This is a genomic window from Paenibacillus sp. 10L310 (genome assembly GCF_056395745.1).
The window spans coordinates 1-57,671 of sequence record NZ_JBFTKC010000004.1; the positions used below are offsets into that span (position 1 = coordinate 1).

The 57,671-nt window shown below is 46.4% G+C and carries 55 protein-coding genes and 1 tRNA gene (1 of these 56 running past the window's edge); 48 read left to right on the top strand and 8 right to left on the bottom strand.

Annotated elements, in window-relative coordinates:
* Positions 1 to 74: 74 nt before the first annotated feature.
* From AC1DE7_RS12215 to yajC, 9 genes are all read left to right on the top strand, one after another.
* A tRNA-Pro gene (locus AC1DE7_RS12215) sits at positions 75 to 148 on the top strand.
* 203 nt (positions 149 to 351) lie between these two features.
* Positions 352 to 1,044: a BofC C-terminal domain-containing protein gene (locus tag AC1DE7_RS12220; protein ID WP_477534453.1), complete on the top strand. Its 693-nt coding sequence runs from the start codon at positions 352 to 354 to the stop codon at positions 1,042 to 1,044.
* Positions 1,045 to 1,350: 306 nt separating this feature from the next.
* A complete protein-coding gene (gene ruvC / locus AC1DE7_RS12225; RefSeq protein ID WP_017686765.1) occupies positions 1,351 to 1,854 on the top strand; it encodes a crossover junction endodeoxyribonuclease RuvC in 504 nt (167 codons plus the stop codon).
* Positions 1,851 to 2,465: a Holliday junction branch migration protein RuvA gene (gene ruvA / locus AC1DE7_RS12230; RefSeq protein ID WP_036616866.1), complete on the top strand. Its 615-nt coding sequence runs from the start codon at positions 1,851 to 1,853 to the stop codon at positions 2,463 to 2,465. The genes ruvC and ruvA overlap by 4 nt, the downstream gene beginning before the upstream one ends.
* A 55-nt stretch (positions 2,466 to 2,520) precedes the next feature.
* Complete coding sequence (gene ruvB, locus AC1DE7_RS12235) at positions 2,521 to 3,531, top strand: Holliday junction branch migration DNA helicase RuvB (RefSeq protein ID WP_036616868.1); 1,011 nt, start codon at positions 2,521 to 2,523, stop codon at positions 3,529 to 3,531.
* An 87-nt stretch (positions 3,532 to 3,618) separates the two neighbouring features.
* Positions 3,619 to 5,724, top strand: a complete 2,106-nt coding sequence (locus AC1DE7_RS12240; RefSeq protein WP_477534454.1) for a SpoIID/LytB domain-containing protein — start codon at positions 3,619 to 3,621, stop codon at positions 5,722 to 5,724.
* A gap of 6 nt (positions 5,725 to 5,730) precedes the next feature.
* Positions 5,731 to 6,759, top strand: a complete 1,029-nt coding sequence (queA, locus tag AC1DE7_RS12245) for a tRNA preQ1(34) S-adenosylmethionine ribosyltransferase-isomerase QueA (RefSeq protein ID WP_127551038.1) — start codon at positions 5,731 to 5,733, stop codon at positions 6,757 to 6,759.
* Between the two features lie 35 nt (positions 6,760 to 6,794).
* Positions 6,795 to 7,931 carry a tRNA guanosine(34) transglycosylase Tgt gene (tgt, locus tag AC1DE7_RS12250; protein ID WP_036616872.1) on the top strand — a complete coding sequence of 379 codons (1,137 nt, stop codon included), beginning with the start codon at positions 6,795 to 6,797 and terminating at the stop codon, positions 7,929 to 7,931.
* A 67-nt stretch (positions 7,932 to 7,998) separates the two neighbouring features.
* Positions 7,999 to 8,310 carry a preprotein translocase subunit YajC gene (yajC, locus tag AC1DE7_RS12255; RefSeq protein WP_036616875.1) on the top strand — a complete coding sequence of 104 codons (312 nt, stop codon included), beginning with the start codon at positions 7,999 to 8,001 and terminating at the stop codon, positions 8,308 to 8,310.
* A gap of 125 nt (positions 8,311 to 8,435) precedes the next feature.
* On the opposite strand, the gene AC1DE7_RS12260 is transcribed toward yajC, so the two are convergent.
* Positions 8,436 to 8,828: a TIGR04086 family membrane protein gene (locus AC1DE7_RS12260; protein ID WP_036616878.1), complete on the bottom strand. Its 393-nt coding sequence runs from the start codon at positions 8,826 to 8,828 to the stop codon at positions 8,436 to 8,438.
* Between the two features lie 228 nt (positions 8,829 to 9,056).
* On the opposite strand from AC1DE7_RS12260, the gene AC1DE7_RS12265 reads away from it, so the two are divergent.
* Complete coding sequence (locus tag AC1DE7_RS12265; protein WP_445253633.1) at positions 9,057 to 9,770, top strand: DUF421 domain-containing protein; 714 nt, start codon at positions 9,057 to 9,059, stop codon at positions 9,768 to 9,770.
* Positions 9,771 to 9,773: 3 nt separating this feature from the next.
* On the opposite strand, the gene spoVB is transcribed toward AC1DE7_RS12265, so the two are convergent.
* Positions 9,774 to 11,408: a stage V sporulation protein B gene (gene spoVB, locus AC1DE7_RS12270; RefSeq protein WP_477534455.1), complete on the bottom strand. Its 1,635-nt coding sequence runs from the start codon at positions 11,406 to 11,408 to the stop codon at positions 9,774 to 9,776.
* Between the two features lie 227 nt (positions 11,409 to 11,635).
* On the opposite strand from spoVB, the gene AC1DE7_RS12275 reads away from it, so the two are divergent.
* The 6 genes from AC1DE7_RS12275 to AC1DE7_RS12300 all read left to right on the top strand — a co-directional run bounded on the left by AC1DE7_RS12275 (position 11,636) and on the right by AC1DE7_RS12300 (position 18,147).
* Complete coding sequence (locus AC1DE7_RS12275; RefSeq protein WP_036617497.1) at positions 11,636 to 11,875, top strand: post-transcriptional regulator; 240 nt, start codon at positions 11,636 to 11,638, stop codon at positions 11,873 to 11,875.
* Positions 11,876 to 11,966: 91 nt separating this feature from the next.
* Positions 11,967 to 13,217 carry a protein translocase subunit SecD gene (secD, locus tag AC1DE7_RS12280; protein ID WP_477534456.1) on the top strand — a complete coding sequence of 417 codons (1,251 nt, stop codon included), beginning with the start codon at positions 11,967 to 11,969 and terminating at the stop codon, positions 13,215 to 13,217.
* Positions 13,207 to 14,115 (top strand): protein translocase subunit SecF, encoded by a 909-nt coding sequence (gene secF, locus AC1DE7_RS12285; RefSeq protein ID WP_127551044.1) that lies wholly within the window; start codon positions 13,207 to 13,209, stop codon positions 14,113 to 14,115. Before secD ends, secF begins: the two co-directional genes overlap by 11 nt.
* Before the next feature lie 73 nt (positions 14,116 to 14,188).
* Entirely contained in the window at positions 14,189 to 15,148 is a 960-nt protein-coding gene (locus tag AC1DE7_RS12290) for a cation diffusion facilitator family transporter (RefSeq protein ID WP_340984372.1), read from the top strand.
* Positions 15,149 to 15,188: 40 nt separating this feature from the next.
* The gene (recJ, locus tag AC1DE7_RS12295) at positions 15,189 to 17,597 is read left to right on the top strand and encodes a single-stranded-DNA-specific exonuclease RecJ (RefSeq protein ID WP_036616889.1); all 2,409 of its coding nucleotides are present in this window, start codon (positions 15,189 to 15,191) and stop codon (positions 17,595 to 17,597) included.
* Positions 17,598 to 17,634: 37 nt separating this feature from the next.
* Positions 17,635 to 18,147 (top strand): adenine phosphoribosyltransferase, encoded by a 513-nt coding sequence (locus AC1DE7_RS12300; RefSeq protein WP_017686780.1) that lies wholly within the window; start codon positions 17,635 to 17,637, stop codon positions 18,145 to 18,147.
* A gap of 153 nt (positions 18,148 to 18,300) precedes the next feature.
* Here AC1DE7_RS12300 and uraA read toward each other — a convergent pair whose 3' ends face one another.
* Entirely contained in the window at positions 18,301 to 19,617 is a 1,317-nt protein-coding gene (uraA, locus tag AC1DE7_RS12305; RefSeq protein WP_477534457.1) for a uracil permease, read from the bottom strand.
* Positions 19,618 to 19,990: 373 nt separating this feature from the next.
* Between uraA and AC1DE7_RS12310 the strand changes: the two genes are divergently transcribed.
* The 15 genes from AC1DE7_RS12310 to AC1DE7_RS12380 all read left to right on the top strand — a co-directional run bounded on the left by AC1DE7_RS12310 (position 19,991) and on the right by AC1DE7_RS12380 (position 38,548).
* Positions 19,991 to 22,168: a RelA/SpoT family protein gene (locus AC1DE7_RS12310; RefSeq protein WP_036616894.1), complete on the top strand. Its 2,178-nt coding sequence runs from the start codon at positions 19,991 to 19,993 to the stop codon at positions 22,166 to 22,168.
* Between the two features lie 12 nt (positions 22,169 to 22,180).
* A complete protein-coding gene (dtd, locus tag AC1DE7_RS12315) occupies positions 22,181 to 22,642 on the top strand; it encodes a D-aminoacyl-tRNA deacylase (protein ID WP_127551050.1) in 462 nt (153 codons plus the stop codon).
* A gap of 76 nt (positions 22,643 to 22,718) precedes the next feature.
* Positions 22,719 to 22,886, top strand: coding sequence for a hypothetical protein (locus AC1DE7_RS12320; RefSeq protein WP_017686784.1), 168 nt, complete (start codon positions 22,719 to 22,721; stop codon positions 22,884 to 22,886).
* A gap of 266 nt (positions 22,887 to 23,152) precedes the next feature.
* On the top strand, positions 23,153 to 23,659 hold the full coding sequence (locus tag AC1DE7_RS12325; RefSeq protein ID WP_036616900.1) for a type 1 glutamine amidotransferase domain-containing protein: 507 nt from the start codon (positions 23,153 to 23,155) through the stop codon (positions 23,657 to 23,659).
* Positions 23,660 to 23,763: 104 nt separating this feature from the next.
* Positions 23,764 to 24,210: a hypothetical protein gene (locus tag AC1DE7_RS12330; RefSeq protein WP_036616903.1), complete on the top strand. Its 447-nt coding sequence runs from the start codon at positions 23,764 to 23,766 to the stop codon at positions 24,208 to 24,210.
* 633 nt (positions 24,211 to 24,843) lie between these two features.
* Positions 24,844 to 26,112 carry an SEC-C metal-binding domain-containing protein gene (locus tag AC1DE7_RS12335; protein WP_127551052.1) on the top strand — a complete coding sequence of 423 codons (1,269 nt, stop codon included), beginning with the start codon at positions 24,844 to 24,846 and terminating at the stop codon, positions 26,110 to 26,112.
* 822 nt (positions 26,113 to 26,934) lie between these two features.
* Positions 26,935 to 28,188 carry a histidine--tRNA ligase gene (hisS, locus tag AC1DE7_RS12340; RefSeq protein ID WP_036616908.1) on the top strand — a complete coding sequence of 418 codons (1,254 nt, stop codon included), beginning with the start codon at positions 26,935 to 26,937 and terminating at the stop codon, positions 28,186 to 28,188.
* Positions 28,189 to 28,401: 213 nt separating this feature from the next.
* Complete coding sequence (aspS, locus tag AC1DE7_RS12345; protein WP_036616911.1) at positions 28,402 to 30,180, top strand: aspartate--tRNA ligase; 1,779 nt, start codon at positions 28,402 to 28,404, stop codon at positions 30,178 to 30,180.
* A gap of 18 nt (positions 30,181 to 30,198) precedes the next feature.
* A complete protein-coding gene (locus AC1DE7_RS12350) occupies positions 30,199 to 30,957 on the top strand; it encodes a tRNA threonylcarbamoyladenosine dehydratase (protein WP_282320412.1) in 759 nt (252 codons plus the stop codon).
* Positions 30,958 to 31,215: 258 nt separating this feature from the next.
* The gene (locus AC1DE7_RS12355; protein WP_477534458.1) at positions 31,216 to 32,499 is read left to right on the top strand and encodes an NCS2 family permease; all 1,284 of its coding nucleotides are present in this window, start codon (positions 31,216 to 31,218) and stop codon (positions 32,497 to 32,499) included.
* Positions 32,500 to 32,572: 73 nt separating this feature from the next.
* Complete coding sequence (locus tag AC1DE7_RS12360; RefSeq protein WP_340906763.1) at positions 32,573 to 34,372, top strand: ABC transporter ATP-binding protein; 1,800 nt, start codon at positions 32,573 to 32,575, stop codon at positions 34,370 to 34,372.
* A 148-nt stretch (positions 34,373 to 34,520) separates the two neighbouring features.
* Positions 34,521 to 35,186, top strand: coding sequence for a TetR/AcrR family transcriptional regulator (locus tag AC1DE7_RS12365; RefSeq protein WP_127551060.1), 666 nt, complete (start codon positions 34,521 to 34,523; stop codon positions 35,184 to 35,186).
* Positions 35,187 to 35,207: 21 nt separating this feature from the next.
* Entirely contained in the window at positions 35,208 to 36,014 is an 807-nt protein-coding gene (locus AC1DE7_RS12370) for a DUF4097 family beta strand repeat-containing protein (protein ID WP_339287261.1), read from the top strand.
* 45 nt (positions 36,015 to 36,059) lie between these two features.
* On the top strand, positions 36,060 to 36,230 hold the full coding sequence (locus AC1DE7_RS12375; RefSeq protein WP_164783408.1) for a hypothetical protein: 171 nt from the start codon (positions 36,060 to 36,062) through the stop codon (positions 36,228 to 36,230).
* A 137-nt stretch (positions 36,231 to 36,367) separates the two neighbouring features.
* Positions 36,368 to 38,548 (top strand): HelD family protein, encoded by a 2,181-nt coding sequence (locus tag AC1DE7_RS12380; RefSeq protein ID WP_315370460.1) that lies wholly within the window; start codon positions 36,368 to 36,370, stop codon positions 38,546 to 38,548.
* Between the two features lie 123 nt (positions 38,549 to 38,671).
* Here AC1DE7_RS12380 and AC1DE7_RS12385 read toward each other — a convergent pair whose 3' ends face one another.
* From AC1DE7_RS12385 to AC1DE7_RS12395, 3 genes are read right to left on the bottom strand one after another with little or no spacing between them, the layout of a single operon-like run.
* On the bottom strand, positions 38,672 to 39,286 hold the full coding sequence (locus AC1DE7_RS12385; RefSeq protein WP_477534459.1) for a DMT family transporter: 615 nt from the start codon (positions 39,284 to 39,286) through the stop codon (positions 38,672 to 38,674).
* Positions 39,287 to 39,306: 20 nt separating this feature from the next.
* Positions 39,307 to 39,573, bottom strand: a complete 267-nt coding sequence (locus AC1DE7_RS12390; protein ID WP_477534460.1) for an EamA family transporter — start codon at positions 39,571 to 39,573, stop codon at positions 39,307 to 39,309.
* Positions 39,570 to 40,313, bottom strand: a complete 744-nt coding sequence (locus AC1DE7_RS12395; RefSeq protein ID WP_477534461.1) for an SDR family NAD(P)-dependent oxidoreductase — start codon at positions 40,311 to 40,313, stop codon at positions 39,570 to 39,572. Before AC1DE7_RS12395 ends, AC1DE7_RS12390 begins: the two co-directional genes overlap by 4 nt.
* Positions 40,314 to 40,450: 137 nt before the next feature.
* Here AC1DE7_RS12395 and AC1DE7_RS12400 point away from each other — a divergent pair, with 137 nt between their 5' ends.
* Genes AC1DE7_RS12400 through crcB form a run of 4 tightly spaced genes read left to right on the top strand, consistent with a single transcriptional unit; the run spans position 40,451 to position 43,482 of the window.
* Positions 40,451 to 41,341 carry a LysR family transcriptional regulator gene (locus AC1DE7_RS12400; protein WP_477534589.1) on the top strand — a complete coding sequence of 297 codons (891 nt, stop codon included), beginning with the start codon at positions 40,451 to 40,453 and terminating at the stop codon, positions 41,339 to 41,341.
* Positions 41,342 to 41,383: 42 nt separating this feature from the next.
* Positions 41,384 to 42,691: a replication-associated recombination protein A gene (locus AC1DE7_RS12405; protein ID WP_282320419.1), complete on the top strand. Its 1,308-nt coding sequence runs from the start codon at positions 41,384 to 41,386 to the stop codon at positions 42,689 to 42,691.
* 33 nt (positions 42,692 to 42,724) lie between these two features.
* Positions 42,725 to 43,126 carry a fluoride efflux transporter FluC gene (locus AC1DE7_RS12410; protein WP_477534462.1) on the top strand — a complete coding sequence of 134 codons (402 nt, stop codon included), beginning with the start codon at positions 42,725 to 42,727 and terminating at the stop codon, positions 43,124 to 43,126.
* On the top strand, positions 43,123 to 43,482 hold the full coding sequence (crcB, locus tag AC1DE7_RS12415; RefSeq protein WP_340984376.1) for a fluoride efflux transporter CrcB: 360 nt from the start codon (positions 43,123 to 43,125) through the stop codon (positions 43,480 to 43,482). The genes AC1DE7_RS12410 and crcB overlap by 4 nt, the downstream gene beginning before the upstream one ends.
* A 131-nt stretch (positions 43,483 to 43,613) precedes the next feature.
* Here crcB and mnmA read toward each other — a convergent pair whose 3' ends face one another.
* Positions 43,614 to 44,738 carry a tRNA 2-thiouridine(34) synthase MnmA gene (gene mnmA / locus AC1DE7_RS12420; RefSeq protein WP_036616942.1) on the bottom strand — a complete coding sequence of 375 codons (1,125 nt, stop codon included), beginning with the start codon at positions 44,736 to 44,738 and terminating at the stop codon, positions 43,614 to 43,616.
* 321 nt (positions 44,739 to 45,059) lie between these two features.
* Between mnmA and cymR the strand changes: the two genes are divergently transcribed.
* The gene (gene cymR / locus AC1DE7_RS12425) at positions 45,060 to 45,479 is read left to right on the top strand and encodes a cysteine metabolism transcriptional regulator CymR (RefSeq protein WP_017686811.1); all 420 of its coding nucleotides are present in this window, start codon (positions 45,060 to 45,062) and stop codon (positions 45,477 to 45,479) included.
* Between the two features lie 182 nt (positions 45,480 to 45,661).
* Here cymR and AC1DE7_RS12430 read toward each other — a convergent pair whose 3' ends face one another.
* The gene (locus tag AC1DE7_RS12430) at positions 45,662 to 46,057 is read right to left on the bottom strand and encodes a hypothetical protein (RefSeq protein ID WP_477534463.1); all 396 of its coding nucleotides are present in this window, start codon (positions 46,055 to 46,057) and stop codon (positions 45,662 to 45,664) included.
* Positions 46,058 to 46,189: 132 nt separating this feature from the next.
* On the opposite strand from AC1DE7_RS12430, the gene AC1DE7_RS12435 reads away from it, so the two are divergent.
* From AC1DE7_RS12435 to AC1DE7_RS12490, 12 genes are all read left to right on the top strand, one after another.
* Positions 46,190 to 47,341, top strand: coding sequence for a cysteine desulfurase family protein (locus AC1DE7_RS12435; RefSeq protein ID WP_477534464.1), 1,152 nt, complete (start codon positions 46,190 to 46,192; stop codon positions 47,339 to 47,341).
* A 164-nt stretch (positions 47,342 to 47,505) separates the two neighbouring features.
* Positions 47,506 to 48,027, top strand: coding sequence for a PRC-barrel domain-containing protein (locus AC1DE7_RS12440; RefSeq protein ID WP_017686814.1), 522 nt, complete (start codon positions 47,506 to 47,508; stop codon positions 48,025 to 48,027).
* A 10-nt stretch (positions 48,028 to 48,037) separates the two neighbouring features.
* Positions 48,038 to 48,247, top strand: coding sequence for a hypothetical protein (locus AC1DE7_RS12445; protein WP_017686815.1), 210 nt, complete (start codon positions 48,038 to 48,040; stop codon positions 48,245 to 48,247).
* A 296-nt stretch (positions 48,248 to 48,543) separates the two neighbouring features.
* Positions 48,544 to 49,611, top strand: a complete 1,068-nt coding sequence (locus AC1DE7_RS12450) for an AI-2E family transporter (protein ID WP_076212453.1) — start codon at positions 48,544 to 48,546, stop codon at positions 49,609 to 49,611.
* Positions 49,612 to 50,046: 435 nt separating this feature from the next.
* Positions 50,047 to 52,677 (top strand): alanine--tRNA ligase, encoded by a 2,631-nt coding sequence (gene alaS / locus AC1DE7_RS12455; RefSeq protein ID WP_477534465.1) that lies wholly within the window; start codon positions 50,047 to 50,049, stop codon positions 52,675 to 52,677.
* A 242-nt stretch (positions 52,678 to 52,919) separates the two neighbouring features.
* A complete protein-coding gene (locus AC1DE7_RS12460; RefSeq protein ID WP_036616950.1) occupies positions 52,920 to 53,180 on the top strand; it encodes an IreB family regulatory phosphoprotein in 261 nt (86 codons plus the stop codon).
* A 128-nt stretch (positions 53,181 to 53,308) separates the two neighbouring features.
* Positions 53,309 to 53,725, top strand: coding sequence for a Holliday junction resolvase RuvX (gene ruvX, locus AC1DE7_RS12465; protein ID WP_036616953.1), 417 nt, complete (start codon positions 53,309 to 53,311; stop codon positions 53,723 to 53,725).
* Between the two features lie 12 nt (positions 53,726 to 53,737).
* Positions 53,738 to 54,037 (top strand): DUF1292 domain-containing protein, encoded by a 300-nt coding sequence (locus tag AC1DE7_RS12470; protein WP_017686820.1) that lies wholly within the window; start codon positions 53,738 to 53,740, stop codon positions 54,035 to 54,037.
* A complete protein-coding gene (locus AC1DE7_RS12475) occupies positions 54,038 to 54,352 on the top strand; it encodes a DUF1292 domain-containing protein (RefSeq protein ID WP_339284013.1) in 315 nt (104 codons plus the stop codon).
* Positions 54,353 to 54,428: 76 nt separating this feature from the next.
* Entirely contained in the window at positions 54,429 to 55,469 is a 1,041-nt protein-coding gene (mltG, locus tag AC1DE7_RS12480) for an endolytic transglycosylase MltG (protein WP_235193974.1), read from the top strand.
* A gap of 14 nt (positions 55,470 to 55,483) precedes the next feature.
* Positions 55,484 to 56,413: a peptidase U32 family protein gene (locus tag AC1DE7_RS12485; RefSeq protein WP_036616959.1), complete on the top strand. Its 930-nt coding sequence runs from the start codon at positions 55,484 to 55,486 to the stop codon at positions 56,411 to 56,413.
* A gap of 17 nt (positions 56,414 to 56,430) precedes the next feature.
* Positions 56,431 to 57,671, top strand: the 5' portion of a protein-coding gene (locus AC1DE7_RS12490) for a peptidase U32 family protein (protein ID WP_076252944.1). The gene runs 88 nt beyond the window's last position; only the first 1,241 of its 1,329 coding nucleotides appear in the window; the start codon lies at positions 56,431 to 56,433; its stop codon lies off the right edge, out of view.

Here is a 57,671-nt window from a genome sequence, read left to right on the forward strand (position 1 = left end):
GAATGGCAGACGCGCTCGACTCAAAATCGAGTGGGAAACCGTGGAGGTTCGAGTCCTCTCGCCGGTATATATAACGGGATGTAGCTCAGCTTGGTAGAGCACCTGGTTTGGGACCAGGGGGTCGCATGTTCAAATCGTGTCATCCCGATCTCTAAAAACACTATCTATAATTAGATAGTGTTTTTTTATATTTATCTATATAAGATTCTATATATGCAGGTTCCGGTATTCACTATGACAAATTCTCTAACCTAACACATGTGTGTTCCTTCTTCAGACTACAAGTTAATTGTGCATAAAGCCTCAATCTTTAGGTCACAATAGGTTTAAAAAGTGATAGAAGGGGTTCATGTGAACACGTTTAACTTCAGAAAACAATTCAAGAGACGCTGGCGAAGGTGGAAACGAACAGTATGGATGACGGCGGCTCTACTTGCAGTTACGATATTGGCTTACAGCGGGTTGTCTATCTCATCGGCGATAGAGCGTTTGCTGACAACTAATTTTAGTGAGGCAACCAGTGTGTTGGGGCCTGTTACGCAGGAAACAAGATCTGAACAGGAGATTCAGGCGTTAGTAGAGCAACTTGATTCTGATCCGGATCATTTAACAAGTGTGGTTTTGGAGACAAAGTACATCTGCGGAGTGGAAACAGAGCAGTTAGGCAAGATGGCTAGACCACAGTTGAAGATGCTGCTGGCTCAACATCCGGAATGGGATGCTACCGTTGGAACATCAGATGAGTTGCATCTGAAGCAACGTGTAGATGACCTTTCACCGCTTTGTAAACAACAGGCTTATATCAGTATAGATGCTGTAGGGAACCTTAATTTGTACGAGGGTAAGCCTGCAGAAGAGAAGGTTATTCGTACGTTCTTTCAATTGGATGTTGGAACGTTGGAAAGTTCTTTGCCTGAAGGCGTACTAGAGCAATTGCAACAGGGTATTCGGATTCAAGACAAGGATGAGTATGATAGCGTGATCTCTACGTTCAGTGACTATGCCGTGGATGAAGACCATCATTTAATCCGTAATGGCGGGTAATCCAAACGTCCTCACCTACGGTATTAAAATTGTGAAGTACTGAAACGATGGTGGCAAGCAATAACATTGGTGGTTTGCGTAACCAAGCGATTGAATCTAAAATACGTGGAATGTGATGAAGGACATCGAAGAGATGTCCTTTTTGTCGTTTGAACTGAAATACATGAAAATACGTATAAACATGTAAAAAATTCACGAATAAAGGCGAGTAATCAGTTAGACAAAGTTTTTCCTGCCGCAGGGTCTATCTTTTGTTATAATGAAATGAACGATACATATGTTCGCTTTTGTGAGGGAGAGATGGTTTTGCGTTTTTTGGGAATTGACCCGGGGATTGCGATTGTTGGTTTTGGTTTTGTGGATAAAATCGGCAGTAAGGTGGTACCCGTACAATATGGATGTATTCAGACGGAAGCTCATACCCCTGAAGAGGAACGGTTGCTTCACGTATATGAAGGTATGGTGCAATTGATTGATAAATACAAACCGGACGCAGTAGCGCTGGAGAAACTTTTTTTCAATCGGAACGTTACAACAGCAATGTCTGTCAGTCAGGCTAGAGGAGTTATGGTACTCGCTGCCGCACAGAAGGGTCTGCCTATTGCAGAGTATACGCCAATGCAGATCAAGCAGGCTGTTGTGGGGTACGGTAAAGCAGAGAAGAAGCAAGTACAGGAAATGGTCAAAATGTTCTTGCGTCTTCAGGTCGTTCCTAAGCCGGATGACGTAGCGGATGCATTGGCTGTAGCCGTGTGCCACGCACACTCTTATACATTAAATTCCAAGTTGAATGAGGTATTGCGAAAATGATTGATTTTCTAAGAGGACAGTTCATTCATGTAGAAAATGATTATATTGTGCTGGATGTTCATGGTGTAGGTTATCGCGTATTCTGTCCAAATCCATTTGCGTTTGCGAAGCAAGAAGGCGAAATTACCGTGTACACTCACCATCATGTGCGTGAGGATGCGATGTTGCTGTTTGGATTTGTTACACGGGATGAGCAGCGTTTGTTCCGTAAACTGATTGAAGTATCCGGTATCGGTCCAAAAGTAGCTCTGGGCATACTCGCTGGAGGTACACCAGAACATGTGGTTACGGCGATTTATCAGGAGAATCTTACGTTCTTGACCAAATTGCCAGGCATCGGCAAGAAGACTGCACAACGCATGATTCTGGATCTCAAGGATAAGCTGGATAGTTTTGGCGCGGCAGCGTATGCAACAGGGTTGTTCGCTCCTCCATCGGAAGAGTCGGGAAGTGGTTCAGCCTGGGATGAGGCACGTGAAGGTCTCAAGGCACTTGGGTATACTGACAGTGAGCTTGATAAAGTATGGCTCAAATTGAAAAAGGATGTTACTACAGCAGATTCCGTTGATGTGTTGATGAAAAAGGCGTTGCAAATGCTGTTTACGGGATAATACAAATTGCATATTATAATATAGCTGTAGCCTGCAAAAAAAGGTAGGGATGAACATGGATGATCGGATTATTTCCGCGAACCTGATGATGGAGGACCAAAATGTTGAGTTGAGTCTCCGTCCCAGGTATCTGAATGAATATATCGGGCAGAATCAGGTGAAGGAAAATTTAAAGATATATATTGAAGCTGCCAAATTTCGTAATGAGGCATTGGATCACGTTTTGTTATATGGACCACCTGGACTTGGTAAAACAACACTTGCCAATATTATTGCCAACGAATTGGGCGTTAATTTACGAACTACGTCAGGCCCGGCCATTGAACGCCCGGGTGATCTTGCAGCATTGTTAACCAATCTGCAGGAAGGCGATGTCTTGTTTATTGATGAGATTCATCGTTTGCATCGTACGGTTGAAGAAGTCATGTACCCTGCTATGGAAGATTCGGCATTGGATATTATGATTGGTAAAGGTCCAAGTGCACGTTCCGTTCGGCTGGATCTGCCACCATTCACTCTGATTGGGGCTACAACGCGTGCTGGCTTGCTGTCTGCTCCACTTCGAGATCGATTTGGTGTTATCAGTCGATTGGAATTCTATACGGTTGATGAGCTGGCTTATATCGTCTCACGCTCTACCGAAATTTTAGGTGTGGAGATTGTGGGAGATGCTGCGCAAGAGATTGCATTGCGCTCACGTGGGACACCGAGGATCGCGAACCGTTTGTTAAAACGAGTACGCGACTTTGCACAGGTGCGTGGTGATGGGATTATAACGCAGACACTGGCGGAAGAAGCGCTGCAACGTCTCCAGATTGATCCGCGTGGCCTGGATGACATTGACCATAAGATGCTCAAATCGATGATCAACAGCTTCCGGGGAGGTCCCGTAGGATTGGATACAATTGCTGCTACAATCGGTGAAGAAAGTCAGACGATCGAGGATGTTTATGAACCCTATCTGCTTCAGATTGGTATGATTCAGCGTACACCAAGGGGCAGGATCGTAACAGATCTCGCCTATCATCATTTGGGTCTTCCTGTTCCACCAAGAGATGGGAAATAATCGAATCTGTTGAACATGCTCATTTGAACGTTCACCATAAACATTGAAATAATCACGTGTTAACCCGATATAAAGTGAAAGAAATGCATGGAGAGGAGTCTGATTGTGGGAAAAGCAATACGAACGAAGAAGTGGAGTCGTCGATTGAAGGTACTGGCGGCAGCTCTTTTGACAGTGGGTTGTCTGCAAGTGCCTGCATACGCAGCAGGAAATGATGGACAGACGATCCGGGTAGCCATGTTTGCGAATCTGGGCAGTGCGTATAAATCAACTACACCACTCATCACGCTTGAATCGACAGGACAATGGAGCATCCAATCGGAGAGCGGCGCAAATGTAAACCTTCCGGCAGGACAAGTCCGTTTCAGTGCAGATGGATTCCGAGTAAAGGTGTTGGAAACAGCGGACTTTAAGGCAGCATCTGCAGCAGCAAAATTGTTGCAGGCAACCGCAGATAAACCGTTGCTGTTCACAACGTCTGTGAATGGAAATGCCATTTACCAGCTCTACACAGGCAACTATGCAACGGAGGCACTGGCAGGACAAGCTGTTACACGAGTACAAAAGGTAGCAGCAGCTCAATTGGCTGGTCAAAAGCCAGCTGTAACGGGAAGTAAACGCCTGTCTGCTGGAACCTATGGTTCGATTCAGGAAGCAGAGGCAGCACAAGCCATCCTTTTATCAACAGGAGTTAGTAGTGTCTATCCTGTCCTTCAACTGAGTGGTGGAAGCCAAGCATACGCGGTATGGGTGGGTGAAGCTTCAACGGATGCGGAATTAACCGCATTGAAGAACAGTGTGGAAGCCAAAGCTCCGGGGGTAAGCCTTTCACCTGTCAACACTAATGCAGGGCTCATCATCCGCCAGGATGCAGGATTAAGTACGGATGCACTCAAAACAGCTCCGCATTACACCATTGCAGGTACTGAATCCAAAGCATTGGTACAAGGGAATGGCAATGGTATCAAAGTAGTGGAACGTTCCCAGCGAACGTATCGTGGAGATATGGAAATCAGCATCGTAAGTGGTGATCTGGCGTTGGTCAACGTCGTTCCACTGGAGCAATACCTGTACTCTGTCGTAGGGGCAGAGGTGTATTCCTCCTGGCCTGCTGAAGCTCTGAAAGTTCAAGCCGTAGCTGCTCGATCCTACGCGCTTCAACAGGGTGAACGTTTCAAAATTGCGAATGTCGTGGATACAACGCTCAGCCAAGCCTATAACGGGATTGGTTCGGAGAACGATAAAGTAACCAGTGCAGTGGATGCAACGGCTGGAGAAGTGGTCAAGAGCGGTGGGAAAATCATCGAAGCTGTGTTCTCCTCCAATGCTGGCGGCCAGACGGCTCATCCTTCTGAGGTATGGAACGGCGGAGCAGGTGTGTTCACCAATGTGGTTAGCTCAGGAGATACATCAGCCCAGGCAGGATTACATACGTGGTACCATGTGCTGCTGGGTACAGGCGTTAGCGGGTACATTCGTGAGGATAACATCAAAGAATTAACGACCAAGACCAATGCGGGACTGGCAAAAGTGACGGTAACGGCTCAGAATACCAATGTGCGTGCCGTTCCGTTAATTCAATCCACCGTTGAACCTGTAGCCAAAATGAATCCAGGCAACGAAGCTGTTGTACTGGCAAAAGTAGCTCAATCCAACGATTATGCTTGGGTGAGAGGACCTTTCACGTCTGCCCAGTTGGTTAAATCCCTTCAGGGTAAAACAACAGCGTCTGTTCCTGCTTCAATCTCAACCTTGGAAGTGACCAAGCGTGGACCTTCCGGAAGAGCACTTGAAGTCACTGCCAACGGACAGGCTATGACGGTGAAATATGCCGATACATACCGCTCTGCGCTCGGTGGATTACCGAGCACTTTATTTGATATTGCAGGGACCGGAAGTTATACTGTATTAGGCGCTGACGGCAAAACAGCCAGTAAAACCGGCTCAAATGGTGCCTCTGTATTGTCTTCTTCTGGCGCAGGAACATCATCCGGTAATGCACTTGTGGTTATGAGTGGTGATGGTCAAGCGAGAGCGGTGACGCAGGGTCAGACCTTCATGTTCATCGGTCAGGGCAATGGCCACGGATTGGGCTTGTCCCAATGGGGAGCCAAAGGCATGGCAGATGAAGGGTATGATTACCAGGCAATATTGAAACACTATTATCAAAATGCGACTATTGTTAAGGAATGAAACTAAATGAATGTGAACTTATATGATTTTGAATTACCAGAGCAATTGATAGCACAGACGCCGTTGCTTGATCGCACGGCATCCCGTTTGCTCACCTTGAACAAAGATAGTGGTGAGATTAATCATCAAACGTTTCCTGATATTATCGATTTTCTGAATCCCGGTGATACATTGATTCTGAATGATACACGTGTTCTACCAGCCCGTCTGTTCGGTACAAAAGAAGATACCGGAGCAAAAGCGGAAGTGTTATTGCTCAAAAATGTGGAAGGCGACAGGTGGGAAGCACTGGTTAAGCCGGGTAAAAAGCTGAAAGCCGGTTCGGTCATCGTATTTGGTGAGGAACTGAAGGCAATCATTGAAGAAGAGGGCGAGATGGGGGCACGTACACTTACGTTTACGTATGATGGAATCTTTCAAGAGATTCTGGACCGTCTGGGTGAGATGCCGTTGCCACCTTATATCAAAGAGACATTGGATGACCGTGAACGGTACCAGACCGTGTACGCCAAGCATGAAGGATCGGCGGCTGCACCTACAGCGGGACTGCACTTTACGGATGAATTGTTGGATCAGATTCGTGCCAAAGGTGTTAATGTGGCCTTCATCACGCTTCATGTAGGACTGGGAACATTCAGACCAATGTCGGTTGACGTTGTTGAAGATCATGTTATGCATGAGGAGTATTACTCGTTGTCACAAGAAACGGCAGACCTGATTAACCAGACTAAAGCGAATGGACACCGTGTTTTTGCGGTTGGGACAACGAGCTGTCGGACTTTGGAAACGGTAGGCAGCAAATTTGAAAATGGAATACTGCAAGCGAGCAGCGGATGGACCAGCATTTTCATCTATCCGGGCTATTCCTTCAAAGTGATCGATGGGATGCTTACGAATTTTCATCTCCCGAAATCCACGTTGGTTATGTTGGTTAGTGCACTAGCAGGCAGGGAACATATTATGCAGGCGTATGAGGAAGCCATCCAAGAGAAATACCGGTTCTTCAGCTTCGGCGATGCCATGTTGATATATTAGTATAACGATTAACTTTTAGAGGATGATTAAAACCAATGGCAGCAATTACGTATGAACATATCAAAACTTGCAAACAATCCGGTGCACGTCTGGGACGTGTACATACACCTCACGGTATTATTGAGACACCAACCTTTATGCCTGTAGGTACACAGGCGACTGTCAAAACAATGAGCCCTGAAGAGTTGAAAGAAATGGATGCTCAGATTATTTTGAGTAATACCTATCACCTGTTTCTGAGACCAGGACATGAAATCATCCGTGAAGCTGGCGGGTTGCACAAATTCATGAACTGGGATCGTCCAATTCTGACGGACAGCGGAGGATTCCAAGTGTTTTCTCTCAGCGAGATGCGCAAAATCACGGAAGAAGGCGTTAACTTCCGTTCTCATCTGAATGGAGACAAGAAGTTCCTTTCTCCTGAAGTGGCGATGGAAATCCAGAATGCACTTGGCTCCGATATTATGATGGCGTTTGACGAATGCCCACCGTATCCGGCTGAATATGAATATGTAAAAAAATCACTCGAAAGAACGAGCCGCTGGGCAGAACGTTGTCTCGAAAGTCACGCTCGTCCGCATGACCAAGGTCTGTTTGCCATCGTACAGGGAGGCATGCATGAAGATCTTCGCCGTCAAAGCGCCGCAGATTTGACTTCCATGGATTTCCCGGGGTATGCTATTGGTGGACTGAGTGTTGGAGAACCGAAACATTTGATGTATGGTGTATTGGATTATACGTTACCTTTGTTGCCATCCAATAAACCACGTTATTTGATGGGGGTAGGTTCGCCCGATGCGTTGATTGAGGGATCAATTCGTGGAGTGGACATGTTCGACTGTGTTCTGCCAACTCGGATTGCCCGTAACGGAACAACGATGACCAGCCAAGGACGTCTGGTAGTTCGCAATGCCAAGTTTGCAACTGATTTTGGGCCACTTGACCCTGAATGTGATTGCTACACTTGTCGCAACTATTCCAGAGCTTATCTGCGTCATTTGATCAAAGCAGATGAAACATTTGGCCTGCGTTTGACAACGATCCATAATCTTCATTTCTTGCAGAATCTGATGCGTAATGTACGTAAAGCCATTATGGAAGATCGTTTGCTTGATTTCCGGGATGAATTTTTCGATCAATATGGTCTTCATGACAATGACAAAGGTTTCTGATTGAGTTTTTGAGGAAACCGGCGTAACAAGCAATATCTGTATGTATAGTCGATAAGGGGGAGTTTGAATGTTTCAAGGAATGCCTCTAGCAGGAGCGCAAGGCGGTGGGATCGTATCTTTGATTGTACCTTTAGTACTCATGGTTGCGATTTTCTACTTCTTAATGATTCGTCCACAGAACAAAAAGCAAAAGCAACGGAATTCCATGCTAAGCCAATTGAAAAAAGGCGATAAAATTGTAACGATTGGTGGCCTTCACGGTACGATCGCTGAGATTACGGACGATGTGGTTGTATTGCGTGTAAACGATGTAACTAAGCTTACATTTGACCGTAATGCAATCAGCACGGCTGTAGCTCGTGATACGGCTGTTGAATAGTTACTGTAACATAGAATAACGAGGGTGCGTTTGTGGCGTATTCCCTAGTAGAGAACCGGATCTCCTTGGAGACCCGGTTCTCTTTTTTGATTTATGAGGGAAGGTCGATGTTCTTTACCAGTCAGTTAGGAGCGATGCGTATTAACACCGAACATGCCACCGAGAGCTGAAATGAAGAACGCGCTAAGCAGTTGTAAACTATCCTTCCAATTAAACGAAGCATCCAGCGCGAGAAATCCGATCAAGAGCACAAGGAGTCCATATACGATTCCGGTAATCCCTCCGTAGTACCATCCTTTTTCACCAGAACGTTTGCCTGCGACAAAACCACCAACCAATAATGACAAGCCATGAACAACATAGGTATACAACGAGAGGTCCTGTTCCCGCATTCCGCTCATCCAGAGAAACAAGGAGAGAATAAATGCCCCGATAAACATCCATACAAAAGCCTGACAGAGGCCTGACAGAATCGGATTGGACACTCGAAACGAAACCAAGCGGCGGATCAATTGCATGAAGCAACCCCCTTGTACAAGTTATAAGTTAATACAGTGTATGGTCAAGCCTTCGGACTTATGAACTGTTTTCCATTAAATGAACGGATTATTTCTGCATGAGCATGTAAGGTTCAGGTCAAAATAGGGATTGCACTACCCGGCTAACTGTTAAAAACTCAGTTTCGAAGGAGGACCCCTGTTGTGAACTTCCCAGATGTCGGATCACATATCTTTCGAACCATTCTCATGTACTTTCTGGTGTACTGTGCAATGAGGGTTATGGGTAAACGTGAGATAGGTAAGCTATCCATGTTTGATCTTGTTGTCTCCATTATGCTTGCTGAAATGGCTGCTTTTGTCATTGAAGATATTGATAAACCGCTCTCTCACGGGATTGCCCCCATGCTTACCTTGATCATTGTACAGATCGGAATGGCGTTTATAGGTCTTAAAAGTCGGCGTCTTCGCCTGATAATTGATGGGAAACCTACTGTTTTGATCTCCAAAGGCGTTCTTCACCGGGATGAGATGCGGAAGCAACGATATAATCTGGATGATCTATTACAACAGCTCCGTGAACAGAATGTAGACAGTATCGGTGAGGTTGATTTCGCTATTTTGGAGACCACAGGCAAGCTGACCGTTTTTCCCAAGGATGAGAATACTTCTAACGGCAGCAGTTCTTGCGGCTCTGATTCAGAAGGGGCTTCTTCCGGTAAATCCAAAACAGAGAAAAATCAGATTGACGGATTTCCAAATATCAAATATGAAGGTCTGCCACTCCCCTTAATTATGGACGGAAAGGTCCAGGATCAGAATCTGGAGATCATCCAGAAAACGAGATTTTGGCTGAAAAATCAAATTCAACATAACGGAATTATGGATTTCAAGGATGTATTTATATGCTCCATTGACCACAATGGGAAGATATATGTCAGTCCAAAAGATGATAAAAAATGAAAATCATTTGCCTGAGCGGCGCTTGAACCATGAACCAATTAAAGGAGCACGGGACAGATCATGAAAGTCAATCATTTTGGTCCAGCCCATGACGATGAAATACACGATAAGCCCGACAAAAGGAGCGAGAAGCATCCTCACCCAAAAAGGCAATATCATGGCAGTCTCTTCGTATACGAGTAGGGTCGCTGCTCCCATGATAAACATTCCTGCACCCGTCTTGACCCAATCCATCATTTTGAAGCGGAACTGTAGCAGGCTACGTACACTTTGGGCATGTAACAGGGTAACTACCGTAGAATTCACACAGATAGCGATGACTGCACCGAAGATGCCATATTCAGGCCGGGAAGCAAGCGTTAAAATCAACGTGATTTTGATAACAGCACCGATAAACGTATTCAGCAATGCTTTACCCGGACGGTCAAGAGCTTGTAGTGCAGCTTGAAGAGGAGCTTGAATATAAATGAACAAAGCAAAGGGAGCCATTAGCTTCAGCATGCTTCCGATCGATGCATCATTATACAGAACAAGACACATCGGTTCGGCAAGCACATACATAAACACGGAAAACGGAGCACCTGTCACAAGTGCCAAGCGTAATGCCTGATGCATTCTTTTGTGAATCAGTGCGCGATCTCCCTGAGCAGAAGCTTCGGACAGTGAAGGCACAAGTGATGTCGCGAGCGATGAGGTTAGTGCCCCCGGCAGCAGCAACAAAGGAATAATCATACCTTGTAATGCACCATATTGTGCTGTAGCGAGCCCTTTGGATATGCCTGCCAGAGCCAGACTCTGGGCAGTAACGATGGTTTCGGCCAAGTAGGATAAGGAGCCAACCAATCGGCCTGCTGTAACAGGAATAGAGATTGCAAGCAAACGCCGGATTAATCCCGGCTGTGGAGTACCTGTTTCTTTCAGAACTGAAGATATTGGGTTTAAAGGTTTGGCTGATGGTTTGGCTGTGAGATTGGACATGTTCTGTTGGTTAGCGAGCGGTAACTCTTTCTTCTGCCTGTTATACTTCCACAAGAGTACAAGCATACCGCCGAATTCTCCAACGAGCGCTCCCAGCATGGCACCAGCAGCAGCTTGGGCAATACCATGGGGGAGGAGAAGCCAGGCAAACCAAATGACACAGACGATACGAATGATGGTTTCAACAATGGATGAAATGGCAGTAGGCATCATGTTTTGCTTACCTTGGAAATACCCTCTGTAGACAGCAGATACGGCGATAATGGCAATCATGGGGCTCATACTAACGAACGTATGGTACACCCGCTCATCTGTGAGCACGTACTTGGTAACCCAGGGTGCAAACAGGATGCACAAAAACATGAATACAACACCCAGGGTCAACGTAAAGCTTAAGCTTACTTGCAGGATTCGCTGGGGGGAATAACGATTGGCACCGGTATCAGCTTCGGCTACGAGCTTGGCTACGGCGAGCGGAATACCACCCGTAATTAATGTCACCAGTACGATAAAAAAGGGATAGCTCAATTGGTAGATGCCAACACCTTCTGCACCGATGACTCGTGGCAGCGCAATGCGCGGGATGAAACCAAGTATTCGATTAATTATGCCTGCCGCGAGCAGGATCATGGCCCCCTGGATAAATGTCTGTTTCTTCAAGACTACCCCTCTTTCCCGGTTGAAAGTACAGGCTATCAACATAAACGGGACAAAGCCGTTGTTCTTCATCCTATGCCAGTCCTTTATCTTCTCATGACAACTTGGACACGATTAACAAAAAGAACCATATTCAGCAAGAAGGAATATGATCAGGCGAAGTCGAATCATGTAATATTGATGCCGCATAAAGGCTTGGATGTACGAAGGGAGGCTCCCCGTTGGAAGAAATGAATGATGTGGAGTTGGAACAGTCAATAGAGATGCTCTGCCGTAGCAAAGCGGAGGAATTAAGGCTTGTCGGTTACGAATATGTCACCAGCAAAGATGTCTGGAATTGCGTCAGTCATAAATATGAAAAACAGGGCATTCCACCGCTTCACCAGCTGGTGAACGACATTTTGTCACTGAAAGCAACAAGCTTTATGAACTTTATGACCGTGTCTGCATACCGGGGGTCCTCTTTCTAGACGAAAGGGATCTTTTTTGTTGAAAATTGACTGCTTTTTACGGCATCGCTATAATAGGAATATTGAGAACGAAAGGGGATCTAGGAACGGCATGAAAAGAATTATCAGTTTCATTCTGGTCGTGCTTGTCACCACAGGGGTAATGGTGGGAACAAGCCCGGAACTGCTCAAAAATATACGCTTGGGCCTTGATTTAAAGGGAGGCTACGAGATCTTATATGAAGCAGAGCCGCTCGAAGCAGGTCAACAAGTCACCAAAGCATCTTTGGTGCAAACGGCCAAAAGTCTTGAAAGCCGCGCCAATGCGCTCGGAACAAGCGAACCGGAGGTAACCACTGAAGGAAGCAACCGGATTCGATTGAAGTTGGCAGGGGTTACGGATGAGGCTGAAGTTAGAGCCAAAATGAAAGAACCGGCTGTTTTGACCTTCCGTAGTAAAGCTCAGAACGACAAGGAAGGCGAATACACCAAAATTGAGCTTCGCGGAAATGAATTTGTTGAGAATGCAGCCAAAGTTGTGTTCACTCAATTGAATGAGCCGATGATTGACATTCAAGTGAAAGACAAAGCCAAATTTTCCGAGATTACCAAACGTTTGATCGGACAACCTCTCGCTATTTATTTGGACGATGAGCTTCTATCTGCTCCAACCGTTAGACAACAGTTGACAGATGGTTCCGCTCAGATTTCGGGTGCTTACACACGTGACGAAGCAAACCAGCTTCGTGACACCATTAACCTGGGTGCATTGCCACTGAAACTTACAGAGAAGTATTCACAAAGTGTTGGTGCAACACTTGGTAAGCTTTCGCTGGATCAGACCATTAAAGCAGGATTGATTGGTTCCGTTATTATTCTTGTGTTCATGATTGGGCTTTATCGCATTCCTGGTATTATTGCGAGTTTTGCCTTGATCACACATACGTGGCTGGTACTTGCAATCTTCTATTTAGGAGAATTCGTGCTTACCCTTCCAGGTATTGCGGCGTTTATCCTGGGTATAGGGATGGCGGTCGATGCCAATATCATCACGTACGAACGGATTAAAGAAGAGATGCGAAGTGGTAAGTCGATTTTGTCATCGGTTAAAGCGGGGAGCAAACATTCCTTCCGTACAATCATTGACTCCAATGTCACTACCATTATTGCGGCCGCTGTTATGTTCTTCCTGGGTACAGGTGCGGTTAAAGGTTTTGCACTCGTGCTGATCTTTGATATTGTCACCAGTATCATCACGAATATTTTCTTCTCCCGCTTCCTGTTGACCCTGCTCGTACGGGCTAACGTGTTGAAGAAGCCTAAGTACTTCGGAGTGAAGGAGAGTGAAATTCGTGCGCTTTAATTGGAATTTTGATTATGTTAAAGGTAGTAAGATTGCCTATATCTTCTCGATTATTCTTACGATTACGGGGATTATCAGCATTCTGGCTTTGGGTTTGAATTATGCGGTTGATTTCCGTGCTGGATCGAATGTGGATATTTCGGTATCCAAAGCAATCACAGCGGAGCAGATTAAACCTATCGTTAAGGACATCGGTGTTGATGAGGGTGATGTTACCATTACACCGGGGGCTGACCGTGTAAATGTTCGTTTCTCCAATGAACTGGATGAGACCCAAGAGAGCAAATTTAAACAGGAATTTAGCAAACTGGATGCATCGGCTTCCTATGAAGTAAATACCGTTGATCCAGAGATGGCCAAAGAATTGGAGCGCAACGCGATCTACGCGGTACTCATTGCAAGTATCGGGATCATGATCTATGTTGCGATCCGGTTTGAGTGGCGCTTTGGTTTGGCTGCGGTTATCGCACTCTTCCATGACGCATTTGTCGTAATAAGTGTGTTCTCCATCTTCCGTTTGGAAGTCGATCTGACCTTTATAACTGCAGTATTGACCATTGTCGGGTTCTCGATCAACGATACGATTGTTATCTTTGACCGGATTCGTGAGAATCTGCGTTTTGCCAAAAAGACAACCAAAGCCGACCTACGCGAGGTAGTCAATCGCAGTTTGGCTCAAACGATGACACGTTCCCTGAATACAACATTCACCGTGTTTGCAGCTTCAATCTGTTTGTTCATATTTGGTGGAGAATCCATTCGCATGTTCTCGCTTGCGATGGTTATCGGAACACTGTTCGGTGCATATTCTTCAATCTATATCGCCGCTCCACTATGGCTGATGCTCAAAGGTAAACAAGTGGATAAGCCAAAAACAGTAGCTAAAGAATCTAACTAAACATCTTATTGTGAAGCCGCGTCTGCCAGGCGCGGTTTTGCAACTTTATGTACAGAATTAAGGGGGAATATTCATGACCAGAGAACATATCCCATCTGTTCAGGCTGCCACATGGAGCGGTATTGCCGGTAATATGGGACTTGCGGTGATCAAAGCGGGAGTCGGTTATATGGCAAACAGCAAATCATTGCTCGCTGACGGCTTGTATTCTGCTTCTGAAGCTGGTTCTGCCCTGGCTGGTCTCTTTCCCTCCAAGTCTGTACGCGATAAGAGCAAGGCTCGCAGGGGACGGTTTAAAGAACATTCACGTGTTGCTAGACCCGGAATCTCAGTATTGTTATCTGTGCTGATTCTCATGGGTGGATTACAGCTTGCGATCTCCGCATTGGGTAGTCTCTCCGGAAGTGAACCGGAAGCACCCGGCAAGTCGGTACTTTTGGTGGCTGTTGCGGCTCTGGCTGTGAAAGAAGCGATTTTTCAATTTCAGTACAGATATTTCCGTAAACGAAACCAGTCTCAGGCGCTGGCCTATGCACAACAACATCGCCGTGCACTCTATTGCTCGCTCACCGTGTTAATCGGCATTATAGGATCGATGGCTGGTGAAGAGACGGGTTTGAGCATGCTGCTCTACCTGGACCCCACGGCTGCGTTGATTGCTTCCTGTTTTGTGCTTCACAAGGGTTACCGAATGATTGTGGACACGGTATATGGTTCACTCGTTCAGGAACTGGAGCAGGAAGAAGCGTCAGATTTCAAAGAGACCGTACAGCGGGTATATGGCATCATTACCATTGAGCATTTGGTTGCACGTGAACAGGAACATGACGTTACGATTGAGCTGGTCATTAGTGTGAATCCGAGGATCTCGATACTGGAAGCACAGGAGATTGCAAATCGTGCCAAGACATTACTGCTCACCCGTTTCAGTCATGTGAAAGAAGTACAGATTCAAGCGATACCTTATGATCCAGGTTATCCCTATAAATCCAATCATGAACTGCCCGATCACGAAGCGACATTAATTCAGTAGTGAAGCGTGGGTCCAGTAGATCAGGAAAGGAGCGTTATCATTGCTTTATTCGCAATACCGGTGGAATACACCGAATATCGATTTGGAGGCGGCTGCGGGACTCTCGCAGGCGCTTTCCGTTTCACCCCTTGTTGGACGTTTGCTTGTGAGTCGAGGAGTGCACAATGAGAAGGAGGCCGAACGTTTTTTGCATCCTGACCTGAATCAGATGCATGATCCCTATCTGCTCCTCGGCATGAATGAAGCTGTGCCACGTATCAAGCTGGCATTGGAGCGGGAAGAACATATTTTGATCTACGGGGATTATGACGCTGATGGCGTATCCAGCACATCGCTCATGATCCATTTGATGCGTCATCTTGGGGCTTCGTACGATATATATATCCCTCATCGCTCGAATGAAGGGTATGGATTGCACAACCATGCATTGGATTGGGCCCATCAACAAGGCGTTTCATTGATTATTACCGTGGACACCGGAATCAGTGCTGTTGAACAGATTGCCTATGCGGCAACGCTGGGCATCGAAGTCATTGTGACAGATCACCACGAGCCGCCTGAAATTTTGCCCGAAGCCTTTACACTTATTAATCCAAAACTTCCGGGATGCCCGTATCCTTTTAAAGGTTTGGCAGGAGCGGGAGTAGCCTTGAAGCTCGCTCAGGCATTAATCGGGGAAGTGCCCGGTGAATGGATGGAGATTGCCGCCATCGGCACCGTTGCCGATCTGATGCCTTTGGAAGGGGAGAACCGGGTTATTGTCAGTTATGGAATAGAATCGATGCGTGGTTCACGTCTTCCTGGTGTAAGTGCATTGCTGGAAATCAGTGGTGTGGATCAGAGTCAGGTGACTTCGATTAATATTGCCTTTGCCATGGCACCTCGTATTAATGCCAGTGGACGTTTGGATCACGCCGGGAGAGCGGTATCGCTTCTCACCACCGAGAATCTGGATGAAGCTCATACGCTTGCGGGCCAGCTTGATCTATTGAATCGGGAGCGGCAGCAAGTCGTAGAGGGCATATTACAAGAAGCAACGGCACAGTTGGAACAAAAGATACAGCTTCGTTCAGGATCCGTTCCAGATGTAATCGTATTGGCTGGTGAGGGCTGGAACGTTGGAGTGGTTGGTATTGTGGCTTCTAAATTGCTGGAGCGTTATTACCGACCTACACTTATTCTTGGGATCGATCCAGAGAGCGGTGTCTGCAAGGGCTCTGCGCGCTCCATTGAGGGCTTGGATATCTATCAGGCACTCACAGTCAATAAACACACTATGGACCATTACGGGGGACACCCTGCAGCAGCAGGTATGACCTTGCATCGGGAACAGTTGGAAGAACTTGAGGCTGGTTTGAATGAGTTTGCTGCATCTGTATTAACTGAAGAGGACTTTGTACCTCAACGTCTTGCGGATGATGAATGCAGAATCAGTGATGTTCCGCTGAAAGTGATCCAGGAGATCGACAGATTGCAGCCTTTTGGAATGAGCAATCCTTCGCCACGGTTTGTATTGAGAAGTGTGACTGTGAAGGAAACCAGAACGATGGGACGAGAGAAACGCCATCTGAAACTGGTTCTGGAACAGGATGGTCAGCAACTGGAAACCGTCGCTTTTGGCAAGGGAGCGTTAGCAGAGTTTCTTCTCCCAGGTTCCGTTATTGATGTGATGGGAGAACTGTCCATCAATGAATGGAATGGGATGAGAAAACCTCAATTGATGCTTCAGGACATTCATGTTCCTCAGGTCCAAGTGTTTGATTTGCGCGGTAATGCCGAGCCATTAAATGCGATGAAACATTTCTTGAGCTCACTTGAGGTGCATCTGCGATATAAATCTGGTTCTGTTGGTGCTATTGTTCGGAAAGAAACAGATGTTTCCGAGGGAAATTCATTGTATGAACCTTGCCTTTGGGTATATGATAGAAAGGTCGGGTTATTTCCGTGTAATGCTGCCGCACAGCATTATGGACAGGAACAAGTCCGGACGTTATTTGTGTTTGATACGCCGGAAACCCCGGAACAACTTAATGCCATGCTGGCTTTGTTCAGTGGAGCTGAGAATATCATCCTTCTGCACGGATCAGGCAACCGCCGAGATCGCCTTCAGATGCCTTCCAGAGAACTCTTTAAGCGTATTTATATGCAGGTGTTGAAATGGAAAGCTGAACCCGTGGAGGAACAAGAGATTACTCCTGTGCTCAGTCGTCAGTGTGGTTGTTCGCCGCGCATGATTACGATGATGTTGGATGTATTCGAAGAGTTATCCTTCATTACCCGTGATAACGGCAAAATTGCGTTTGTGGATAACCCGCCTAAGCGTGAACTAACCGCTTCACGTCACTATCAGGCGCTCGAAAATATGGCCGAAATAGAACAGGTGATGCTGGATGCAGCCACACCGCAACTGACACAATGGATGATATCCCGGATGAAGGGCGTATCTTAGATGGAAGTTTGTGTATTTATTTTAGGAGGAGATTATTTTGGATTTTAAAGATTATATTCGTGTCATTCCTGACTTTCCACAACCGGGAATCAGCTTTAAGGACATTACAACATTGTTGAAGGATGGAGAAATGTACCGCAATGCGATCAATGAACTGAAAGTGATGGTTTCTGATCTCAAAATTGACGTTATTGCTGGACCTGAAGCACGTGGTTTCGTTGTGGGCGCCCCTCTGGCATACGCTCTTGGTGTCGGTTTTGCTCCGATTCGCAAAAGTGGAAAACTGCCTGGAGAGACGATTGAAGTTGGTTATGATCTCGAGTATGGCAAGGATACACTCGCGATGCACACAGATGCGATTGAAAAAGGTCAAAATGTCCTGATCGCAGATGATCTGCTCGCAACGGGTGGAACGATTGCAACTTCCATCAACTTGATTGAACAATTGGGTGGGAAAGTTGTCGGAGCTGCCTTCCTGATTGAGCTGTCTGATCTAAATGGTCGTGCCAAATTGCCAGAAATCGATGTATTCACATTGATGAATTATTAAGCTGAAATCTCCACATGTACCGCTGTGATGAAACATGAATTGTTTTTTCCGTTTCCCGGGAAATAATATACAGCATTAATGATTATCAAAAAGCCTGTTCTTCCAACCGTAAGGTTAGGGAGAACAGGCTTTTTGATGTGTATACGATGGAAATTAATCGGGCGTTTTTTCAGTGATAGGCTGTTTACGCGAATCGTCATTCAACCAGCCCAGTACTTCAAACAATTTGAATAGCAAGCTCATGGCAATTCCGACGATGGTTGCCAATGCCATCCCTTTCAGATGAACGCCATAGAAGGTAACTTCTGTACCACTCAGTCCAATGACCAATACAAGTGTAGTAAGCAGCAGATTGGTCGGTTTGGCAAAATCGACTTTCTGTTCAACCAAAATACGCAGACCAGATGCTGCAATAACCCCGAACAGAAGCAGGGATACGCCACCCATAACTGGCACAGGAATATTGGCTACAAGCGCCGAGAATGTTCCTGAGAAGGAGAGTACGATTGCAATGACTGCTGCGCCACCAATGACATATGTGGAGTATACGCGAGTCAGGGCCATTACACCGATGTTCTCACCATAGGTTGTATTGGGAGTAGATCCTACAAACCCGGACAGAATGGTGGAGACCCCATTACCAAGCAGGGAACGATGAAGCCCAGGGTCTTTCGAGAGATCTTTGCCTACAATGCTGCTCGTTACAAGCAAATGTCCAATATGTTCAACGATAACCACAAGCGCTACAGGTAAAATGGTGAAAATAACGGACCAGTCAAATGTAGGCGTTGTTACGGTTGGTAGTGAGATGAAATCAGCGTTTCCAATAGCCTGTTTATCAACCAGACCCATAGAATAGCCAAGGATATAACCGACTACAATACCGATTAGAATATGAATGATTTTGGGGAATCCACGGAACGTTACGGCACCAATGACAGTGATACCAAGCGTGGCCATGGATAAAATGATTGGTTTGGCTTGAGGTGCCCAGTTGGGATATTTAAGGATATCGGGATTAATCAGACCTGCCATTCCGGCAGCCACGGGTACAAGCTCCAGTCCGATCAGAGCAACGATGGCACCCATAACCGCTGGTGGGAAGACGACATTGATCCATCCGGTACCCGCAAATTTAATAATGAGGGCCACGAAACAGAAAACAAGTCCTGTTATGATAAAAGCTCCAAGTGCCATGGAGTAGCCATTCTCAGGATGTTGTTTTAATACCATTGTGACAGGTGCAATAAAGGCAAAGCTTGATCCGAGATATGCTGGAATCTTTCCTTTACACATCAGTATGTACAACAATGTTCCAATTCCGTTCATCAGCAGGATCATACTTGGATCAACACCGAACAGGTTTGGTACAAGTACCGTACTGCCAAACATGGCGAACAAATGCTGAAGGCTAAGCAGTGAACCTGAGCCAAGTGGCATCTTTTGATTAACCTGAATTTCGCGTTGCAATGAATTTCATCTCCTTTTCCGAAACACAAACTTTCAATAGATTACAGAGTTTCTCTTAATTAATCAATAACATTTTTGACGTAGCAAAGCGATGGAATTTATATTTTCATGAATTTTCCTTCTATTTCAGCAAATAACGGCAATAATACATAAGAAATAAGAAATACATCCAATCCCCTGTGAGTCATAGGGAAACGAGATAGAAGTAATTCAGATCACCAATATAAAAATTGGATAAGCGCTCTTATTCGTCAGCAGTTGACGGGAAACGGGCGAAGCGTCATAATTATAGGAAATTACTTTTACGGGGAACCTGTGTTGCAGCACTGTCACGGGTTCCATTTGGTATAGAAAGGACACGGAACAGATCAGAATGGGCATAGAGCAATTACTCGAGAAGGCCGGGGCATATATCAAAGAACCCGATCTGGTGCGCATACGAGAAGCTTACGAATTTGCTGATCAGGCCCACCATGGACAGACGCGAAAATCGGGAGAACCGTATATTCTGCATCCGCTTGCGGTTGCCGACATTGTTGTGAACATGCAGATGGACACCATCTCCATAATAGCAGCGCTTCTTCATGATGTAGTAGAGGATACTACGGTCTCACTTGAAGAGATCCGCAATCATTTCGGCAATACGTGTGCCATGCTTGTTGACGGCTTGACGAAGCTGGAACGTATTCAGTTTCGCTCCAAGGAAGAACAGCAGAACGAGAACTACCGCAAAATGTTCATCGCCATGGCGCAGGACATCCGTGTCATCGTGATTAAATTGGCTGACCGTCTGCATAATATGCGGACACTCAAGTTTCAGTCGGAAGAAAGCCAGCGCCGGATTTCATATGAGACGCTGGAAATTTTCTGTCCGATTGCAAACCGTTTGGGTATCTCTGCAATCAAATGGGAAATGGAGGACATCGCCCTCCGTTATTTGAATCCGCAGCAGTATTACCGAATTGCTAACCTAATGCACAAAAAACGTGCGGAACGGGAGCAATATATTGATACGGTTATGGATGGAATTACGAACAAGCTCGATGAGATGGGAATTCAGGCAGACCTTTCGGGCCGCCCGAAACATATCTACAGCGTGTTCAAGAAAATGACCACCAAAAACAAGCAGTTTAACGAAATTTATGATCTGCTTGCCATTCGTATTATTGTGGATAATATCAAGGATTGTTATGCTACCTTGGGAATTATACACACGCTATGGAAACCGATGCCTGGACGCTTCAAAGACTACATTGCGATGCCAAAGGCGAATATGTATCAATCGCTGCATACAACGGTAGTTGGTCCCAATGGCGAACCAACGGAAGTACAGATCCGGACATGGGATATGCACCGGACTGCTGAATTTGGTATTGCTGCCCACTGGGCCTACAAAGAAGGCGCTGCGAACGGAAATCATTTTGAAGACAAGATTACCTTCTTCCGTGAAATTCTTGAACTTCAAAACGAAGCACAGGATGCATCAGAATTCGTAGAGTCACTCAAAATGGATTTCTTCTCGGATCTGGTATTTGTATTTACGCCAAAAGGAGAAGTCATCGAATTGCCGATCGGCTCTGTTCCTTTGGATTTTGCTTATCGAATCCATACGGAGGTGGGTAATCGGACCATTGGTGCCAAAGTAAACGGTCGGATTGTTCCGCTCGATTATCATCTGAAGACAGGTGATATAATCGAAATTTTGACGTCCAAACATTCTTACGGACCGAGCCAGGACTGGATGAAAATTGCGAAATCTTCTCATGCACGAGCGAAGATCAAGCAATGGTTCAAGAAGGAACGCCGTGAAGAAAACGTTGAAAAAGGTCGGGAGAGCTGTGAGCGTGAACTGAAGCGCATGGGGCTTGATCCTTCTGCGTGGATGACGGATGACAAGTTGATGGAAGCTGCCAAAAAATATGCCTTTAACGATATTGATGACATGCTTGCGGCTGTTGGATTCGGTGGGATTACTGCTGCACAGATTGTAACCAAAGCAACCGAAAAACTGCGTAAAGAGCAGGAAGAGTCCAGTTTGCTGGAATTAAATTCCGAGATGCGCGAGCTTAAACCTGCGCCTGAGCGCAGAAATCGACCAACCAACGGTATTCGTGTCAAAGGCATCGATAATCTGCTTGTTCGATTCGCACGATGCTGTAATCCTGTACCTGGAGATGACATTATCGGATACGTTACACGTGGACGCGGCGTTTCCGTACACCGTAGTGACTGTCCGAATATCCCGACAAGTGCAGACGGTGAAGAAGCAGCACGTGTTATTGAGGTCGAGTGGGAAGAGAATATCGAAGCAAGTTACAGTGTGGATATTGAGATTACAGGCCATGATCGGAATGGCTTGCTCAACGAGGTACTTCAGGCTGTATCTGAAAGTAAAACCAATATATCTGCCGTTACAGGACGGACAGATAAAAATAAATTAGCATTGGTGCACGTCACAATTCTGATTCGTAATACGGATCATCTGCAATCCGTTGTAGAACGGATCAAACGTGTGAAAGATGTCTATTCAGTGCATCGGATTATGCAGTAAGGAGCCTGTAAGATGAGGGTGCTTGTACAACGTTGTAAAGAGGCTCAGGTGACTGTGGGAGACGAGCTGACAGGTAAGATCGAATCCGGATTAATGCTACTCGTGGGCATTACCCATGAGGACACCGAGAAGGATGCCCAGTATCTGGCTGACAAAGTTAGTGGGTTGCGGATATTTGAGGATGATCAGGAGAAGATGAATCTCAGTCTGCTTGATGTAGGCGGTGCTGTATTGTCTGTTTCCCAGTTCACCCTGTACGGAGATTGTCGCAAAGGAAAGCGTCCGAGCTTTGCGGCTGCGGCCCGACCTGAAGCGGCAGAACTGTTATATGAAACGTTTAATCAACTGCTACGGGATAAAGGTATCCAGGTTGAAACCGGGCGTTTCGGAGCGATGATGGATGTAACATTTACCAACTGGGGACCCGTGACTTTGATGCTTGAAAGTCCGGTTCGTCAGGAACCACGTGCATAATTCCATGGGGTTCAGGCCATAATAAGGGATAATTCGTTGATGACCATTTCATGATCAAAGGAGTATCCATCCAATTATGCGCCAATCTGCGAAAGAAACACGTACCCGTTCAGAACCTTTGTTACTCCCTGGCAACCTGTATGAATCATTGCACCTTGCCCGTTCGGCTGCTGAGTATGTTGCAACGATCTGGGCACTTCAGGATTCGGACAAAGGGAAGCAGAGTCATCTTCCGCGATCTTGAATGTCTACACAGGGATATAAACATCCGATATTTGGATTATACAGATTTTGAAAAAGTCCTGATTCCTTCCCGAATCAGGACTTTTTGTCGTGAGTTGATCTTTTTAACTATTCGTTTGAAGACTTCGTTACAAAATGAAATTACATTGAATTGTTATAAATTGCTCTGGTGAGGGTAATAACAAAACGAGGCACAACGAAGTGCCAATGTACTGCAAGACCCGATTTTATAAAGAAAGTTCGAACACGGAAAGGAGAACATACGTTATGAGTAAAGTTGCTTTTTTATTGGCGAATGACTTTGAAGATTCGGAGATGCAGGTCCCGTATGACGAAGTAAAAAAAGCTGGACATGAAGTGGAGATTATCGGATTAAAAGCCGGTGAGACCCTTAAAGGTAAAGGAGGAAAGGCCTCCTATACCACAGATAAGGCGATTGGTGATGCTTCCGCTTCAGATTATGATGCAGTCGTGATTCCTGGTGGATCATCCCCTGAGAATTTGCGAAGTGATGCGCATATCTTGAAGTTTGTCACCGAGATCAACAGTGCGAAGAAACCAATTGCTGCGATCTGTCATGGCCCGCAAATTTTGGCTAGTGCCGGTCTGTTGAAAGGCCGTACCATTACATCCTATCCACCACTTAAGGATGATATGGTAAACGCAGGAGCAGAGTTCAAGGATCATGAGGCCGTTGTGGATGGAAACTATATTACATCCCGAACACCTGAAGATGAGCCAGCGTTTGTACGTGAACTGCTAAAAGTTATATAACTTCAGCTAGTGCAACTGACATATATTGATGTATCTTAACTACGTTACATCGTGGGGTTACGAAACTTCACGTTGCATTTCATTCCGAAAAAGGAGGGTTTGACATGACAAAACATATTCAGGCGTATTTTCGAACCGAGGACGAGGCAGAGGGAGCAAGAACTTCACTTCAGACGTTCCGTACAGAGCATTTGGAAGTAGGTCAACTGGACAGTGCGGTAGGTAGAGACACGCGTGTTATGGTGCCACTGGTGCCTTATAATACAGCAGGTGGCGTAGGCACCAACGGAGCAATGGGTGTAGGTGCAGCCCCTGGTGTTCCAGCTAGCGAAAATGTGATCCCTGTAGTAGCCAATGTGGATCGTGATGCAGAACGGGATACTCGTGACAGAGTGAATGAGGATGGAGACCTGCTGAATGCTGCAGATGTGTCTTCGGCCGATTATGATGATCTGCATTATGTTCTGTCTGCCAAAGTAAGAGATGAAGATTATGACGAGATTGTTCATAAGCTTCGTTCCAACCATGCCTATGTGGAAGATTTGAATTAACGTGTAGATACTTCTTGGCCCTTGCACTGCTCGACCACACAGTCGAGTGATGTGCAAGGGCTTTTTAATCAGGAGGATATTAAAAAGCTAATTTATAAAGCGCTATCATTTTTGTAATATTACTGTAATATTAGATACATAAGCCTTTAACATAGTGGGCTTATAATAACACACATGACCCCCTTTTTTTATATATCCTTTGAGCCTGCACACCGTGTGTGCAGGCTATTTTTTTTGAGATGTGAATATGTATGTTTTGGGCAGAGCTTACCCCTTTATTCAATTTTTGCTAGAATAGAGAGATGGGTTTATATATTCTACAGCGAATTGTTTTCATAGTTGGGCTACATTGGACGGTAAATCTAGCTCCAGCGATTGGGTTCAGACGAATCCAATCCTATGACAGAGAGTATGAGGAACTCATCGCCAGAGTGATCCGTCATATTCCAGATGAACATATACTCGCTGAAACGGCCCCACCTTTTTTATATAAGTACGGGGCAACCGTTTCTGCTTGATCGATGGAATTTGAAAGTTATATAGAATGCCTCGTTTGAGAATTGACACCTACAATGCTAAAGCAACAGAGTTCTCATGCGAATGGCTAGAGACAGATTTAAGGGGGAATTAGTTTTGAGTAAGGTTGGAAGAAATGATTTATGCCCATGCGGTAGTGGGAAAAAATATAAGAAATGTTGTCTGAACAAGGAGTCCTCTGCAGTAGAATCCATACTGGGGATAATATCAACGGAGCAACCGGTTCGGGAAGCCTCCATGCAGCCTGAGAGCAAACTGACCTTGACCAAGCTGAAAAAGATGGTGGCAAGCGATTTGAAATGGGAGCACCCGGCTCACGAACAGCTGGCCCTGCAGACTATTGAGAACATGAGGAACCAATACGAGCCCGAGGTAATTTTGGAAGCTCTGGTGTTATGGAACGGCTACTCCCGTCAGACCCGCCCTACTGTGAAGAAGACAGGCTCGTTCTCTGCTGCAATTGAGTATTTGCTGTCCGAGGAATACGGCTTCCATGTCTCAAAGGCTGAGCTGGCTGATAAATATGAGGTAACGACAGGCACGATCTCCCGGAAGGTTAAGGAGATGAATAGTTACATCGAAGAATACGGCATGGGCGGTGAAACGGACGAGCTATTGATGCTGAACGGTCCAGGCACATCGAAAGACAAAGCACAGGCTCTGCTGTCTAAGGCGAGGGAAACGAGCTCTTCCAAACGGAGAGTACATCTGGCGGAAACAGCGCTGGAGATGTATCCCGACAGCTCTGATGCATATCTTATTCTAGCTGAGGAATCGGACAATGAGAATGATGCACGATCTTACCTCAAGGAAGGAATCGCTGCTGGCAAACGTGAACTGGGCGAACTGTTCTTTGAGGAGAACAAAGGGGACTTCTGGGGGCTTCATGAGACTCGTCCCTATATCCGGATATGCAAAAGTTATGCCGAATCCTGCTGGTTTGGTGGAGATACCAAAGAAGCAGCACAGATCCTGGAGCATATGCTAGAGCTTAATACGGAAGACAATACCGGAGCACGTTACCTGCTCGCTGCTGTGTATTTGTACAGCAACCAATTGGATCAGGCAGAGCAATTGCTGGAGGAGTATGGAAGAGGTGACGCCGCAACGGCCTTTGCCTATGACAAGATCATTCTGGAGTATAAGAAAAACGGAATCACATCCCAGCTCAAAATGCTGTACCGTGTAGCCCGGGGTGTGAACAAACATGTGCCTGATTACCTGTTGGGTTTAAAGCGGTTGCCGCATAACCTCCCTGATTTTGTCGGCATGGGCGACTCCGACGAAGCGATTGAATATGTCATTATGCATTCCCGTTTATGGGCGAGCGCGCCGGATCTGTTGAAGTGGATGCTGCAACAATAGAGGAATTAGAAGCGAATAGAAGTTGGAATTCATATGATGAATCCAGCTTCTATTATCCGTGATTACTGTCACTCCCCCATCCGGTGCAGCGTGTGAGTAAAATTTTTTAGAGCTATCTTTTCGTGTTAACCCTTGACTTTAGCACTGCGGTTCATTACAATCAGAAAATAATACGTTGACTATAGTCAATACAAGTCGATTTTTGAACTATATTACTGATTTGATGACGGGACTAAGTACTCCGTGCCCACATGACCAGAGAGGAATCCCAAGGCTGTAAGGATTCTCTTGATGAGCGGACGAATGACTTCCCCGAGAACAGACGGCGAACACAGCAGAGATGATCTGGTGACCAGTAGCTGGCCTGCGCAGGACGTGCGTTACACGTAGAGCGGAATATCTGCTTGGTCAGGGTGCTCTGTGCAATCCTGAATCATCAGAGATCACCTGAACGGCTAAAGTGTCAGGTTTCCGAAATGTGGGTGGTACCACGGGTGAATGTATATTACACAATCTCTCGTCCCTTTGTTTGCTGTATACACAGCGACAGGGCGAGGGATTTTTTTGTTATATAAGTTGATTTAAAAGAAATACACGAAAACGGAGATTGTAGAACCAAGCTGTAGAAGCGAAGCGTTCGCCTAAAAGATTTCTGAAAGAAAGCTGCATCGGAAGCATATGCTATCACCAGATTTCCACATTATAAAATTAATTCAAAAAATCTGGGGATAACAGCGATTGTAAGGTTGTTCTGCCCGCGCAGTGATCACGTGTAGAATTTTTTAACTTTTAGAGAAAAAAATCAATGCTGGAGGGATCAAGATGGCTTTTCAAAAACCGACTGGAACGCAGGACTTACTGCCTGGAGTTGTCGAGAAATGGCAGTATGTAGAAGAAAAAGCACGAGATCTGTGTCGACGGTTTAATTACCGTGAGATTCGTACACCGATCTTCGAACAGACTTCTTTATTTGTACGCGGTGTAGGAGAGACTACCGATATCGTTGAGAAAGAAATGTATACCTTTGATGACAAAGGCAATCGCAGCATGACTCTTCGTCCAGAGGGAACAGCAGGTGTTGTCCGTGCGTATGTAGAGAATAAAATTTACGGTGAACCGGATGTGAGCAAGCTCTATTACATCGGTCCGATGTTCCGGTATGAGCGTCCGCAGGCAGGTCGTCAGCGTCAATTTCACCAGTTTGGTGTAGAAGCCATCGGTGCGCTAGACCCTGCGATTGATGCGGAAGTGATTGCACTGGGCTACCAGTTGTGTGTGGAGCTCGGCTTGAAGGATGTCAAAGTGGAGATCAACTCCGTTGGTAACTCAACCAGCCGTGCAGAATACCGCGAGACGTTACTTGGGTTCCTCAGACCGATGAAAGACAGCCTGTGCAAGGACTGCCAGTCCCGCATGGAGCGTAATCCGCTACGTGTACTCGACTGTAAGGTCGATCAGGACAAATTCGTTGGGGCACCATCTATACTGGATAGCCTGGATGAAGAGTCTTTGAATCACTTTGCCAAGCTGCAGGCATACCTGGATGATTTCGGAGTAGATTATGCTGTGAACAATCGTCTGGTACGGGGCTTGGATTATTACACGCTAACTGCGTTTGAATTAAAAGCCCAAGGTATTGGAGCAATAGATACGGTTGGCGGCGGTGGTCGTTACAATGGTCTGGTTGGAGATATCGGCGGACCTGATCAGCCAGGCATCGGCTTCGGTATTGGTCTGGAGCGCATCCAACTGATTCTGGAGCACCAAAATATTGAGGTCACTACGCTGGCTCCACTGGATGTGTACTTTGTTGCTCTGGGAGAGGCAGCTGATCGTGAAGTGAACCGTCTGTTGTTCAAACTTCGTCAGTCTGGACTGTCTGGGGAACGTGATTATCTGGGCCGCAAGATGAAAGCACAGATGAAATCAGCTGACCGTTTCAAATCCCGCTACACTGCCATCCTTGGTGATGACGAGCTGGAGCGTGGTGAGATCGCCCTCAAGTCGATGGATACGGGTGAGCAACAAACCGTGAAGCTTGATGATCTGGTAGAGGCAATTCGCGAAGGTAAATAAGCACGAAGTGTTACATTAAGATCAAAACTTTCGAGTAAAACAATTGATCCGGCAAAATTACTGAGGTTCACCAACGATTCCAATTAAGCGGAAGTTGGCGAGCCAGAGGTAACATGCCTTTTCGAATACATGGTCTACACGTAACCGGACTGTTGAAGAGCAGGCACTAACTGCCCATACAGAACGGAAATTCACATAATGAGGAGTTTGGTTATGAAAAGAAGTCATCATTGCGGCGCATTAACACCCGCACACATCGGTGAAACAGTAACATTGAACGGTTGGGTTCAGACCCGCCGTGACTTGGGGGGCGTACTCTTCATCGACCTGCGTGATCGCAGCGGGATTGTACAAGTTGTCTTTAACCCGGCTTATTCCGGTGAAGCTCTGCAAATCGCAGATCGCGTACGTAGCGAGTATGTTATCGCTGTAACGGGTAAAGTCGTTAAACGTGATGCTGAAACAGTTAACAAAAACCTGCCTACTGGCGAAATTGAAGTTCAAATTACAGAAATCGAAGTGCTGAACGCAGCTAAAACACCTCCATTCTTCATTGAAGATGGTGTCGAAGTTGATGAATCCCTTCGTTTGAAATATCGTTACCTGGACCTGCGTCGTCCGGAAATGTTCGAAACATTGAAACTGCGTTCCAAAGCATCCAAAGTGTTCCGTGACTACCTGGATGGAGAAGAGTTCGTTGAAGTGGAAACACCAATCCTGACTAAGAGCTCCCCGGAAGGTGCACGTGATTATCTCGTACCGAGCCGTGTGCATGAAGGTGAATTCTTCGCCTTGCCACAATCCCCACAAATCTACAAACAGTTGCTGATGGTGGGTGGCGTTGAGCGTTATTATCAGATCGCTCGTTGTTTCCGGGATGAGGATCTGCGTGCAGACCGTCAACCAGAATTCACTCAAGTCGACATCGAGACTTCTTTCTTGCAACAGGATGACCTGCTGCCAATGATGGAAGAACTGATGGCCAAATTGCTGCGTGAAACCAAAGGAATTGAGCTGGAACTGCCTTTCCAACGGATTACGTATGCAGATGCAATGGGTAAATACGGTTCAGACAAACCAGATCTGCGCTTTGGTATGGAACTGGTTGAAATGAACGATATCGTAGCAAACAGTGGTGTGAAAGTATTTGCTTCTGTCATCGAAAAAGGTGGAGAAGTGAAAGTGCTGAACGCTAAAGGCTGTGGTACATGGAGTCGTAAAGAGATCGATGATCTCGGACCATTTGCTGCACGTTACGGTGCGAAAGGTCTGGCTTGGATTCAAGTGAAAGACGGCGAGTTCAAAGGGCCAATCGTGAAGTTCTTCACGCCTGAAGAAATCGAAGCTGTCAAAGAGCGCACTGGTGCTGAAGATGGAGACTTGTTGCTCTTCTCCGCAGACACGAAAAAAGTGGTTGCTGACGTTCTGGGCGCACTGCGTCTGAAAATCGGCCGTCAACTGGGTCTGATTGATGACAGCAAATTCAAATTTGCTTGGGTTGTGGACTTCCCACTCCTCGGATATGATGAAGATGCGAAACGTTATGTGGCAGAACACCATCCGTTCACTCGTCCAAAAGACGAAGATGTACATCTGTTTGACACAGATCCAGGTGCAATCCGCGCTCAAGCCTATGACCTTGTTCTCAATGGTTATGAAGTAGGTGGCGGTTCGATGCGTATCTACAAACGTGATGTTCAGGAGAAAATGTTTGCTGCCCTTGGACTCTCTACAGAAGTAGCGAATGAGAAATTCGGCTATCTGTTGGAAGCTTTCGAATATGGAACTCCACCGCATGGTGGTATTGCCTTTGGTCTGGACCGCCTCGTGATGTTGCTGGCGGGCCGCACGAATCTGCGTGAAACGATTGCCTTCCCGAAAACGGCAAGTGCAACGGATCTGCTCATGAATGCACCATCCGAAGTGGATGACTCACAATTGGAACAACTGCATATCCGCGTAGCCCGTAAACCGGTAGCGGAAAAGAAATAAAGGAGGCATCGATTCTCAATGCTCCATCAATTTTCAAGAACAGAACTTGCGATCGGACCTGAAGGTCTGGACACGTTGAAGAATAGTACAGTCGCTGTGCTCGGTATTGGCGGCGTAGGTGGTATTGCTGTAGAAGCTCTTGCCCGTAGCGGCGTTGGGCGTATCATCCTGATTGATAAGGACGTCGTGGACATCACCAATATTAACCGCCAGATTCATGCTCTGACTACGACAGTGGGGCAGAAAAAAGCGGATCTGATGGTGGAACGTGTGAAACTGATCAATCCGGAATGTGATGCAATTGCCCTGAATATGTTTTACACGGAAGAAACATATGAGGAATTGTTCAAATATGATCTGGATTATGTGCTGGATGCATCCGACACGATTATCTACAAAATCCATCTCATTAAAGAGTGCCTGAAACGTAAAATTCCGATGATTTCGAGTATGGGTGCGGCGAATAAAATGGACCCGACGAAATTCCAGGTTGCAGATATTTCGAAAACGACCATGGACCCGATTGCCCGTGTTGTGCGTACGACACTTCGTAAAGACGGCATCAAAAAAGGTGTGAAAGTGGTCTTCTCGACTGAAAAGCCGATGAAACCGCGTGAGGATGTAACACAAAAAATCGTTCCCGAGAATGCTCCGGAAATTCGCAAGGCTAAACAGCCACCTGCGAGTAACTCATTTGTGCCTCCGGTAGCCGGACTGATTATGGTCAGTGTTGCGATTAAGGATTTGTTAGAAATTGCAGAGAACAAGCAGCTGTAACTTGTTTCCAACTGAAGAAGCGTGGATGCTGATAAGGCATCTGCGCTTTTTGTGTGATCATACTTCGCAAGAGAGGAGCGGATGGGACGTCAATCGTCTATGATAGCCGAACTGTATTCCTAGATAAATGTCAGAGTTACGTCATGTACTTCAAAGTCAAAACCGTGTATGATATTCACTGCTGCGCGAAATGATGATACATACATAATGAATTTGCGGCTACAGAGAGGGGAATAGAACGAAATGAAACACGGATGGATGACCAGACGTCTTGGCATGGAGCCAGGAGACCAGTGGAAGAAGGAAGTTGTGGCGGGAGCCATTTCCTATTTTGCCGTGGTCTATATCGTTATGGTCAATGCTACAATTCTTTCCGATGCCGGGATGCCTTTGCAGGCAGCTATGGTTGGAACACTGCTGACGTCCATTGCAGGATGTTTGCTCATGGCATTTGGCGGAAAATCACCGATTATCGTAGTACCCGGAATGGGGATTAATGCATTTTTCACGTATACACTTGTACATTCCATGAAATTAAGCTGGCAAGAAGCGCTGGCCGTTGTAACCGTTACAGGTGTACTGTTTGCCATTGTTGCGTTTACGTCACTATACAAAATGATCAGCGAAGCAATCCCGAAAAATCTGCAGCATGGCATTACGGTCGGGATTGGTTTGTTTCTGACATTTATCGGTTTGCAAAAAAGTGGAATCGTTATCGCACATCAGACCACGTTTGTTGCGATTGGGCATTTCAATGATCCCAATGTCATTACAGCCTGCGTTACGCTGGTGCTTGCCTTGATTTTATTTATACGTAACGTACAGGGTGGACTTCTGATCAGTATTCTGGTCGGGACAGGCCTTGCCTATGTACTTGGTGCAGTGAACCCGGGTGAGTCCGTATCAGCTATGGATGCGCTGCGTCAATACGGCGGCTTGTTTGGCGAATTATCTTTGATGAAACTGGCTGATGTTGCATTCTGGATCGCTGTATTTTTGCTACTGCTAATTGTGGTGTTCGAAAATATCGGATTAATTACCGCTCAGACACAGATGATTGGTCGTCCAGAGCGGTTCAAAGGAAGTCTACGCGCACTATCCATTAGTACCGTACTGGCAGGCGTATTCGGAAGCAGCCCTCCAGTTGCTGCAGCCGAGACTACAGCCGGAATTGCAGCAGGCGGTCGCACAGGTTTGACTCCGCTCGTTACAGCCGTGTTATTCGGAGCTACTTTTTTCTTCATCCCGCTCCTCGGTTACATTCCGGACAGTGCAATTGCGCCCATTTTGATCATTATTGGTGGCCTGATGGTACAAGGTGTGAAAGATATGGATTTTGGTGACTTCACAGAGGCATTTCCAGCATTTCTGATCATGGTCATGATTCCATTTACATATAGCATCGTGGACGGTATGGCGTTTGGATTTATTGCCTATCCATTAGCGAAGCTGGCAGCAGGTCAAGGTAAACAGGTGCCTGTGGTCATGTATGGCATTTCCATCCTCTTTTTAGCCAACTTTGTGTTGCATGGAGTTTTGTAATAACAAAAGGCAACGTCATGTAAGTTCATACGTATGATCTCTGGTGAGCAGATGGAGAACGGGAGGAACGGGAATGGAAGAGCAGCAACAAGCAGGGCAGAATGAACCGAAGGTAGGAAAAAAGGGATTTAAGGATTTCGTCAAGCTTATCGCCTCCACGAACCCGCCAAAACTGATCTTGATTCTGGCCCTCATCTTAACCCTGATTCAAACTACAGCCGGACTGATCGTGCCATTGATGACCAAAGGTCTGATTGATGGATTAACCACTTCGGCATTGAACAAATCTGTTATTTTGTTATTGCTTGGGGCATTTGTGATTCAGGCGATTGCCTCGGGTATTAGCATTTATATGTTAAATTACGCCGGACAACGGGTGGTCGCAACACTTCGCACCAAGCTGTGGAACAAGGTATTGTCGCTGCGAATGCCATATTTCGATCGGAATCGTACAGGCGATACGATGAGCCGGATTACGAATGATACAAGCCAGATCATGACGTTGATCGCGGATTATCTGGTTTCCTTTGTATCCAACATCGTTGCTGTTGTGGGTGGCGTGGCATTACTATTTTACTTGGATTGGGTGATGTCGCTCATTATTCTGAGTCTGGTGCCGCTTACGCTGTTGATTCTGTTGCCGGTCGGGAAGAAAATGTACAAGATCTCCAAGAAGCAGCAGGATGAGATGGCTGGTCTTACGTCCGTGCTCAGTCAGGTTATTGGCGAGATCCGCTTGGTGAAAGCTTACGGAACGGAGAAACAGGAAGTGGAAGCAGGAGATTCCCGGATTCGTAAAATGTTTGCTTTTGGCTTGCAGGAAGCGCGCATTCTTGCTCTGATCGGTCCTTTGTTTACATTTGTCATGACTGCCGTTCTAGTCGTTATTCTGGGTGTGGGGGGAATGCGCGTAGCGTCTGGACTGTTGTCGCCTGGTGAACTGGTTGCGTTCATTTTACTGTTGTTCCAGGTCATTATGCCAATGGGACAATTCACGACGTTATACTCTCGTTTGCAAAAAGTCGTAGGTGCAACGGAGCGCATACAAGCGATCCTTGCCGATGAGGAAGAGCCACATGACAGCACTAAGGTAGCGCCAAAAGGAAATGAGACGATTGCATTCCATGATGTACATTTTTCCTATGTTACAGGTGAGGAAGTGTTGCACGGAATCAATTTGACGGTACCTACACAAAAAGTGACAGCCATTGTCGGTCCAAGCGGTAGCGGCAAATCAACACTGTTCTCTTTGATGGAGCAGTTTTATATGCCCGATTCAGGCCATATTTCATATGGGGGACAAGCCATAACAGATTATTCTTTGGCCTCCTGGCGCAGCAAGATTGGGTATGTATCTCAGGAAAGTCCACTTATGGCGGGTACGATCAAAGACAACATCACGTACGGATTAGGTCGTGAGGCCACGATGGATGAGATCCGGCGAGCTGCTGAGATGGCCTATTCTGCCGACTTTATCGACAAGCTGCCACAGGGCTATGACACGGAAGTGGGCGAGAGGGGAATCAAGTTATCCGGGGGCCAACGTCAGCGGATTGCTATTGCTCGTGCCTTACTGCGCAGTCCGGATATTCTTATGTTGGATGAAGCGACATCCAGTCTGGACAGCACCTCGGAGTATGAAGTACAGCAAGCATTGTCCAATCTGATGGAAGGAAGAACTACGATCGTGATCGCGCACCGATTGTCCACAGTGGTGGATTCCGATCAGATTGTTGTATTGGAGCATGGGCATGTTACCGGAACAGGAACTCATACGGAATTAATTAGCAATCATCCGGTATACCGTGAATTAGCGCAGAAACAGTTTGTGGCACAGGAAGGCAATGCAACTACAGTACAAAACGAAGAGTAATTCTCATTAATGCAGGGTCTCCGTAATACCCATGAGGTATTTCAACGGAGATCCTTTTTGCTCATCCTTTAAATTCCTCATATTTACAATAAGACCAACATACTCTATATTATAGATACCGACCGTTGGTATGTATAAGGAGGAACTTATGGCCAGAAATAAATATCCTGAGCAGACACTGGACCTGATTCTGACTGTCTCAACTCAAATGTTTACCGAAAAGGGATATGAAAAGACCAGTATTCAAGACATTATAGATGAATTAGGTATGTCCAAAGGTGCAATATATCATCATTTCAAATCCAAGGAGGATATCCTTAGTGCTGTGATGGAGAAGGAGCTTGGGCGCGCAGAAGACATGTTTATGGAACTCATCCAGAACACGCATGCTCCGAATGCCAGGCAGAAGCTCATCAGTATTTTGGAAAATATTATCGTTGATCCTGGAATCCAGTCCAACTCAATTGATCAGGTTCTAAGCACTCAGATCAAGAATCCGCAGTTTGTTCTTGGAGGGATCAGAAAAGGTGTTCTGAAGGATGCACGAATTATTTCCAATATTATGGAACAAGGCAAGGAAGATGGGTCCATTTCAGTCGAATATCCGCTGGAGTGTGCTGAAATCTTCATGTTGCTCGTTAATATCTGGATTAACCCTCTTCTTTTTGGCAGAGATCAGGAGCAGACATTGGAAAGGCTTAAGTTTTTGCAACACATGATGAAGCTCTTGGGAGCAGATATCGTTAGCGAACAGCTCATTCAGCGAATTACGAATCGCCATGCCAGCACAGGAGGCTATGCGGAGGCGGAATAAACATATACCTGATTGTTTGAAATGGAGAGGGAAAAGATGTTGAAAAGTAGTGAGCTTGCCATATGCAAGAGCATAGACATTGATCAACCCATTCATGATATACAGTTAAATTGGTTGTCAGGAGATATCAGAGTTCTTCCGAGTGTGGATGAACTGATTCACGTTATGCAATATGCGGATGCGTGCTTTTCTAAGCGAAGGCTGATGCAAGTTAACATACGAGGGGATACCTTAAGCATTGTAGACGGGAGAAAAAGGAGAGGCCTCGTTGGAATAAATATTGCTAGAACAGCATTGGAGATTCAGCTTCCTGATCGGGTTTTTGATCGTATTTTACTAAACTCCACAGGAGGACAACTCCGGTTGAATCGGCTTCTGGCCACTCGCTGTCAATGTAAGATCACCTCAGGTAGTGTAGACCTATCAGGGAGGATGGATGAGCTTGAACTGTGCGCATTGGCATCGATAGTGAAAGGGCAGCACCTTAGTGCAGATAAATTCAATCTTCAATCCAGTTCAGCCAAGATCGACATATCAGGGGAATTCCGTCACTTGCAGTATACAACTACAGGCAGAGGATTGAATATGGATTGTCTCAAGATGCCGGAGAGCTTGCATTCCGTATCCACAGGATCAAAAGTAGTGGTTTCCATTCCAGATAACGAAGGTTTCCGAATTTTACTTAAAAGAAGATCAGGAGCGTTAAAAAGCGAATTTGATTTGACTCCCCTTCATGGGGACAGCAACTGTCTAATACACAAAAGTGGAAAAAGTGAATTCCAAGTGGATATTCGAGGAGGAGTTTTTCATCTAAAATCCAGGAAATGAGAGACTGTTCGTGTGTACTGAAAACAAAGGGGGGCGGTAGGTATAATGGCTGGTTGGATTGTAGGGATTAGTTTTTCCACCATCGTACTGCTAATCGGGATTTACGGCGCATTAAACAGCAGGCGCAGGCTGGCCAGAAACAAGTGGGCCTGGTGGTTTATTCTGTTTGGTTGTTGTGCGCTTGTCAGTGCCATCATTAATTATCAATTCAGATGAGCCTCATATATTACAAAAGTAAGCCTACAAAAACGGATGTGGCTTTCAATTGCCCTATGTGATATAGTAAGTATCCTTTTGTATTGCCAGATCTAGGCGATGCAGAGCAAAACATATTCTTAGGAGGTAACTGAAACATGTCAGACAGCTTTCAAAGTGCCTATCAAGAAGAAGAGTACAGGTTAGAGCGAACGATGGAGGAAGTGGATAGTCAGCTGGAACGACTGCAGAACATTCCGGTATACACCGGCCACGACTTCACAGAACAAGTGCTGGAAGCTGGACGCGAAGAGCGCCGCACCGCCTTGTCCAAGAGCGCGCAGCAACCCTATTTCGGACGCTTGGATTTCGAAGAACAGGGCAGTGGTGCACGGAAACCGCTGTATATTGGCAAAATTGGCGTAGACCGCGAAGAGGTGGGAGAGCATCCGCTCGTCATCGACTGGCGTGCTCCTGTCGCAAGCCTGTTTTACTCATTTACGGGAGGGGAAGCCTCCGCTACGTATGAAGCCCCGGAAGGGCTTATTGAAGGTCTCGTATATCTGAAACGAAACGTTGTCATTCGGCAGCGGATATTGGAACGTGTGGCGGATACATATAACCGTGACAGCGACCAGCCAGCGGTATCTGATGAATTCCTCGTTTATCGTTTGGGAGAGAACAAGGATAACAAACTGCGTGATATCGTATCTACGATTCAAGCGGAGCAGGATCTGATTATTCGTGCGGCGAGAAACACTGCATTGATCATTCAGGGTGTAGCTGGATCCGGGAAAACGACGGTTGCCCTGCATCGGCTTGCCTTTTTGCTATATCAGTACAAGGAGCAGGTATCTGCAGAGAAAATGGTTATTTTTGCGCCCAACCACATGTTTCTGGATTACATCTCGGATGTGCTTCCGGAACTTGGAGTAGGGGACATTCAACAGCGGACATTCCCGGATTGGGCGATGAACCTGCTGGGGCTGGATATGCCTTTGGCGAATACGTCGGATACATTGAACACCTGGTTCGAAAAACCTGATGCACGACCTGAATTGAATGATGATGTACCTGGGCGTTACAAAGGATCCATCCGTTTCATGGAGCTTATTCGAGAATGGTTGTCGGGGATGGAAGCGGATTCCGTACCGGATATGGACTTCAGTCCATGGGATGGTAAGGTGCTCAGCAAGACGGAGATCGAGAACTGGTTCGGTGAGGAATACAAACATTATCCACTAGCCAAACGCAAAGAACGGGTCATGGCGCGGGTTCACCGCTGGATTGAGATGGAACTTAAGAAACCGATGCCAGAAGCTGTGCGCAAAGAACGCAAGAAAAAAGCGTCTACTCGTGAGAAAGCCTATGCCAAAAAATGGCCTCAATACGAGCCGCTTACGTTATACAAACAGCTGTTCAAAGCTGGAAAGGGCGGCTCTGTGCCAGCCTCGCTCAGCGGGCTGATTCCAAAACTAGTCATGAAACAAACGGCAACAGATCTGAAACAGGATATCGTCCGTGAAGAGGATCTGCCTGCATTGGTATACATTCATACATTGGTCCATGATATCGAGGGCTCGGAGCGGTTTGATCATATTGTGATCGATGAAGCGCAGGACTTTTCCCCTTTTCATGTGGCGTTATTGGATCAGTTCGTCAAAGGGCATTCCTTCACCATACTGGGTGACTTGTCTCAAGGCATTCATGAGTACCGTGGTGTTCATGCGTGGGAAGAGATGAGTTCTTTATTTCCTGAGGAACAGAATGCATACTTTGCATTGACCCGAAGTTATCGTTCAACGATGGAAATTATCGATTATGCCAACACGATTCTGGAACGTGGTGTCAAGAGCGGGATTACGGCGATTCCTGTTTTCCGTAGTGGTGATCCGGTTCGGACGTTGGCTTATGGAGGCGAAGGGCGGACGGCGAGTCTGGAGCAGGCTTTGAAGCTGTTAACGGTCAAAGACTACCGAACGGTCTCCATCCTGACTCGTACACTGCATGAAGCAGAGGAACTTCACCGTGACCTACAGGCCGCAGGCTGGGATCTAAACTTGATCGATGGTGGCAAAAAGCAGTACACAGGTGGGCACTCCGTTTTACCGGTCTATCTGTCTAAAGGGTTGGAGTTTGATGCCGTTATTGTGGCAGACGTAGATCAGAAGCATTATTTGCCAAATGCAGGTGATGCAAAGCTGTTGTACGTTGGTTGTACACGGGCCTTGCACGAATTGTGGTTGTTCCATGACGGTGAACTGCCGATCTATGCGGCTGCAACACATAATCCCGATGGCGAGTCCGTAACCATTCAGGGTTGGCCAGAGCTTGGCTAGATAAAGTTTATTTATACAGAAAAAGGCATGACGTTTATGGAGAGTCCCATAAGCGCATGCCTTTTTTGCTTTTGTGCGAGAAATGATTAATCTTCCAAGGAAGAACGATTGGGGAGTTCAAGTTTATGTTACGCTATTTCTCATTCTGGATGAGCGACGGTTCACCAGGAATATGCCAACACCAATAAATAAACCGCCTGCTAATGCAAACCACTGAACGTGCTCTCCTAGTAAAATCCAACTCGATAGTACACCAAAGAACGGCGCCAGAAACAGATACGAACTGGTTTGGGCTGGGTCACTATTCTGAAGCAAATAAAACCAGAGTGAAAACTGAATGATGGAGCAAACAAGCGTTAACCAGAGCAGCGCCATAACCGAAGTGGTATTGACCATAAAGTGAGGCTGTTCAGTCCATACGCTCAGTAGAAGCAACGCAGCACCTCCCGCGAGCATCTGATAGGCTGTTAAGACAAAAGTATCGTAACCATTACCCCAGCGTTTGATGAGCAATGTGGACACGGCAAAGGAGATCGCACCACCAAATCCAATCCAGGTTCCGGGGCTAAAGCTCATCTGCATTCCAAAAGTTAACATAATCCCGATGAAACCGAGTATAACACCGATCCACTGACTGAAACGGTAGGTCACTCTATATAAGAGAGCACTGAGGATAATGACCAGTAGCGGATTGGTAAACGTAATAATGGCGGATTCACCGGATGTAATCCAGTTCATGCTGTAGTAGGCGCAGCCCATCACTCCTGCGGATGGAACAGGCCAATGAGGATTATTTTCAACCAAGACTGCCATCCAGTAGGCAAAGGACGTTTGCGAAGGAACAAGGCCATCAAGCCACCTGCCAGTATATAACGTATGCCCATGAGCAGGAAAGGTGGGGCATATAACATGCCGATCTTGCCAACTGGAAAAGAAGTGCCCATGATTAACGTTGTCAAAATGATCAATAATGTATATTTCAATGGTTTGATGATCCGGGTATCTTTATCATGACTGGAGCTCATAACGTCTGTCCGCTATCTACAGTAATTAGTTGCCCGGTCATGGATTGCTGTTCCAGCGCAGCACAGATCATGTGTGCGATATCTTCAGGTGAGGCAATATGCTGTAATAACACTTCTCCACCAAGACGATACATTCGCTCCTCGTTTCCAGCCCACCACCTTGTAGCAACTGCGCCAGGGACGATAGCATTCACCCGAATGTGTGGTGAGAGTGCGTGCGCAAGTGATAAAGTTAGACCGTGAACGGCCGCTTTGGAGACGGCGTAAGGGAGGCAGGAGCCCGAGCCCGTACTGCCTGCGATGCTGCCCAAATTCACGATAGAACCACCGCCAGCCTGTCTCATGCCTTCCGTCACTGCACGAGCGCAATGAAACATGCCTTTCACATTCACATCAAGTAGCTCATTCCAGACGTCATCTGTAACAGACTCCAGATCGTGCATGGGGATATGACGCGTGATTCCGGCGTTATTTACAAGTGCAGTGATCGGGCCGTAGGTTTCAGTTATTGTAGTGACCATCCGCCGGACATCAAGATCCTTGGCAACATTAGCTTGAACGGCGAATGCATGGCCTCCCGTATCCAAAATGTGTTGAACAGTCTCTCTTGCTGCATCTTGTGAGCGGGAATAGTTGACAGCGACTAAGGCTCCGCGTTCAGCGAGCATCTCACTTACAGCACGGCCTATACCTGTTCCACCACCTGTGATCAGAGCAACTCTATTTTTCCAGTATGTCATGCTGAACACTCCTTATCATCATCCAGTCAGATGACTGGTTTGGGATCTACATGAATTGTAGTCCGGTTTACACATGAAGTATAATGATTGGTAATGAAGCGGATATCATTTTGAATGATGTCAGAGTGGGGGGGACTATGGAGAGCGGGGATCTTAGAATATTTCAGTGTGTTGCACAGGAAGGGAATCTGACCAAAGCTGCTACTAAACTGGGGTATGTTCAATCCAACGTAACGGCACGAATCCGGCATCTGGAAGCAGAAGTAGGTACAACGTTGTTCATTCGTCATAACCGAGGTATGACGTTATCTCCAGCCGGAGAAATGTTGCTGACCTATGCAGATAAAATTATTGGCTTGCTGAATGATGCTTCCAAGGCGCTTCGGGCGACGAGCACACCATCGGGTCCAATGCGAATAGGTTCTACACAAACCTCAGCGGCCGTGCGGCTACCTGAACTTTTCGTCAGATATTACAAACAGTATCCAGATGTCTCCTTGTCACTGGTTACTGGCAATTCGCAGATGCTTATGGATCAGGTTATTGGGTATGAATTGGAGGGAGCATTTATAGGCTGTCCCTGTGATCATCCTGATATCGTTTCTATTCCCGTATTTGATGAGGAACTATTTGTTGTCTATTCTGGTATGGGTCCTACGGATGAAGATCTTAAGAGTAAACCTATTCTTGTCTACAGCATGGGGTGTTCCTATCGTCAGGTTTTGGAGGAATGGTTAGAGGTGGGTGGTGTTACCCGTCCAGTAATTATGGAATTCGGAACCCTTGAAGCGATTATTAGTGGAGTTACGTCCGGTATGGGAATTTCCTTATTACCAGAGATTGTGATTAGGCATCAGATCAAAAATGGATTATTGCGCACGCATACACTCCCCGTAGGTATGAATCGCATGATGACTCATTTTATTACTCGCAAGGATGCCTTTGTCAGCAGTGCACTTCATGCATTTATGGCTATGTTACCGCGAGAGTATGATATGATAGAGAGTGGAGAACCATCAGAAGTGTAATTGTAATCAAGGCAAGGCAATCCGTTAAGGAAGTGATGAGCAATGGATTTATTTTCGTTTCAACAGGACTCAAAACCACAAGCTAGACTGCTCGCGGACCGCTTGCGGCCAGAGCATCTGGATGAATATATTGGACAGGAACATATTATTGGACCGGGGAAATTACTCCGGCGCGCCATCGAGGCTGATCAGATTTCGTCCATCTTGTTATACGGCCCTCCGGGATGTGGCAAGACAACATTGGCACATATTATTTCCCAGCAAACGCAAGGACAGTTCGTACGTCTGAATGCAGTGGAAGCTTCCGTCAAGGATGTGCGTGAAGTCATCGAACAGGCCCAAACGAACAAACAGCTGTATGGAACAAAAACCATTTTGTTCCTCGACGAGGTACATCGGTTTAACAGTTCACGTCAGGATGCGCTATTGCCAGCGGTAGAGAAGGGTACGATTATTTTTATCGGCGCAACAACAGAGAATCCCTTTCATTATGTCAATGGAGCCTTGATGAGTCGCTCCACCCTGTTCCAGCTGGAATCGTTGAACAAGGATCATTCCCTAATTGCAATGCGCAGAGCATTGAGTGATGTGGACAAAGGTCTGGGGTTCATGGAACTACAGGCGGACGATGAGGCGCTAGAGCATATTGCCACGATGGCCAACGGAGATATTCGGCGTGCGCTTAATGCACTTGAACTGGCTGCGTTGACCACGCCACCGGAGAAGGATGGGTCCATTCATATCACGCTTGGTGTAGCTGAAGAGTCTATTCGGCGCCCCATTGTGAAGGCAGATGAATCCACACAGTATGATGTGCTGTCTGCATTTCACAAGAGTATTCGGGGTTCCAGTGATGCGGCGTTGTTTTGGTTTCTATACGCGGTGGAGAAGCTCGGCATGGACCCGATGACCTTCATTCGGCGTCTGATTGCAGCGAGCAGTGAAGATATTGGACTTGCGAACCCGCAAGCCATGACTCAGGCGATTGGAGCACTTGATGCGTACCGAAATAACGGCTGGCCCGAAGCCAAGCTGAACATTGCACAAGCGATTCTGTTCGCGGTCGAAAGTCCAAAATCCAATGCGGTGTACACCGCCATTTCCAAAGCCATGAACGCGATTGATGAGGTGAAATCGGCAGAAGTTCCGCTTCACTTGCGAGATACGCATTACTCGGGTGCCGTGAAGCTTGGACATGAGGGTTATCAATATCCACACAACTATCCGGGGCATTACGTGAAACAAGAATATTTGCCAAAGCAGCTCTCACGGAGAGTATTCTATGAGGCAACGGAGCAGGGTAACGAATCGAAGATCAGGCTGAACCAACAGCGGCGCAGAGATCTATAAGATCAGTCAGATCACTCGGGAGATGCACACAACATGAAAGAGCTTTTGTATATAGGGGCGGGTGGGTTTCTCGGTACATTGACCCGATATGCCATACAGTTAGGGATACCAACTGTCCATGGGGGGTTCCCATGGGCAGTGCTGTTAATCAATGCGATTGGCAGCCTTTTTTTGGGTTGGTTCTTTACCATAGCTGTTCCAGGCAAAATAACACCACAACTTCGACTGGCGATTGGTACAGGTTTTACTGGCGCATTTACGACATTTTCCACGTTTACACTGGATATTGTTCGTTTATCCGAAGGGGGCGAATGGATCAGTGCCGCTATTTATTTGATCGTGAGTCTGTTGGCAGGATTGTTGCTCTGTGCGCTGGGAATGAGCCTTGGAAAGCGTATGTTGGGAGCACAAAGACAAGAGGGTGATGCCTCATGATCCTGTGGATTGGTTTTGCAGGTGTGTTGGGTGCAGTACTGCGTTACAGTCTGGGAAAATGGGTCTCTGGCTTGCTGGGACCGGCTTTTCCGTGGGGAACATGGATCATCAACGTCAGTGGTTCACTGCTGCTTGGGTTGTTATATGGGTGGCATGTATCTGCAATGATCTCAGATGGAATCTGGGTGATGTGGGGAACCGGATTTTGCGGTGCGTACACCACGTTCTCTACCTTTGGTTATGAGACGTTAGGACTTATGGGTCGACAACGATACGCAAGCGCGGCGCTCTACGTTGTCAGTTCGGTTCTAGTTGGGGTGTTGGCCGCCTGGGCAGGAGTCTGGTTGACTGCATAACGAACTATTTTTTATTTTTTTGCAAAAATAAGCAGGAAAAAAGCCATCCTTCATGGTATACATGAAAGACGGCTTTTTTTATAGGGATACACGGTATTGTGTATAATCCGCATTTTAATGGACAAGCTCTATTATTGCATTGCGGGTACAGGTACTTTTTGCACCTGATCGATCGTACCCCCACCCAGGCAGACCTCTCCGTCGTAGAAAACAACGGCTTGTCCTGGCGTGATGGCTTTTTGCTGCTGGTCAAATTGTACATCCACACTTCCATCTTCCTGCCAGGTCAATGTTACACCTTGATCCGGCTGACGATAGCGGAATTTGGCAGTACAACGGTATGGCACATTAGGCATGTGCTCTGCACCAGCAATCCAGTTCACACCCGTTGCGGTAAGACCAGTAGAGTACAGGCTTGCATGGGCATCGCCCTGAACAACAAGTAGTTGATTCTTCTCCAGGTTCTTGTCTGCAACGAACCAGGGTTCACCATTGCCGGAACCACCAATGCCAAGACCTTGGCGCTGTCCAAGTGTGTAGTACATCAGACCGTCGTGGCGACCTTTGACTTCACCGGTTGCGATATCAACCATGTCTCCACCTTTGGCAGGCAGATAGTTACTCAGGAACTCTTTGAAATTACGCTCACCGATAAAGCAGACACCTGTGCTGTCTTTTTTCTTGGCAGTATACAAACCAGCCGCTTCTGCGATTTTGCGTACTTCCGGTTTGGGCAGATGACCAATCGGGAACATGGCTTTGGACAGCTGGTTCTGATTGAGTGCGTTAAGGAAATACGTTTGATCCTTATTGTTGTCCACACCACGAAGCAACTTGAGTGTGCCATCTTCTTCAATCAGACGAGCATAGTGTCCTGTGGCTACATAATCTGCGCCGAGATCCAGAGCTTTGTTCAGGAATTCACCAAATTTGATCTCACGATTACACATGACATCCGGATTTGGCGTGCGGCCCGACTTATATTCATCAAGGAAATAGGTAAATACTTTATCAAAATATTCTTTCTCGAAGTTGACAGTGTAGTAAGGAATGCCGATCTGTTCACATACGCGGCGTACATCCTCTGAATCTTCTTCAGCGGTACAGTGGCCGAACTCGTCGGTGTCATCCCAGTTTTTCATGAAAATGCCGATGACATCGTACCCTTGCTCTTTCAGCAGCAGTGCGGTAACGGAAGAATCGACACCTCCGGACATGCCAACGACGACCCGTGTATTTTCAATTGTTTTGGACATCGTTATCACCATTTCTATATATAAATGTGTTTCGTTTCTTATTCTAGCATAACCGGACTCAAGATACGATACACCCGGCCAATTTTGGATAGTGTCCACCACAGACGCACATTTTGGAATATCGTCAATCTTTCTTTTCCATAAAGCATGCAGATATGTTAACATTAGCTGAGGGTTATGATCGGAATACGGAGGATTAGAAGGTTTATGCTAATCTCAATGCATCTCCGCTGTGGACAGATCGTGAAACAGACGGTCATGGACCATAGGATTAAATATAAAGTTTCCAATCGTTTCTGAAAATTGAAAGAGGTGACTCCTTTGAAAATATCGACAAAAGGCCGTTACGGCCTCACAATCATGATGGAGCTTGCTGCCAGAATAGGCGAAGGCCCTACATCACTTAAAAGCATTGCTGAGCGCAACCAGCTCTCGGAGCATTACTTGGAGCAACTGATTGCTCCACTGCGTAATGCAGGACTGGTGAAAAGCATTAGAGGTGCTTACGGCGGTTATATCCTTGCGGGTGATCCTGCAACCGTGACTGCAGGCGATGTAATCCGTGTACTGGAAGGGCCAATCTCTCCAGTAGACTTCACGGAGGAAGATGATCCGGCGAAACGTGATCTGTGGTTGCGTATTCGTGACGGGATTGCGGAAGTATTGGATTCCACAACACTGAAAGACCTGATTACCTTCCAGGATCAGGACAAAAAAGACAGCTACATGTTCTATATTTAAGGTCACTAATTCGCATCACAGAAGACACAATAAAGCCCCCAACTTGGGGGCTTTAGACATGCCAATGGGTACTTTGTTCTGTTCTTCAATTTCTACGGATTATTTTAATTGAGTAGGGCTATGTATTCAGCCGTGGGATTTACAAGATGGTCAAGTGTGAACTTAACTGGATCACTTGTAAATCAGCGACCTTTTAAGGTTTCTATATCAGCTTCCATGCGTAACTGGCGGCGATTCAAAATATCAATGCTGTGCTGCTGGGTATTCAATTCGGTAGTTACTTTGCGTTCAGAGGCGGAGTGGGAAGCGTCAAGACGTTTCGTAATAGTCAATGTTTCCAGAACAGCTTGTTGAAGAAGCGGAATGTTTTTAGTTTGTTCCTCTATGGTGTCCAATCTGCCATCCATGGTATTCAGTCTGTCATCGACAGTGTCTAGTCTGTTCTCTACGGCACCGAGCCTCTCTTCCATAACATCGAGTCGGTGGTTTATTTTTCCAAGATGTCCATCAATACTGTCGAATCGTTTGTCCATTTGTTGAAGCTGATTCAGAATCTGCCCGAGAATGGGATCACTCATGTCTCTCTCTCCTTTTTGAAATGGATATATAACATTATACACGAAGATGTGACAATAGAGCATCCGTTTCAATTTCCAATTTTAATAGTTTGCCATGAGATAGAAATTTAACATATAACGGGGTGAAGATAAATGAAACGAATTTATTTGGATCACGCCGCATCGACACCTATGCATCCACAAGTCGCAGAAGCGATGATGAACGTCATGACAGGACAATTTGGCAATGCATCAAGTATCCATGCCTTTGGGCGTGAGGCCAAACGGACTGTCAGCGGAGCAAGGGATGTCATTGCGGCGTCTTTGGGCTGTTTCCCGGACGAATTGGTATTCACCGGAGGTGGCACGGAGAGCGACAATCTGGCAATCTTTGGAGCAGTGGCATCCAGGCAGGATAAGGGGAAACACGTCATTACGACCGCAATTGAGCACCATGCTGTCTTGCATACGTGTCAGGAATTGGAGAGGCAAGGTTATGAAGTAACCTATCTATCTGTGGATCGTCATGGACGAATAAATCTGGATGAGTTGCAAGAGGCCATTCGGCCGGATACGGTGCTGATTACCATGATGTATGCCAACAATGAAGTAGGCACGATTCAGCCGATCCGTGAGGTGGGTGAGCTTGCACGTCAGCATAATATCCTTTTCCATACCGATGCGGTTCAGGCTCTGGGCAGCCAGAATATTTCCTGTAAGGAACTGCCTGTGGATCTGATCAGCTTCTCTGCGCATAAAATCAACGGACCTCAGGGTGTGGGTGCACTCTATGTACGGCGAGGAATTGTGCTGGAAGCAAGAGCTCACGGTGGGTTGCAAGAGCGTCAGCGTCGGGCTGGTACGGAAAATATCGCAGGTATTACCGGATTTGCAGAGGCTCTCAAGATTGCATCAGCACAGACGGAAGTGCATCGTCAGCATGATTTGGAATTGCGTAAACTTTTGTTGGAACAGCTTGAAATTCATGTGGGTACGGAGCACTTTCACGTGAATGGACACCTGGAGCATACGCTGCCAAACATCCTGAATATCAGCTTTCCGGAAGTGTCCACAGAGACGATGTTAATGAATCTGGATATGGAAGGAATTGCTGTTGCAAGCGGTTCTGCCTGCACTTCCGGTTCACTTGAAGTCTCTCATGTGCTCAAAGCGATGAAATTGCCTGAAACATTTTTACACTCTGCGATTCGATTTAGCTGGGGATTGGGTAATACTACGGAAGAAATCATGATAACCGCCGAAAAAATTGGAACCATTCTTGGACGACTGCGTAATAGACCCTAAGGGGAACTTTACACATGGAACAGAAGGAGGGAAGAAGTTCCATTTCATCGGTTGGATAGAAGCGGTTTTGATGATCGGCGTCTGATTGCCACTCATCAACTTTGGGCATACCTAGCAATAGCGCCGCGCCTATTTAATGATAAGAAGATGAGGGGGACCCAGCGATGAAGCTTCAGGAAATGATCGGACTTGCCGTTTTTGATGTTGAGGACGGGAAGCAGGTCGGTAAAATCCAGGATTTCATTGTGAATGATGATTGGGAGATCGAAGGCATTGAGCTTGAGAACAAAGGTCTGTTTACCAATCATGTCAAAATCGTGCAGTGGCAAGATATCGTTGCCTACGGCGAAGATGCCGTCATGATCCGTAATCAACAGGCTGTCCGCAAGACGGGAGCCGACGACATAAAATACACGTACCTCCTCGGTCGGTCTAAATTGAAGGAGATGTCCGTGCTCACCGAAGAAGGTTTGCTGCTCGGGCGTGTCTCCGATGTTTATTTTGACCAAGAGTTGGGAAATACAATAATAGGGATTGAAATTACGGACGGTTTTGTGTCCGATCTGATCGAGGGCCGCAAATGGCTGCCATGTACAAGCGATATGTCCATCGGGGAAAGTGCCATTATGGTGCCGTCTCTGAGTGAACAACGCTTGGAAAATGCCATTCATTCTGTTAATGGATAGGTGAATGAATATGAAATGTCCAAACTGTAGTTCCAAAGATATCGGGAAAATTGGTTCCCACCAGTTTTATTGCTGGGGATGCTTTATTGAATTAACGGTGAACGGTGAGAAAATGTCTGTATATCAGGTGGAAGAAGACGGTACGCTGAGTTCCCTGGATGATCTGTTTTTCGGGGACGAGCTGCCACAAGACTTCCCTCATCTTCACGCTTCTTCTTAATAAGCTGAATAACTTCCTCTATATGCGGTTTCATGACAATGTCTGTCATGGGAGGCTGTCGCTAATTGTTGGCAGATGTATATAGATGCGGTTACATAGTGGTTCGGCTGGTGTATGGTTGATTATATGCTAACCCGTACTGCAAAATGCGCTTCCTTCTCTGATGAAGGAGGCGTTTTTTTTGGGTTTAAGAAAAAATGTTCGGATTACTCTTTTCCACTTCTGCGCTGTGTTAATAAATATTACCTTTCCTACATATACTGACTCTCAGAGCCAGTCCAAAAGGAGAGATGCAAGTGGAGCAATTAACCAAAAACAAGCTGTTCCGTTACGCGATCTGGCTGCTGCTCGGATTGATCATTTTATATTTTATCTGGCTGCTGCGGCCTTTACTACTTCACATATATGCGTTCCTGAAAACAGTGCTGGCACCCTTTATCGTAGCCCTTATCATATCCTATGTACTTAATCCGATTGTCAGCATGCTGGGAGGGCGCAAGGTGCCGCGTACGATTGCGGTACTACTCATATATGCCTTTTTCCTGACCTGCCTCGGTGTCATTCTGATGAATGTCATTCCGGTATTGATTGAACAGCTAGGGGAACTCAACGAGCATATGCCGGAACTGTCCATGCGTGCCCAGAGCCTGATGAACAATATGGATCACAAATTAATGCCGCCAAGTGTGCGAACAGGCATGAACAGTTGGTTTTTTCAGATGGAGGATCGACTAACTCAGGGAATTACTGTGCTTATGGACAATATCGGGGCGACCATTAATGTGTTATTCAATGTGTTTATCGTGCCATTTCTGATCTTTTATATGTTAAAAGACTTTGAGGTGTTTGAGCGCACCATTGTGGCGTATCTTCCGCGTTCACGTCGGAAAGCGATTGTCTCGGTGATGAAAGAGATCGATACTGCACTGGGGAACTACATTCGGGGACAGTTTATTGTCTGTGTCATTGTTGGTATCTTTGCCTACATTGGTTATATCGTCATTGATATGCCGTATGCCCTGCTACTTGCAAGCATTGTAGCTGTGTTTAACATTGTGCCCTACTTGGGGCCGTTCCTTGGAGCTGCTCCTGCTGTGGTCATGGCATCAACCGTATCGTTTAAAATGGTACTACTTGTTGTCATTGTGAACACACTGTGCCAGGTGTTGGAGAGTAACGTTATTTCTCCTCAGGTGGTGGGACGTACGTTGCATCTGCATCCACTGTCGATTATATTTGCACTGCTCGTCGGAGGTGAACTGGCAGGCATTGTAGGTTTAATTCTGGCAGTACCTGTTTTTGCCGTGCTGAAGGTGATTGTGCAACACTTTTTCGCCTATTACATCAAACGAAGGACCGACTAAATAGCAGGGTTAAAACATCAACGAGACCGCGTTGACACCCGCTTGTGCTACCGATATAATGAGTGTGTATGTTGAGAACATGAAATCGATGATGAAATAAAGTACGTCGAGGGTTCCTTTCCTCAGAGAATAGACTTCATCGGATCAGGGTGAGCCTGAACTGATGGCTGGAAGAGTCTTGAAAGATGAAGCGGCGGAAAGCTAATTTCGGAGTGCAGGACAACCCTGCCGGGAGCGACCGTTATTTCGCATGAACGAGGAGATTGTTTGTTTGTCCGGGCAGCAAGGGATGAACAGCAATAACCAGGGTGGTACCGCGATAACATCGTCCCTGATTATTCAGGGGCGTTTTTTGTGTTTATTTTTACAAAAACAATGTTGACCAACCGGAGCGAATACGCAACGGACTATTATAATTTAATGGGGGCATCCAGTATGAAAGCCAGTGAAATCCGGTCCAAATGGATAGAGTTTTTTGCAAGTAAAGGTCACAAAATCGAGCCGAGCGCATCGCTCGTGCCTCACAACGATCCTTCTCTTTTGTGGATCAATGCAGGTATGGCACCGCTCAAACCATATTTTGACGGACGTGAGAAGCCGGAGAACCCGCGTCTTGCGAACTCCCAAAAATGTATCCGTACCAATGATATCGAGAATGTTGGTAAAACACGTCGTCACCATACGTTCTTCGAAATGCTCGGCAACTTCTCTATTGGAGATTACTTCAAGGAAGAGACCGTAACATGGGCTTGGGAATTCTTGACCAGCAAAGAGTGGATCGGATTCGATCCGGAACGTCTTTCCGTAACGGTATATCCGGAAGATGAAGAAGCTTTCAAACTGTGGAACGAAAAAGTAGGACTGCCTGCTGAGCGTATCATTAAATTGGATGAAAACTTCTGGGATATCGGCGAAGGCCCATGTGGACCTTGTACCGAGATCTTCTATGACCGCGGCGAAGCTTACGGAAACGACATGAGCGATCCTGAAATGTATCCAGGTGGGGAAAACGAACGTTACCTGGAAGTATGGAATCTGGTATTCTCCCAGTTCAACCATAACAAGGACGGCAGCTACACACCGCTTCCTAACAAAAACATTGATACAGGTGCAGGTTTGGAGCGTTTTGCTTCCATTCTGCAAAATGTGGATTCCAACTTCGACACAGACCTGTTCCAACCGATGATTCAAAGAACAGCCGCTCTTGCGGGTGTGAAATATAACGACAGCGTAGAGATTGATGTTGCATTGAAAGTCATTGCCGATCATATCCGTACGGTTGCTTTTGCAGTAGGTGATGGCGTTCTGCCAAGTAATGAAGGACGTGGATATGTCATCCGTCGCTTGCTTCGCCGTGCAGTTCGTTATGGAAAAGTGCTTGGACTTGACCGTCCATTCCTGTATGAATTGACAACAACCGTTGGTGAAGTGATGGGCATGTACTACCCTGAGGTAGTAGACAAACAGGAGTTCATCGCCAAAGTAATCAAAACCGAGGAAGAGCGTTTCCACGAAACACTAACAGATGGTCTGGCTATTCTGGCTGATATCAGCGGCACAGCCAAATCCGAAGGACGCACCGTTATTAGCGGACCTGAAGCTTTCAAGCTGTATGATACGTACGGTTTCCCGTTTGACCTGACAGAAGATTATGCAGCAGAGCATGGTCTGACTGTGGACCGAGAAGGATTTGATGCTTCCATGCAGAAACAACGTGAGCTTGGACGTGCTGGGCGTCAAGAGAACGAGAGCATGAAAGTTCAAGGCGGACCACTTGCTGATCTGGAGGTTAAAAGCGAGTTTGTTGGTTATACTGACCTGTTGACGGAAGCAAAAGTGGTAGCCATCGTAGCCGGTGATGCCCTTGTTGAATCTGTAGGCGAAGGACAGATGTGTCAGGTTGTTCTGGACAAGACTCCGTTCTACGCGGAAAGTGGCGGTCAAGTGAGTGATCAGGGCTTGCTGCGAGGTGCTGGTGTATCAGCGAAAGTACAAGGTTTGTTCAAAGCTCCACTTGGACAACATGTACATCTGGTGAATGTGGAGTCTGGTGAACTGCGTGTAGGCGATGTGATTAATGCCGAAGTAGACTCAGCGAAACGTGGCGACATTATCAAAAACCATACGGCTACCCACTTGCTGCACAAGGCACTCAAAGATGTGCTCGGAACACATGTAAACCAGGCAGGATCGCTCGTAGAGCCACAACGTCTGCGGTTTGACTTCTCTCACTTCGGTAGTATTACGCCGGAAGAGTTGACAGAGATTGAACGTCAGGTGAATGAACAGATCTGGAATCGTCTGAACGTGAACATCGAGCTGAAAGCTATTGATGAAGCTAAAGAAATGGGTGCAATGGCCCTGTTTGGCGAAAAATATGGAGATATTGTACGTGTTGTTCAAGTAGGAGACTACAGTGTGGAACTTTGTGGCGGCTGTCACGTAAATAATACTTCAGAGATTGGAATCTTCAAACTGGTGAGCGAGAGTGGAATTGGCTCCGGCGTACGCCGGATCGAAGCTGTAACTGGCCGCGGCGCATATCTGTATGTGGAAAGCCAGTTGGAACTGCTTAAACAATCAGCAGCACTGCTCAAAGCAAATGTGGCTGATGTACCTAAACGGATTGAAGGTCTGAACCAACAACTGAAAGAAGCAGCCAGAGAGACTGAATCCCTGCAAAGCAAGCTGAGTGCTATGGAAGCGGGTCAATTGACCGATCAAGTGGTACAAGCAGGAAATACACAATTGCTGGCAGCACGCGTAGATGCTCCGAACATGGATGCGCTGCGTACAGTGGCAGATGAGTTGAAAGTAAAATTGCCTAACGCGGTACTCGTATTGGGTGCTCCAGCGGACGGCAAAGTGAATTTTGTTGTAGCAGTACCTGCTGAACAAGTAAAACAAGGATTACACGCAGGCAAAATCGTCAAAGAAGTCGCAGCAGTATGCGGCGGCGGTGGCGGTGGACGTCCAGATATGGCGCAAGCCGGAGGTAAGGATGCGACCAAGCTGGATGAAGCGCTGAAACTGGCGGTTTCGCTGGTTAGCGGGCATAATGCATAAATCCATTGAGCGGCTTTCAATCGTCAAAAAATAAATCGAAATGGTTCTGTTCGTTTATTTTTTGTACCCGAGAGCGTGTGGAATCGAATGATGCAATATGCTGAAGCCAGTAAAGGACAAGCAAAAAACACAATTGCCTTATCCTTTGTTTACTTGTGGCAGTCAGAATATGTTATTATATAAACAGAAATCAATTCGGCAGGACATGGTCCCCATGTTCATGCAGGAGCGAGGTGTCATCAATGGACTCCATGGATAAGACGGTTAAATTTAATGTGAAAGGTGACGAACAGGAAGCATCATCCAAAGAGATTCTTCTCACGGTATATGATGCATTGGTCGATAAGGAGTATAATCCGATCAACCAAATTGTTGGGTATCTGATTTCTGGAGACCCGGCATACATTCCTCGTCACAACAACGCACGTAGTCTGGTCCGTAAAAAGGAGCGCGATGAGCTGATTGAAGAGCTTGTACGTTCCTATCTGGCCAATCACCGGTAATGTACGCCGCTTCCGCTGTGTTGCAGCCTTGCAGGCAGCGGGAAATGAACCGACAGAAGACAGCCTGAAGCTTGAGAAGGCGATTATTTGTAATCGACCTGAGCAGGCCCCAGGATGGGAGAGCATGGATGAAAATATTAGGTTTGGACTATGGGGACCGAAGAATCGGAGTTGCCGCGAGTGACGCCTTCGGTTGGACTGCCCAGGGATTGGAAGTGCTAGAACGCCGCCGTGATGAAGGCGAGTTCGCTCGGATTGCCGAACTTGTGCGTGAGCATGAGATTAGTGAGATCGTAGTCGGACTTCCCAAAAACATGAACGGCACCGTAGGACCGCGCGGTGAGATATGCATTGCTTTTGCCGATCGCCTGCGGGATGAACTGAATTTACCTGTTCACCTTTGGGATGAACGGCTGACAACCATGGCAGCAGAACGTACGCTGATTGAAGCGGATGTCAGTCGGAAAAAACGCAAACAGGTTGTGGACAAAATGGCCGCAAGCTTGATTTTGCAAAATTATTTGGATGCCAATAGTAGAAGGTGAGGGGGATCAACAATGGCTGAAGATCAACTGGGTATGGAAGAAGAAGCGGAAATTATTTACATTGCGGATGACGAGGGTAATGAAGAGGAATTCGAAGTCATTATGAAGTTTGAAGTAGATGGTTCGGAGGCCAAGTACATGATGGTTGCTCCGGTTGAACCTGAAGATGGCGAAACGGATGTATATGCATTCCGTTATGAAGAAGAGGGCGACGATATTAAACTTTTCGTCATCCAAGATGATGCCGAATGGGATATCGTTGAGGAGACGTTTAATACATTTCTTGCTGAAGATGAAGAGGAAGCGAACTAAATGACGGAATATAGCCGCAAAGACCTGAAATGGACAGATTCACTGCGTCTGGCATTCGGTGCTCATGTTGAGCTCGAAGAAGAGAACGGTAAATCACAACCGTATGACTTGTTGGCTGAGTTCGAAGTGAACGGTCAACAGTACGCGGTGCTCCGCAGTTCGTTGCGACCTTATGACGAGGTTGAACTTCTGCGGGTATCACCTGGAAGTGAAGACCAGATCATTCCAGAGTTAGTTACGATCGACGATGACGATGAGTGGGAGAACATCTCGGAACTGTATGATGAGTGTACACTCCCCATTGACGAAGATTAAATCAGCTTCAAATTGAAGAAACCGGGAGGGCGGAGAAGTCCGCTCTTTTTGGTTGTGTAAAGGAGTTGTTTCTTTTTTGAAAGGGAAAGCAATTGTAGTCATACTGCTTATCATTGTAGTTCTTGCCGGAGGCGCAGGCGGTTACGTATGGAGTATGATGCGTCCTGTGGAAGCTTCTACAGAACCGGTCGTATTCGAGATTAAGAGCGGATCGGGAACTTCGAAAATCGCGGATCAGCTTCAAGAAGAAGGCCTCATTCGAAGTGGGTTAACCTTCAAAGGGTATTTAAAGTGGAAGAAACTAGGTTCTAATTTCATGGCGGGTACATATTCAATGAATCCTGGCGTGACATATGATGAGATTGTTAGCAAGCTGAGTAGTGGCGAAGTTGTACCGGAAGAAATGGTGAAATTTACGATTCCGGAGGGTTATAACGTTCTGCAAATGGCGGGTAAGCTTTCTTATGAGCATGTAGTAGATCGGGATGAATTCATCAAGCTGGCCAATGATCCTTCGGCCTTTGATGTAGATATCATCAAAGATATTCCAGTGGATGAAGAACTTCGCTACGTATTGGAAGGGTATCTATTCCCGGAGACGTATGAGCTGAAAAAGGGAAGTTCCACGCATGATGTGATGCAACGGATGCTGGAAGAATTCCAGACCAAGATTAATTCCATTCCTGATTTGGAAGCCAAGCTCCAGGAAAAGAACCTTTCCCTGCATGAACTGCTGACGATCGCGTCACTCGTGGAGAAAGAAGTTGTAGTGGACGAGGAACGTGCTCTGGTTGCAGGTGTAATCTACAATCGGATCAATCAGGATATGAAGCTGGAGATTGATGCTACCGTGCAATATCTGCTCGACAGACCGAAGGAACGATTGTTTTTCAAGGATCTAAAGGTGAAAAGTCCCTATAATACGTATCTGAACAAAGGCTTGCCACCAGGTCCAATTGCCAGTCCAAGTCTTCCGTCCATTGAGGCAGCGCTAAATCCGGAAGCTTCGGAGTATCTGTTCTATGTGACAAAAAAGGATGGCTCGTCTGGACATCTATTTGCCAAAACGTATAAGGAACACCAGCAAAATATAGCCAAAAGTAAGGCTGCGCAATAAGCGGAGGGGATTATATGAGTAAGAAACATGAACTGCTCGTTACAGCAGCGAATGTGAAAGAGGCAGAAGTGCTTCTCCAGGCTGGAGCAGATGCTCTGGTCATTGGAGATGATCGATTCGGCATGCGTCTTCCAGGCAGCTTTAGCGTGGAAGAGACAGCAGAGGTGGTTGCCATTGCAGCCAAACATCAGGCGCGTGTGTATGTATCCATGACTAATCTGATGTCCAACGAACTGTTGAAAGAATTGCCTGAATATGTTCAAGCACTTGGCAGAATCGGTATTGATGGTGTGGAGTTTAATGACCCATCCGTGCTGGCCACCATGAAGGAATACGCTCCACATGTGAAGCTGCACTGGAATGCGGAGATGACTTCAACGAACTATGCGACGGCCAACTATTGGGGAACCAAGGGAGCGAGTCGCGTTGTACTTGCCCGAGAGTTGAATATGGACGAGTTGACGGAAATGGTTCCTTTTCTGAAGGTCGAGGCTCAGGTTCAGGTGCATGGCATGACGAATATTTATCATTCCAAGCGCAGTCTGGTGCAAAGTTATATGGCTCATCAAGGACGGCCGGTTGAGGGACATCTGGGCAAAGAACGGGGATTGTTCCTGATCGAGGCTGAACGCCGGGATGAGAAATTCCCGATCTATGAGGATATTAACGGTACACACATTATGAGCTCAGAGGATATATGTATCCTCGAAGATCTTCATCTGTTGATGGAGGCGGGTGTGCACAGTTTCAAAATTGAAGGTATGTTAAAATCACTCACCTACAATGAAGCTGTTGTACGTGCATATCGGACAGCGATTGACAGTTATGTAGCCGATGCTGATGCATATGCGTTCTCTGAAGAGTGGCTCGCTGAGGTGCGGAAGTTACAGGACCCTGAACGTGAATTGTCGTTTGGATTTTTCTATAAAGAACAAGTGTATTAATAGACGAGGTGAACAGAATGGAAACAGTGGCGGTACAGCGGAAGTTTTCGGGGAAACGTAACCGTCTGGACAAACCGGAGCTGCTAGCTCCGGCGGGTAATCTGGAAAAACTGAAATTTGCGATCCATTACGGTGCAGATGCCGTATATATTGGTGGACAGGCCTATGGACTGCGTTCCAACGCGGATAACTTCAGCTTTGAAGAGATGCGTGAAGGTGTGGAGTTTGCCAAAAAGTATGGAGCCAAGGTGTTCGTAGCGACAAACATCTATGCACATAATGAGGATGTTGAGGGTATCGAAACGTACCTGCAAAACCTCTATAATGCGGGAATCTCTGCGATCATCGTAGCTGATCCAGCTATTATTGAAGTAGCCCTTCGTGCTGTGCCAGGCCTTGAGGTACATCTAAGTACTCAACAATCCACACTCAACTGGCAAGCCGTGAAGTTCTGGAAAGATGAAGGACTTCCACGTGTTGTTCTCGGACGTGAGACCAGCTTTGAAGAGATTGAAGAAATCAAGGCCAATGTGGATATTGAAATTGAAGCCTTTATTCATGGGGCGATGTGTTCGTCGTATTCCGGACGTTGTGTGCTCTCCAATCACTTTACGGATCGTGACTCCAACCGGGGCGGCTGTTGCCAGTCTTGTCGCTGGAAGTATGATCTGTTCGAGGATGCGAGAGAAGATACGGTGTGGGTCAGCGAAGAGGACATGCAGATGAAGGCACCTGCACCATTCAAACTGGGTGAGAATCAGCTTCCTCTGTTCCAGGAACAGGATAATTCATTCTCCATGGGATCTAAGGATCTGTGCATGATTGGCCATATTCCCGAGTTGATTGATGTGGGCGTGGACAGTTTCAAGATCGAAGGGCGTATGAAATCGATCCACTACGTGGCAACTGTGGTTAACGTATACCGTCAAGCTATTGATGCCTATATGGCAGACCCGGAAAATTATGTTCTGAAACCTGAATGGGTTGAAGAAATGAACAAAGCGGCGAATCGCCCGCTGAATACCGGATTTTTCTATGATACACCAGACCATGAAGATCATATCTATGAACCGGAAGAAAAGGCTGTACCTTTTGACTTCGCTGGATTGGTCATGGGGTATGATGCTGAAACAGGAATGGCAACCATTCAACAGCGCAATCACTTCAAACCAGGACAGGAAATTGAATTTTTCGGCCCGGGAGGTCACTTTTTCAAACAGGTCGTCGGTGAAATACAGGATGAAGAAGGCAATGTTCT

What these genes read in the sequence shown, in the direction of transcription:
- ruvA (WP_036616866.1), top strand. Translation starts at nt 1,851, where the DNA reads ATGATTGATTTTCTAAGAGGACAGTTCATTCATGTAGAAAATGATTAT.
- ruvB (WP_036616868.1), top strand. Translation starts at nt 2,521, where the DNA reads ATGGATGATCGGATTATTTCCGCGAACCTGATGATGGAGGACCAAAAT.
- AC1DE7_RS12240 (WP_477534454.1), top strand. Translation starts at nt 3,619, where the DNA reads ATGGAGAGGAGTCTGATTGTGGGAAAAGCAATACGAACGAAGAAGTGG.
- queA (WP_127551038.1), top strand. Translation starts at nt 5,731, where the DNA reads ATGAATGTGAACTTATATGATTTTGAATTACCAGAGCAATTGATAGCA.
- tgt (WP_036616872.1), top strand. Translation starts at nt 6,795, where the DNA reads ATGGCAGCAATTACGTATGAACATATCAAAACTTGCAAACAATCCGGT.
- yajC (WP_036616875.1), top strand. Translation starts at nt 7,999, where the DNA reads ATGTTTCAAGGAATGCCTCTAGCAGGAGCGCAAGGCGGTGGGATCGTA.
- AC1DE7_RS12260 (WP_036616878.1), bottom strand. Translation starts at nt 8,828, where the DNA reads ATGCAATTGATCCGCCGCTTGGTTTCGTTTCGAGTGTCCAATCCGATT.
- AC1DE7_RS12265 (WP_445253633.1), top strand. Translation starts at nt 9,057, where the DNA reads ATGTACTTTCTGGTGTACTGTGCAATGAGGGTTATGGGTAAACGTGAG.
- AC1DE7_RS12275 (WP_036617497.1), top strand. Translation starts at nt 11,636, where the DNA reads ATGAATGATGTGGAGTTGGAACAGTCAATAGAGATGCTCTGCCGTAGC.
- secD (WP_477534456.1), top strand. Translation starts at nt 11,967, where the DNA reads ATGAAAAGAATTATCAGTTTCATTCTGGTCGTGCTTGTCACCACAGGG.
- AC1DE7_RS12290 (WP_340984372.1), top strand. Translation starts at nt 14,189, where the DNA reads ATGACCAGAGAACATATCCCATCTGTTCAGGCTGCCACATGGAGCGGT.
- AC1DE7_RS12310 (WP_036616894.1), top strand. Translation starts at nt 19,991, where the DNA reads ATGGGCATAGAGCAATTACTCGAGAAGGCCGGGGCATATATCAAAGAA.
- dtd (WP_127551050.1), top strand. Translation starts at nt 22,181, where the DNA reads ATGAGGGTGCTTGTACAACGTTGTAAAGAGGCTCAGGTGACTGTGGGA.
- AC1DE7_RS12320 (WP_017686784.1), top strand. Translation starts at nt 22,719, where the DNA reads ATGCGCCAATCTGCGAAAGAAACACGTACCCGTTCAGAACCTTTGTTA.
- AC1DE7_RS12325 (WP_036616900.1), top strand. Translation starts at nt 23,153, where the DNA reads ATGAGTAAAGTTGCTTTTTTATTGGCGAATGACTTTGAAGATTCGGAG.
- AC1DE7_RS12330 (WP_036616903.1), top strand. Translation starts at nt 23,764, where the DNA reads ATGACAAAACATATTCAGGCGTATTTTCGAACCGAGGACGAGGCAGAG.
- hisS (WP_036616908.1), top strand. Translation starts at nt 26,935, where the DNA reads ATGGCTTTTCAAAAACCGACTGGAACGCAGGACTTACTGCCTGGAGTT.
- aspS (WP_036616911.1), top strand. Translation starts at nt 28,402, where the DNA reads ATGAAAAGAAGTCATCATTGCGGCGCATTAACACCCGCACACATCGGT.
- AC1DE7_RS12350 (WP_282320412.1), top strand. Translation starts at nt 30,199, where the DNA reads ATGCTCCATCAATTTTCAAGAACAGAACTTGCGATCGGACCTGAAGGT.
- AC1DE7_RS12355 (WP_477534458.1), top strand. Translation starts at nt 31,216, where the DNA reads ATGACCAGACGTCTTGGCATGGAGCCAGGAGACCAGTGGAAGAAGGAA.
- AC1DE7_RS12360 (WP_340906763.1), top strand. Translation starts at nt 32,573, where the DNA reads ATGGAAGAGCAGCAACAAGCAGGGCAGAATGAACCGAAGGTAGGAAAA.
- AC1DE7_RS12365 (WP_127551060.1), top strand. Translation starts at nt 34,521, where the DNA reads ATGGCCAGAAATAAATATCCTGAGCAGACACTGGACCTGATTCTGACT.
- AC1DE7_RS12370 (WP_339287261.1), top strand. Translation starts at nt 35,208, where the DNA reads ATGGAGAGGGAAAAGATGTTGAAAAGTAGTGAGCTTGCCATATGCAAG.
- AC1DE7_RS12375 (WP_164783408.1), top strand. Translation starts at nt 36,060, where the DNA reads ATGGCTGGTTGGATTGTAGGGATTAGTTTTTCCACCATCGTACTGCTA.
- AC1DE7_RS12380 (WP_315370460.1), top strand. Translation starts at nt 36,368, where the DNA reads ATGTCAGACAGCTTTCAAAGTGCCTATCAAGAAGAAGAGTACAGGTTA.
- AC1DE7_RS12385 (WP_477534459.1), bottom strand. Translation starts at nt 39,286, where the DNA reads ATGAACTGGATTACATCCGGTGAATCCGCCATTATTACGTTTACCAAT.
- AC1DE7_RS12390 (WP_477534460.1), bottom strand. Translation starts at nt 39,573, where the DNA reads ATGAGCTCCAGTCATGATAAAGATACCCGGATCATCAAACCATTGAAA.
- AC1DE7_RS12395 (WP_477534461.1), bottom strand. Translation starts at nt 40,313, where the DNA reads ATGACATACTGGAAAAATAGAGTTGCTCTGATCACAGGTGGTGGAACA.
- AC1DE7_RS12400 (WP_477534589.1), top strand. Translation starts at nt 40,451, where the DNA reads ATGGAGAGCGGGGATCTTAGAATATTTCAGTGTGTTGCACAGGAAGGG.
- AC1DE7_RS12405 (WP_282320419.1), top strand. Translation starts at nt 41,384, where the DNA reads ATGGATTTATTTTCGTTTCAACAGGACTCAAAACCACAAGCTAGACTG.
- AC1DE7_RS12410 (WP_477534462.1), top strand. Translation starts at nt 42,725, where the DNA reads ATGAAAGAGCTTTTGTATATAGGGGCGGGTGGGTTTCTCGGTACATTG.
- crcB (WP_340984376.1), top strand. Translation starts at nt 43,123, where the DNA reads ATGATCCTGTGGATTGGTTTTGCAGGTGTGTTGGGTGCAGTACTGCGT.
- mnmA (WP_036616942.1), bottom strand. Translation starts at nt 44,738, where the DNA reads ATGTCCAAAACAATTGAAAATACACGGGTCGTCGTTGGCATGTCCGGA.
- AC1DE7_RS12430 (WP_477534463.1), bottom strand. Translation starts at nt 46,057, where the DNA reads ATGAGTGATCCCATTCTCGGGCAGATTCTGAATCAGCTTCAACAAATG.
- AC1DE7_RS12435 (WP_477534464.1), top strand. Translation starts at nt 46,190, where the DNA reads ATGAAACGAATTTATTTGGATCACGCCGCATCGACACCTATGCATCCA.
- AC1DE7_RS12440 (WP_017686814.1), top strand. Translation starts at nt 47,506, where the DNA reads ATGAAGCTTCAGGAAATGATCGGACTTGCCGTTTTTGATGTTGAGGAC.
- AC1DE7_RS12445 (WP_017686815.1), top strand. Translation starts at nt 48,038, where the DNA reads ATGAAATGTCCAAACTGTAGTTCCAAAGATATCGGGAAAATTGGTTCC.
- alaS (WP_477534465.1), top strand. Translation starts at nt 50,047, where the DNA reads ATGAAAGCCAGTGAAATCCGGTCCAAATGGATAGAGTTTTTTGCAAGT.
- AC1DE7_RS12460 (WP_036616950.1), top strand. Translation starts at nt 52,920, where the DNA reads ATGGACTCCATGGATAAGACGGTTAAATTTAATGTGAAAGGTGACGAA.
- ruvX (WP_036616953.1), top strand. Translation starts at nt 53,309, where the DNA reads ATGAAAATATTAGGTTTGGACTATGGGGACCGAAGAATCGGAGTTGCC.
- AC1DE7_RS12470 (WP_017686820.1), top strand. Translation starts at nt 53,738, where the DNA reads ATGGCTGAAGATCAACTGGGTATGGAAGAAGAAGCGGAAATTATTTAC.
- AC1DE7_RS12475 (WP_339284013.1), top strand. Translation starts at nt 54,038, where the DNA reads ATGACGGAATATAGCCGCAAAGACCTGAAATGGACAGATTCACTGCGT.
- AC1DE7_RS12485 (WP_036616959.1), top strand. Translation starts at nt 55,484, where the DNA reads ATGAGTAAGAAACATGAACTGCTCGTTACAGCAGCGAATGTGAAAGAG.